The 57,073-nt window shown below is 40.4% G+C and carries 58 protein-coding genes and 1 pseudogene (1 of these 59 running past the window's edge); 22 read left to right on the forward strand and 37 right to left on the reverse strand.

Annotation, left to right across the window (positions count from 1 at the left end):
- On the reverse strand, nt 1–1,003 hold the 5' portion of the coding sequence (locus MSKOL_RS16780; protein WP_082091178.1) for a DUF1616 domain-containing protein. 533 nt of this gene lie to the left of the window's left edge; only the first 1,003 of its 1,536 coding nucleotides appear in the window; the start codon lies at nt 1,001–1,003; its stop codon lies beyond the left edge, outside the window.
- A gap of 120 nt (nt 1,004–1,123) precedes the next feature.
- On the opposite strand from MSKOL_RS16780, the gene MSKOL_RS16785 reads away from it, so the two are divergent.
- Nucleotides 1,124–1,912 (forward strand): S-adenosyl-l-methionine hydroxide adenosyltransferase family protein, encoded by a 789-nt coding sequence (locus MSKOL_RS16785; protein WP_048157828.1) that lies wholly within the window; start codon nt 1,124–1,126, stop codon nt 1,910–1,912.
- Here MSKOL_RS16785 and MSKOL_RS16790 read toward each other — a convergent pair.
- Together MSKOL_RS16790 and MSKOL_RS20810 are read right to left on the reverse strand one after the other, a co-directional pair.
- Nucleotides 1,888–2,070: a hypothetical protein gene (locus MSKOL_RS16790; protein WP_048122851.1), complete on the reverse strand. Its 183-nt coding sequence runs from the start codon at nt 2,068–2,070 to the stop codon at nt 1,888–1,890. The genes MSKOL_RS16785 and MSKOL_RS16790 overlap by 25 nt on opposite strands.
- Nucleotides 2,071–2,330: 260 nt before the next feature.
- Nucleotides 2,331–2,504, reverse strand: coding sequence for a hypothetical protein (locus tag MSKOL_RS20810; RefSeq protein WP_197078785.1), 174 nt, complete (start codon nt 2,502–2,504; stop codon nt 2,331–2,333).
- A 67-nt stretch (nt 2,505–2,571) separates the two neighbouring features.
- On the opposite strand from MSKOL_RS20810, the gene MSKOL_RS16795 reads away from it, so the two are divergent.
- Nucleotides 2,572–3,813 carry a HEAT repeat domain-containing protein gene (locus tag MSKOL_RS16795; RefSeq protein ID WP_197078786.1) on the forward strand — a complete coding sequence of 414 codons (1,242 nt, stop codon included), beginning with the start codon at nt 2,572–2,574 and terminating at the stop codon, nt 3,811–3,813.
- A gap of 26 nt (nt 3,814–3,839) precedes the next feature.
- On the opposite strand, the gene MSKOL_RS16800 is transcribed toward MSKOL_RS16795, so the two are convergent.
- The gene (locus MSKOL_RS16800) at nt 3,840–4,028 is read right to left on the reverse strand and encodes a YHS domain-containing protein (RefSeq protein ID WP_082091179.1); all 189 of its coding nucleotides are present in this window, start codon (nt 4,026–4,028) and stop codon (nt 3,840–3,842) included.
- A 393-nt stretch (nt 4,029–4,421) separates the two neighbouring features.
- On the opposite strand from MSKOL_RS16800, the gene MSKOL_RS16805 reads away from it, so the two are divergent.
- The 3 genes and pseudogenes from MSKOL_RS16805 to MSKOL_RS21700 all read left to right on the forward strand — a co-directional run bounded on the left by MSKOL_RS16805 (nt 4,422) and on the right by MSKOL_RS21700 (nt 6,570).
- Nucleotides 4,422–4,820 (forward strand): hypothetical protein, encoded by a 399-nt coding sequence (locus MSKOL_RS16805; protein WP_048157834.1) that lies wholly within the window; start codon nt 4,422–4,424, stop codon nt 4,818–4,820.
- 5 nt (nt 4,821–4,825) lie between these two features.
- Nucleotides 4,826–6,382: pseudogene (locus MSKOL_RS21695) on the forward strand (SUMF1/EgtB/PvdO family nonheme iron enzyme); the annotation flags it as partial.
- A gap of 68 nt (nt 6,383–6,450) precedes the next feature.
- Nucleotides 6,451–6,570 (forward strand): hypothetical protein, encoded by a 120-nt coding sequence (locus MSKOL_RS21700; RefSeq protein WP_369799528.1) that lies wholly within the window; start codon nt 6,451–6,453, stop codon nt 6,568–6,570.
- 143 nt (nt 6,571–6,713) lie between these two features.
- Here MSKOL_RS21700 and MSKOL_RS16815 read toward each other — a convergent pair whose 3' ends face one another.
- From MSKOL_RS16815 to MSKOL_RS16860, 10 genes are all read right to left on the reverse strand, one after another.
- The gene (locus MSKOL_RS16815; protein WP_369799529.1) at nt 6,714–7,715 is read right to left on the reverse strand and encodes a radical SAM/SPASM domain-containing protein; all 1,002 of its coding nucleotides are present in this window, start codon (nt 7,713–7,715) and stop codon (nt 6,714–6,716) included.
- A gap of 334 nt (nt 7,716–8,049) precedes the next feature.
- The gene (gene rpl12p / locus MSKOL_RS16820; RefSeq protein ID WP_048122860.1) at nt 8,050–8,370 is read right to left on the reverse strand and encodes a 50S ribosomal protein P1; all 321 of its coding nucleotides are present in this window, start codon (nt 8,368–8,370) and stop codon (nt 8,050–8,052) included.
- 36 nt (nt 8,371–8,406) lie between these two features.
- Nucleotides 8,407–9,447: a 50S ribosomal protein L10 gene (locus tag MSKOL_RS16825; RefSeq protein WP_048157838.1), complete on the reverse strand. Its 1,041-nt coding sequence runs from the start codon at nt 9,445–9,447 to the stop codon at nt 8,407–8,409.
- A complete protein-coding gene (locus MSKOL_RS16830; RefSeq protein WP_048122863.1) occupies nt 9,448–10,089 on the reverse strand; it encodes a 50S ribosomal protein L1 in 642 nt (213 codons plus the stop codon).
- Nucleotides 10,090–10,330: 241 nt separating this feature from the next.
- Nucleotides 10,331–10,816: a 50S ribosomal protein L11 gene (locus MSKOL_RS16835; protein ID WP_048122866.1), complete on the reverse strand. Its 486-nt coding sequence runs from the start codon at nt 10,814–10,816 to the stop codon at nt 10,331–10,333.
- 119 nt (nt 10,817–10,935) lie between these two features.
- On the reverse strand, nt 10,936–11,394 hold the full coding sequence (locus tag MSKOL_RS16840) for a transcription elongation factor Spt5 (protein WP_048122868.1): 459 nt from the start codon (nt 11,392–11,394) through the stop codon (nt 10,936–10,938).
- Nucleotides 11,391–11,606, reverse strand: coding sequence for a protein translocase SEC61 complex subunit gamma (locus MSKOL_RS16845; RefSeq protein ID WP_048122871.1), 216 nt, complete (start codon nt 11,604–11,606; stop codon nt 11,391–11,393). The genes MSKOL_RS16840 and MSKOL_RS16845 overlap by 4 nt, the downstream gene beginning before the upstream one ends.
- A 418-nt stretch (nt 11,607–12,024) precedes the next feature.
- Nucleotides 12,025–13,152: a cell division protein FtsZ gene (gene ftsZ / locus MSKOL_RS16850; RefSeq protein WP_048122873.1), complete on the reverse strand. Its 1,128-nt coding sequence runs from the start codon at nt 13,150–13,152 to the stop codon at nt 12,025–12,027.
- Between the two features lie 407 nt (nt 13,153–13,559).
- Nucleotides 13,560–14,144, reverse strand: coding sequence for a DUF99 family protein (locus MSKOL_RS16855; protein ID WP_048157840.1), 585 nt, complete (start codon nt 14,142–14,144; stop codon nt 13,560–13,562).
- A 188-nt stretch (nt 14,145–14,332) separates the two neighbouring features.
- Nucleotides 14,333–15,628, reverse strand: coding sequence for a proteasome-activating nucleotidase (locus MSKOL_RS16860; protein WP_048122878.1), 1,296 nt, complete (start codon nt 15,626–15,628; stop codon nt 14,333–14,335).
- A gap of 57 nt (nt 15,629–15,685) precedes the next feature.
- Between MSKOL_RS16860 and MSKOL_RS16865 the strand changes: the two genes are divergently transcribed.
- Complete coding sequence (locus tag MSKOL_RS16865; RefSeq protein ID WP_048157843.1) at nt 15,686–16,171, forward strand: multiprotein bridging factor aMBF1; 486 nt, start codon at nt 15,686–15,688, stop codon at nt 16,169–16,171.
- A 312-nt stretch (nt 16,172–16,483) separates the two neighbouring features.
- Here MSKOL_RS16865 and MSKOL_RS16870 read toward each other — a convergent pair whose 3' ends face one another.
- Nucleotides 16,484–17,326, reverse strand: coding sequence for a TatD family hydrolase (locus MSKOL_RS16870; protein ID WP_048122882.1), 843 nt, complete (start codon nt 17,324–17,326; stop codon nt 16,484–16,486).
- 304 nt (nt 17,327–17,630) lie between these two features.
- Here MSKOL_RS16870 and MSKOL_RS16875 point away from each other — a divergent pair, with 304 nt between their 5' ends.
- Nucleotides 17,631–18,659, forward strand: coding sequence for an isocitrate/isopropylmalate dehydrogenase family protein (locus tag MSKOL_RS16875; RefSeq protein ID WP_048122884.1), 1,029 nt, complete (start codon nt 17,631–17,633; stop codon nt 18,657–18,659).
- A gap of 32 nt (nt 18,660–18,691) precedes the next feature.
- On the opposite strand, the gene MSKOL_RS16880 is transcribed toward MSKOL_RS16875, so the two are convergent.
- Nucleotides 18,692–20,011, reverse strand: a complete 1,320-nt coding sequence (locus MSKOL_RS16880) for an isopropylmalate synthase (protein WP_048157845.1) — start codon at nt 20,009–20,011, stop codon at nt 18,692–18,694.
- A 795-nt stretch (nt 20,012–20,806) separates the two neighbouring features.
- Here MSKOL_RS16880 and cbiT point away from each other — a divergent pair.
- The 8 genes from cbiT to MSKOL_RS16920 all read left to right on the forward strand — a co-directional run bounded on the left by cbiT (nt 20,807) and on the right by MSKOL_RS16920 (nt 26,313).
- Nucleotides 20,807–21,361, forward strand: coding sequence for a precorrin-6Y C5,15-methyltransferase (decarboxylating) subunit CbiT (gene cbiT / locus MSKOL_RS16885; protein ID WP_048122886.1), 555 nt, complete (start codon nt 20,807–20,809; stop codon nt 21,359–21,361).
- 60 nt (nt 21,362–21,421) lie between these two features.
- Nucleotides 21,422–22,030, forward strand: a complete 609-nt coding sequence (locus MSKOL_RS16890; RefSeq protein ID WP_048122887.1) for a cobalt-factor II C(20)-methyltransferase — start codon at nt 21,422–21,424, stop codon at nt 22,028–22,030.
- 107 nt (nt 22,031–22,137) lie between these two features.
- Nucleotides 22,138–22,866 (forward strand): cobalt-precorrin-4/precorrin-4 C(11)-methyltransferase, encoded by a 729-nt coding sequence (locus MSKOL_RS16895; RefSeq protein WP_048157847.1) that lies wholly within the window; start codon nt 22,138–22,140, stop codon nt 22,864–22,866.
- An 80-nt stretch (nt 22,867–22,946) separates the two neighbouring features.
- Entirely contained in the window at nt 22,947–23,408 is a 462-nt protein-coding gene (locus MSKOL_RS16900; protein ID WP_082091180.1) for a cobalamin biosynthesis protein CbiG, read from the forward strand.
- 75 nt (nt 23,409–23,483) lie between these two features.
- Nucleotides 23,484–23,837: a cobalamin biosynthesis protein gene (locus MSKOL_RS16905; RefSeq protein WP_048157850.1), complete on the forward strand. Its 354-nt coding sequence runs from the start codon at nt 23,484–23,486 to the stop codon at nt 23,835–23,837.
- Nucleotides 23,806–24,606, forward strand: coding sequence for a precorrin-3B C(17)-methyltransferase (gene cobJ / locus MSKOL_RS16910; RefSeq protein ID WP_048122896.1), 801 nt, complete (start codon nt 23,806–23,808; stop codon nt 24,604–24,606). The genes MSKOL_RS16905 and cobJ overlap by 32 nt, the downstream gene beginning before the upstream one ends.
- Nucleotides 24,596–25,339 carry a precorrin-8X methylmutase gene (locus tag MSKOL_RS16915; protein ID WP_048157852.1) on the forward strand — a complete coding sequence of 248 codons (744 nt, stop codon included), beginning with the start codon at nt 24,596–24,598 and terminating at the stop codon, nt 25,337–25,339. Before cobJ ends, MSKOL_RS16915 begins: the two co-directional genes overlap by 11 nt.
- 401 nt (nt 25,340–25,740) lie before the next feature.
- Nucleotides 25,741–26,313 carry a hypothetical protein gene (locus MSKOL_RS16920; RefSeq protein WP_048157854.1) on the forward strand — a complete coding sequence of 191 codons (573 nt, stop codon included), beginning with the start codon at nt 25,741–25,743 and terminating at the stop codon, nt 26,311–26,313.
- A gap of 259 nt (nt 26,314–26,572) precedes the next feature.
- On the opposite strand, the gene MSKOL_RS16925 is transcribed toward MSKOL_RS16920, so the two are convergent.
- From MSKOL_RS16925 to MSKOL_RS16940, 4 genes are all read right to left on the reverse strand, one after another.
- On the reverse strand, nt 26,573–27,223 hold the full coding sequence (locus tag MSKOL_RS16925; RefSeq protein ID WP_048157856.1) for a cytochrome c biogenesis CcdA family protein: 651 nt from the start codon (nt 27,221–27,223) through the stop codon (nt 26,573–26,575).
- A gap of 128 nt (nt 27,224–27,351) precedes the next feature.
- Nucleotides 27,352–27,978: a thioredoxin family protein gene (locus MSKOL_RS16930; protein WP_052725585.1), complete on the reverse strand. Its 627-nt coding sequence runs from the start codon at nt 27,976–27,978 to the stop codon at nt 27,352–27,354.
- Between the two features lie 502 nt (nt 27,979–28,480).
- Complete coding sequence (locus MSKOL_RS16935; protein WP_048122915.1) at nt 28,481–29,323, reverse strand: Mrp/NBP35 family ATP-binding protein; 843 nt, start codon at nt 29,321–29,323, stop codon at nt 28,481–28,483.
- 40 nt (nt 29,324–29,363) lie between these two features.
- Entirely contained in the window at nt 29,364–29,714 is a 351-nt protein-coding gene (locus MSKOL_RS16940; RefSeq protein ID WP_048157857.1) for a DUF134 domain-containing protein, read from the reverse strand.
- 482 nt (nt 29,715–30,196) lie between these two features.
- On the opposite strand from MSKOL_RS16940, the gene MSKOL_RS16945 reads away from it, so the two are divergent.
- The gene (locus MSKOL_RS16945) at nt 30,197–30,730 is read left to right on the forward strand and encodes a DUF1847 domain-containing protein (protein ID WP_048157859.1); all 534 of its coding nucleotides are present in this window, start codon (nt 30,197–30,199) and stop codon (nt 30,728–30,730) included.
- 63 nt (nt 30,731–30,793) lie between these two features.
- Nucleotides 30,794–31,243, forward strand: a complete 450-nt coding sequence (locus tag MSKOL_RS16950; RefSeq protein ID WP_048157861.1) for a DUF1284 domain-containing protein — start codon at nt 30,794–30,796, stop codon at nt 31,241–31,243.
- 291 nt (nt 31,244–31,534) lie between these two features.
- Here MSKOL_RS16950 and hdrB read toward each other — a convergent pair whose 3' ends face one another.
- From hdrB to MSKOL_RS16970, 4 genes are all read right to left on the reverse strand, one after another.
- Nucleotides 31,535–32,437, reverse strand: coding sequence for a CoB--CoM heterodisulfide reductase subunit B (hdrB, locus tag MSKOL_RS16955; protein ID WP_048122924.1), 903 nt, complete (start codon nt 32,435–32,437; stop codon nt 31,535–31,537).
- An 11-nt stretch (nt 32,438–32,448) separates the two neighbouring features.
- Nucleotides 32,449–32,934: a CoB--CoM heterodisulfide reductase subunit C gene (gene hdrC / locus MSKOL_RS16960; protein WP_048157863.1), complete on the reverse strand. Its 486-nt coding sequence runs from the start codon at nt 32,932–32,934 to the stop codon at nt 32,449–32,451.
- 597 nt (nt 32,935–33,531) lie between these two features.
- Nucleotides 33,532–34,239 carry an NADPH-dependent F420 reductase gene (gene npdG, locus MSKOL_RS16965; RefSeq protein ID WP_048122928.1) on the reverse strand — a complete coding sequence of 236 codons (708 nt, stop codon included), beginning with the start codon at nt 34,237–34,239 and terminating at the stop codon, nt 33,532–33,534.
- 298 nt (nt 34,240–34,537) lie between these two features.
- Nucleotides 34,538–35,077 (reverse strand): DUF2284 domain-containing protein, encoded by a 540-nt coding sequence (locus MSKOL_RS16970; protein ID WP_048157865.1) that lies wholly within the window; start codon nt 35,075–35,077, stop codon nt 34,538–34,540.
- 443 nt (nt 35,078–35,520) lie between these two features.
- Here MSKOL_RS16970 and MSKOL_RS16975 point away from each other — a divergent pair, with 443 nt between their 5' ends.
- Entirely contained in the window at nt 35,521–36,714 is a 1,194-nt protein-coding gene (locus MSKOL_RS16975) for a Xaa-Pro peptidase family protein (protein ID WP_048157867.1), read from the forward strand.
- A 75-nt stretch (nt 36,715–36,789) separates the two neighbouring features.
- On the opposite strand, the gene MSKOL_RS16980 is transcribed toward MSKOL_RS16975, so the two are convergent.
- The 3 genes from MSKOL_RS16980 to MSKOL_RS16990 all read right to left on the reverse strand — a co-directional run bounded on the left by MSKOL_RS16980 (nt 36,790) and on the right by MSKOL_RS16990 (nt 40,518).
- The gene (locus MSKOL_RS16980; protein ID WP_048122932.1) at nt 36,790–37,530 is read right to left on the reverse strand and encodes a winged helix-turn-helix transcriptional regulator; all 741 of its coding nucleotides are present in this window, start codon (nt 37,528–37,530) and stop codon (nt 36,790–36,792) included.
- A 251-nt stretch (nt 37,531–37,781) separates the two neighbouring features.
- On the reverse strand, nt 37,782–38,243 hold the full coding sequence (locus MSKOL_RS21245; RefSeq protein WP_048122935.1) for a hypothetical protein: 462 nt from the start codon (nt 38,241–38,243) through the stop codon (nt 37,782–37,784).
- A gap of 508 nt (nt 38,244–38,751) precedes the next feature.
- Nucleotides 38,752–40,518 (reverse strand): M28 family metallopeptidase, encoded by a 1,767-nt coding sequence (locus MSKOL_RS16990; RefSeq protein ID WP_048157869.1) that lies wholly within the window; start codon nt 40,516–40,518, stop codon nt 38,752–38,754.
- A gap of 539 nt (nt 40,519–41,057) precedes the next feature.
- On the opposite strand from MSKOL_RS16990, the gene MSKOL_RS16995 reads away from it, so the two are divergent.
- Nucleotides 41,058–42,317 (forward strand): C39 family peptidase, encoded by a 1,260-nt coding sequence (locus MSKOL_RS16995; RefSeq protein WP_048157871.1) that lies wholly within the window; start codon nt 41,058–41,060, stop codon nt 42,315–42,317.
- Nucleotides 42,318–42,352: 35 nt separating this feature from the next.
- A complete protein-coding gene (locus MSKOL_RS17000; protein WP_048124284.1) occupies nt 42,353–43,030 on the forward strand; it encodes a hypothetical protein in 678 nt (225 codons plus the stop codon).
- A gap of 383 nt (nt 43,031–43,413) precedes the next feature.
- Here the strand turns inward: MSKOL_RS17000 and MSKOL_RS17005 are convergent, their stop codons facing one another.
- The 10 genes from MSKOL_RS17005 to MSKOL_RS21250 form a co-directional block, all read right to left on the reverse strand.
- Entirely contained in the window at nt 43,414–43,839 is a 426-nt protein-coding gene (locus MSKOL_RS17005; RefSeq protein ID WP_048122941.1) for a hypothetical protein, read from the reverse strand.
- 720 nt (nt 43,840–44,559) lie between these two features.
- The gene (locus MSKOL_RS17010; protein ID WP_048122944.1) at nt 44,560–45,594 is read right to left on the reverse strand and encodes a Coenzyme F420 hydrogenase/dehydrogenase, beta subunit C-terminal domain; all 1,035 of its coding nucleotides are present in this window, start codon (nt 45,592–45,594) and stop codon (nt 44,560–44,562) included.
- Between the two features lie 6 nt (nt 45,595–45,600).
- A complete protein-coding gene (locus tag MSKOL_RS17015) occupies nt 45,601–46,344 on the reverse strand; it encodes a hypothetical protein (protein WP_048122946.1) in 744 nt (247 codons plus the stop codon).
- 5 nt (nt 46,345–46,349) lie between these two features.
- Nucleotides 46,350–47,861 (reverse strand): glutamate synthase-related protein, encoded by a 1,512-nt coding sequence (locus MSKOL_RS17020; protein ID WP_048122948.1) that lies wholly within the window; start codon nt 47,859–47,861, stop codon nt 46,350–46,352.
- Nucleotides 47,858–48,910, reverse strand: coding sequence for a glutamine amidotransferase family protein (locus MSKOL_RS17025; protein WP_048122950.1), 1,053 nt, complete (start codon nt 48,908–48,910; stop codon nt 47,858–47,860). Before MSKOL_RS17025 ends, MSKOL_RS17020 begins: the two co-directional genes overlap by 4 nt.
- A gap of 875 nt (nt 48,911–49,785) precedes the next feature.
- Nucleotides 49,786–51,129, reverse strand: a complete 1,344-nt coding sequence (gene glnA / locus MSKOL_RS17030; protein WP_048157873.1) for a type I glutamate--ammonia ligase — start codon at nt 51,127–51,129, stop codon at nt 49,786–49,788.
- Between the two features lie 355 nt (nt 51,130–51,484).
- The gene (locus MSKOL_RS20545; protein WP_156151132.1) at nt 51,485–51,652 is read right to left on the reverse strand and encodes a hypothetical protein; all 168 of its coding nucleotides are present in this window, start codon (nt 51,650–51,652) and stop codon (nt 51,485–51,487) included.
- Between the two features lie 483 nt (nt 51,653–52,135).
- Nucleotides 52,136–52,345: a DUF1059 domain-containing protein gene (locus tag MSKOL_RS17040; RefSeq protein ID WP_048157876.1), complete on the reverse strand. Its 210-nt coding sequence runs from the start codon at nt 52,343–52,345 to the stop codon at nt 52,136–52,138.
- 132 nt (nt 52,346–52,477) lie between these two features.
- A complete protein-coding gene (locus MSKOL_RS17045; protein ID WP_048122956.1) occupies nt 52,478–52,786 on the reverse strand; it encodes an Hsp20/alpha crystallin family protein in 309 nt (102 codons plus the stop codon).
- Nucleotides 52,787–52,966: 180 nt separating this feature from the next.
- Nucleotides 52,967–53,128 (reverse strand): hypothetical protein, encoded by a 162-nt coding sequence (locus MSKOL_RS21250; RefSeq protein WP_231592304.1) that lies wholly within the window; start codon nt 53,126–53,128, stop codon nt 52,967–52,969.
- Between the two features lie 570 nt (nt 53,129–53,698).
- On the opposite strand from MSKOL_RS21250, the gene MSKOL_RS17055 reads away from it, so the two are divergent.
- Both MSKOL_RS17055 and MSKOL_RS17060 read left to right on the forward strand, forming a co-directional pair.
- Entirely contained in the window at nt 53,699–54,688 is a 990-nt protein-coding gene (locus MSKOL_RS17055; RefSeq protein WP_048122960.1) for an ATP-binding cassette domain-containing protein, read from the forward strand.
- Nucleotides 54,685–55,518, forward strand: a complete 834-nt coding sequence (locus MSKOL_RS17060; RefSeq protein WP_048122962.1) for an ABC transporter permease — start codon at nt 54,685–54,687, stop codon at nt 55,516–55,518. The genes MSKOL_RS17055 and MSKOL_RS17060 overlap by 4 nt, the downstream gene beginning before the upstream one ends.
- Nucleotides 55,519–57,073: the final 1,555 nt, after the last annotated feature.

Genomic DNA, 57,073 nt, shown 5'->3' on the forward strand with positions numbered 1-57,073 from the left:
GCAACATCTTCGTGTTTCCAAATTCATTGAGGTATTTTCCTTCCGTTCCATTGATGCTGATTTTTTCAGCGCCCTCCATGAAAGTGTTTTCTTCAGATTTATTTTCATAGACAGCTTCTATTACATTAAAATTTTCAGACCCTTTCTGGTAGCTAAGAATTACAGTTTCGGAACTTTGACCTTCAGCACCTGTTTCATCTTTCTCAGATATCATTGTCGAGTTAAGCATGTAGCCATCCGGGATATATTCCGGGACAAGAATCTTAAAGCTCGCCTGTTCTCTGGCTTCTTCAAGGCTCAGGTTGTCTGGGGTTTTGAGTTCTTCATCCAGATCCAGGGTTTCTACTTTTGCCCCTTCGGGAATCTCAAATTTGAATTTTGAATCCGGAATTCCGGTGTTTATTTTCAAGTCACGCATTTCCACTTCTATTATCAGGTTTCCTTCATTGTTGTAAATGCTGGACTTAAGTACCATCCATGTCTCTTTGTCAACCCAAATTTTCGTTCGAGAAATTAGTTCGGACTCGTTTTCTTCGGTTTTTGGCCTGGCTTCAAGGACATACGCACTTCTTCCGTCCACCGCTTCAACTCCAAGCATGGAAACCTCACTTTCGTTCACTAAATTACCTATGATATTGACAAAATCTTTTTCCGTTAAGAGAGGTTCTTCGGGCAATTTTATCTTCGTAACCGTATTTGTTTTGGCATCATAACTCCATGCGAACTCTCCATCCGAGACAGATTCGACTTCTTGTCCGTCCTCCACACCAAGCGTCTTCATCAGGTTAGGTTTCTTATATATTATCCGGGTTTCCTCTTCCAGATTTTTTTCCCCATTGAGGTATACTGTTGTGTGCATTGTGCCAGAGTAATCTTCAAGGTTTGCTTCTTTTTCTTGCACTTGTTCTACAATCTCTTCTGCACTCAGTTTGTCCTCGCACCCAGATACAAGAATAGCCAGGCTTATGAAAATTAGTATAAATTTTATTTTTATATGTTTCATTTTTCTCCCTACATTCCAAGTATTAAAAATAATTTTAATATTAGTCTTTACTTTCTCACACATTTATATATTTTATCAGACTTGCATATTATAAAATAGAAAAAAAGCCGAGTGATATTTATGCCTTTAATTTCCCTGACTACCGATTTCGGAGACCTCTATCCTGCAGCCATGAAAGCCGTGATTTTGAGAATAAACCCGGCAGTACAGATTATCGATATAACCCATTCCATACAGCAGGCTGGAATCCGGGAAGGAGCTTTTGCACTCTATTCCCTTGTTCGATATTTCCCGCATGGAACGGTACATATTGGTGTTGTCGATCCCGGAGTTGGGACTTCCCGCCGTGCACTTGCCATAAAAGCCGGTCCTGAAGGAGAAGAACAGTTTTTTGTCGGGCCTGACAACGGGCTACTGATCCCTGCAGCTCGCTGCCTTGGTGAAATTAAAGTATACGAGATCACAAATCCTGAAATTATGCTTAAATCAGGAATTTCTGCAACTTTCCACGGCAGGGATATTTTTGCGCCTGCAGGAGCCTACCTTTCAAAAGGCACACCTATTGAGACTGTCGGCCCTGAAATTTCGGATTTTGTCAGCCTTGATTTTGAAAATTTCGGAATTGACGGGTCCTTCCTTGTAGGCGAGGTTATTTTTGCAGACAACTTTGGAAATGTTATCACCAATATTCCTGAAGAAGTAGTTTTAAAATACTCTAACTTTGGCTCACAGATAGAAATAAACAGCAGAAAGGTCTCCTTTGTTCAGACCTATGGTTTTGTAGGGCCGAAAAAGCCCCTTGCCCTTATAGGCAGTCATGGATTCCTGGAAATTGCCGTAAACAAAGGAAATGCTGCGCTTCAGTTCGGACTTAAAAGTGGAGATCAAGTCGCAATAAAGATCGTATAAAGAGTGGCTACATAGAGAATGACTGTATAAAGAGTGGCTACATAGAGAATGACTGTATAAAGAGTGGCTACATAGAGAATGGTTGCATAGAGAACGACTGGATAAAGAGTAGCTGCATAAAGAATGGATGCATAAAGCAGGCTGTAGTTCCAGATCATTTTAGATAAAAGTTCATCCCAAAACCAATTTTATTCACATATCATTAAGAGTTTCAGAATTAGTTTTCAGGACCAGAAACTCTATTGATAATCCAGAATATGATATCCAGATAAGCAATTTTGAATTTTGGGGTCAGCTCTAATAAAGCTTAACTGCTTTTCTTTCTCAAAAGTCAACCAGACACTCGATTCAGCGGAATTTTTATATAACTATCCGGCACAGGCAGTCTGTTTAGAATGAAACTGACTACTTTGAAAACTTACAAGCTTGAAGTTTTCTTTTTATTTGCTCTGGTTATTTTGAGCTTTTTTACCCTCTCAGGAAATGGAAATGCGGATAATTCCGCGGCAAGCTCTGGGGGAACTTTCTGGCTCCCATCAACAGTAATGCAATCAGTAGCAGCATTGTATGCCGTGTTTATTGCTATTTTCATACTCTCCCTGCAAAGCAACCAAGATAGTACTAACTCGATTGCCAACCGGATAAAACCGCCTATGAAGATGGTATCCTATACGGCAGCAGGGACAATTTATTTTAACGGACTGATACTGATTGTTTTTAGCTTTGGCTCTTTTTCCGAAGCCAAAATGAAAGTTTTGTTGGTCTCCTCCCTTATTTCAATGGTTCTATCCCTTATAGCCGTCGTTTACACTTCCATAAACTTGCTAAGCAACGTTTCTGGCTTAAAAACCTCGTCTGAAAAACTAGCATATATCTCGGATCTTCTTAGAGGACAGGAAGGAAACCCCGTTAACCCACTAAAACAAAACGAAAAAGATACACAGTTCTGCATCAAAGCCCTGGACGACGAAAATCCGGAGGTCCGGGCAATCGCAGCCGAAGCCCTGGGACAGGCAAGAGGTCCTGAAGTAGAGAAGGCACTTCTTGAACTCCTTGAAGACAAGAATTCCCGAGTAAGAATAACTGCAGCCAGAAACCTCGGCAGGATAGGAACCGAAAATGCAGCAGAACCGCTAATTAAACGGCTGGCTGTAGACAAAGAACCTGTATTCCGAGTGTGTGCTATAGAATCCCTTGGAAATCTTAAAGACAAACGGGCAATTGAACCTTTAATTAAAAACCTGGACGACAAAGTTCCCGAAGTCAGGCTAGTTGCAGCCCGTTCCCTGGGGATTCTCGGTGGTGACAAGGCTGAAGAAGCCCTTATCGCAAAACTGAATAAGAGCTCTCCGGAATTACAGAAACAGATAATACTGTCTCTGGGAAACTCTGGCAGCAAAAAAACTGCGGGACTTGACAGTAAAAAAGCCGCAGGAGCTCTTATCCACAAACTAAGAGATAAGGACCCCGAACTTCGAAAGTATGCAGCCGAATCCCTTGGCAAACTGGAAGATCCAGAATCAGTAGACCCACTTCTCGAATGCCTTGGTGATACGAATCCTGAAGTAAGAAATACTGCTGCATATTCTCTGGGAACTCTCAGAGCTGAAAAAGCAACAGATACTCTTCTGGGAATGCTGACCGAAGAAGATTCCGAACTCCGAATCACTGCAGTCTATGCCCTTGGAAATATAGGCAGCCGAAGAGCAGTTGACGCACTTTTAAAAACTCTAGACGACAGCAACCCCTGGGTCAGGCGGTACGCCGCAGATGCCCTCGCAAAAATCGGAGATCAAAAAGCAACAACCCCTCTTGTCAAAAACTTAAACGACCCTGACCCTGAAGTAAGGTGGGCTACGGCTGAAGCTTTAAGGTTGCTGGATAAGCAGAACTCAAGGTAAAAAGAAAATCCATTAAAGAAAATCCATTATACCTTAGCTTCCCTGCCATGGATGCTGATGTACTTTTCCGGGTTATCCTGGAATCTCTTCATGCATTCAAACGAACAAAAATAATAAGTTCTTCCCTTGTAGTCACTTTTGTATGTAACATCCCTCTCCGTAACATTCATATCGCACACAGGATCAAACCGTGTTCCACTCCCTTTCATTTTCATAATTTTTCCTCCACTGGTCCGGTTATATCATTTTATTATTTCAAAGCCGAGTACCGGCAGCTTTTCATCTTTCCCCACTGCGTTTCACAAGCTGCTGAAAATAAATTCAAATAACTGATTATTACTATAATATTTAGCAATTTTTATATAATTATTTTTGTTAGCGTTTAATGTGGGTGATTATCGATTTTCAATAACAATTAAACAAATTAGTGGACTTAATCTCCAACTGTAGAATACAGAGCTATAGGAACAACAATATCAGGAATTGCCGATCAGCGAACCGCAAATCGCAGGTAGAACACTATAACTGGAAATTCAATCTCTTTTAAAGAGTAAATAATATATTGTATTACAATATTGTAATTCTTGATAATGTGGAGCTGTTAGCCGATGGAGAATACCTCTGAAAAAGTTGATTTTCAAATTGTCCTTGAATCTGAAGAAGTTGATAAATCTTCTATTTATTGGCAGGAACAGTGTCAGATGCTCTACGATACTATTCGAAAGAACCTTTCTGAAGGTTCAGTTTCCCCCTCAAGTCGTAAGGGCGGAGAGGGAGAAAAGGCTGGCATAATCATATCATTTGATGTTCTTACGCTCACAGGTATTACTTTAAACTCTTTTTATATTCTCATTAAATTGATTAATATATGGGAAAGAAATCGGAAAAGATCAAATTTAAAGTATAAATTCAGAAACGGTAGCGAGGCAATCTGCACCAATTTAGATGTAGATGACATCCCTGAAGTATACAGGCGCCTGAAGCAGGAAGATAATAAGCAAGAGTAAGTAATATGACCGAGAAAAAACTTGGGATTGTCATAGGCACAGATGAATATTATGATAGTAAAATTCCCAATTTACGTTTTGCAGAAAAAGATGCAAAAGAGATAAGAGACATTCTTCTGGACTCTGATATCTGTGGATTTAATGAAGTTATAGAGTGCATAAACAAAACTAGAACTCAGACGTTTTGTGAACTTGACCAGTTGCTTAAAAAAGCGGAAAGTGAAGACTCATTCCTTATTTACTTTTCAGGACATGGGGAACCTGACTCACAGCATGACCTGTGTTTATTATTTAATAACACGAGAATGGACTGTTTGCTTCCCACATCTTTAAACTACTCAATGATCAGGAAGTCTATAGATGCATCAAACTGTAAGAAAGTTGTTGTAATTCTCGATTGCTGTTATAGCGGGGCTGCAAGCATAAAAGGTAATAATCTCAAAGAAACCTTTGCCAAGGCTTCCGGCTCAGGTACAGTTTTACTATCCGCATCCAGTGAGTTTGATGTGGCCAAAGAGGATGAAAAACTGGAACATGGTGTTTTTACACATTATCTGATTGAAGGGTTAAGGAGTGGGTCAGTTGGAGGGGACAGGAACGGGGACATATCTCTTGTTGATTTGTACAATTATGCTCATGAAAAAACTACAGCTAGATATTCTCAAACTCCATATATAAAGGTGGACGGTGAAGGCAAGTTCATTATCGGGAAGAACCCCTTAAAGGTTAAAGAGAAGGAGTTCATTCGGAAGAAGAACAAATTGGTTAAAATCCGAAAAGAACTCCGTCCTATTGTTTATGATATCTCTATGATTGTTCTTGTTAATGCCTATGAAAAACCAGAAGAATTAACAGAAAATGACGAAGAAATAAGAAGCTCTCTGGAGGATCTTCTGGCCGGTAGAATGAGTGTTAAGACATATATTCATACTGTTCAATGCTACATAGAAAATGAAGATACTGAAAAATCGTATTTTCTGGAAAAATATCGGGAACAAGAAATCCCCAAAACCTTCATCAGCCCTTCTACAGAGATGGAATTCTTACTGATTTTAGCCGGAAGGTTTTCAATGGGCTCGCCTTCCAATGAAGAGGGCAGGTACGATAACGAGGGCCCCGTTCATAAAGTGACAATTAAAAATCCTTTTTACCTTGGAAAATATCCTGTTACTCAGAAACAGTGGAAAAAAATTATGGACAATAATCCTTCCAATTTCAAAGGTGATGACCTGCCTGTAGAATCAGTTTCATGGAATAAAGTTCAGGAGTTTATCAAAAGACTTAATCAAACAGAAGAAACTGACATGTACCGCCTGCCTTCCGAAGCTGAATGGGAGTATACGTGTCGTGCCGGGACAACAACAAGGTATTCCTTCGGGGACGATGAATCGGAACTCGACGATTATTGCTGGTATAGTAGTTATTCGACTTACGAAGAATTGGATAAGAATAGGGACAAAGTCTTAAAAGAAGGTAAAACTCATCCAGTTGGCCAGAAGAAATCCAATGCATGGAGCCTTTATGACATGCATGGAAATGTCTGGGAGTGGATTCAGGACAGGTGGCATGATAACTATGAAGGAGCTCCTTCTGATGGTAGTGCTTGGGAAGATGGAGATAAAACCCCCGCGTGTTACGGGGCGGCAGCTGGGACCTCTTTGCCAAGGTCTGCCGGTCGGCTATCCGCGCTGGGAACAAAGCCGACTTCCGCTACAACAATATTGGCTTCCGTCTTCTGAGGAAACTGTAATTACTTTCTACTTTACCACTTAAGTTACTAGCTGAAACACATTTGAATTTCATTGGGGAAATAAACTTACCCCCAAGTTCAGCCCTCTTGAGCGAACGAAGTGAGCGAAAAGGACGGCGGGCTCCCGAATCGCAATTCGGGGTTTACATCCACTCGTAATGCATCAGAACTTCAGGATTAAAACTCTGCATCAAACTGTTTTCCGTATATCCAAAAAAGAGGCAGCCACTGCAGTTTTCAACAATTTCCTTTCTGTGTTCTTCCGAGTTTTTCCAGACGCTCTCAAAGCCGTCCCATATCACATTTCCAAGAGGCTCGTTATGAACGCGGCAGGTTTCCAGAGTGCCGTCATGCGTCACATTTATAATAACCCCGCTGGCCCTGCATTTGTAGTCCATTTTTCCGTCCCTGACCATTTTAAGGTAGGTTTTGGAATTGATTATCGGGTAGCCCTGCTTCTTAAGCTCTATTATGTGGTCAACTGTACAGTGGAATTTTTCCTTATCGCGAATTCCGATATCGTTCCAGATTTCTTCACTGATTCCGGGAAACTCATGGACAGGCTCAAAGGAAACTTTCACTCCCAGCTTTTTTGCAAGCAAAATGAGAGTCTCGATATCATCCAGGTTTTTTCCTGTAAGCACGCAGTTCATCAGGATGGGATTCTTCTTTTTCTGAAGTTTTCTAACCTCAATAGCTTTTTTTAAGCCCTTCAGCAGAGTTTCGAAATCCATCCTGCGGATTTCTTTATAACTATCTACCCCATCCACTGAAACCGAAAGGAAGTCTACATCTACCAGCTCTTCCGCCCTTTCATAGAGCAATTTTCCATTTGTAACCGTGGAAGTGATCATCCCGATTTCTTTGGCGTATGCCATAATCTGAGGAAGATCTTTTCTGAGGAGAGGTTCTACGGTCCAGGCGTTGTAGACACCGATCCCGAATTCTTTAGCATCGTCCAACAATTTAAAAATCTCTTCTCTAGGCGGCTCTTCTCCGGTTTTCTTCCAGTACTCACAGAACTTGCAGCGCATATTGCAGCAGGCATTTACACCGTGGGAGAGGACAAAAGGACGTTTTTTTACTCGGATCTGCCAGAGCGCTCTCGAAACCAGAATAGGGTCAAATCGGGACATAGGTATCATTTGCCTAATAAAACAGAAGGGTCATTATCTGTATTAGTAAAGAACATTTGCAATATAAATAGATTTATCCGGCTGCCTGTTTTTTGTTTTTAATTACAATGTCCCTTTCCTTAAAAGTTGAACGATGTAATTTAATTTACTCTAAAGGTTTAGAAACTTACTCTAAAAAGGTTTAGAAACTAATTTTCTGAAAAGAATTTTAAAGGAGTATTTAAATAAGTCGTGCAGTAAAAACAAATGCACAATGTAACCGCTTTTAAACTAACAAGTAAACTAAAAGTAAAAAAAGTGCTCGCCGAAGGGCGAGCTGTAGGTATTGAAGTTTTAGTTGCGTTTATCCGAAGAGGGCACCGAGGCCGGCCATTCCGTCTTCTTCAGAGTGGTCTTCTTCCTCTTCTTCCTCTTCCTCAGCAGGAGCTGCTTCTGCGGCAGGGGCTGCTGCGCCTGCAGGGGCTGCTGCGCCAGCTGCTGGAGCTGCGAATGCTGCCTTTGCAATTGCTTCTTCGATGTCCACGCCTTCAAGGGCTGCGACAAGGGCCTTTACCCTGGATTCATTAACTTCGATACCTGCTGCCTGGAGAACGGCAGTGATTGCGTCTTCGGTAATTGCTTTACCAGCGTTGTGCAATAAGAGAGCTGCATATATATATTCCATCGTTAATCACCTAAGTTTTAATTATCGTAAATAAATTTATCCGAAAAGGGAACCGAGACCAGCCATTCCATCTTCTTCGGAGTGGTCTTCTTCTTCCTCTTCTTCCTCTTCTTCCTTTACTTCTTCGATCTTCTCGGGTTCCCTGACTGCTGCGGCTGCTGCGCTTGCGGCCGCTCCGAGAACTTCCCTCAGTTGGTCATCCACAGCATTTGCATCTTTGTCTGCGGCTTCAGATGCAACAGATGTCATCTGGACATGAGCTTTTGCCAGTAAGGCGTCCATGACTCCGGAATCAAACACGACAGCATTGACACCAAGGTTCTTTGACTCTGCAAAGGCTTTTGCCAGCAGGGTGCCGATTGTTGCGCTTGTCGGGTATGCAGTGTTGACAGCGAGGTTGAAAGCGCTCTGAGCTGCTCTGGTAATATCAGAGAAGTACTGGCTTTCATCAATTGCAAGGAGTTCCGGCTCGTAAATTGTCCCATCATCATAGGCGGCTCTTAAGTCCAGCCCTACAATGAGAGGGTATATCTCCAGCTTTGCAAGCATGGTTGCGAGCTTCTGTGGAACTGCCTCACCTGCTTTACAGACAACCTTAGTTTCCTTTACTGCAACTTTTCCTGCATCTATTGAAGCTGGAATTCCTGCACTCTGGAGTTCTCCCAGAATCGGGCCAGGTGGGAAACTGGTAGGCCCCTTCTGAACAATAATATCCGCAGGAGCTATTGCGCCTCCTTTAATCGGAGAAGGAGTTTTTGTCTGTTCTAGAACTTTGTAAAGCTTGAAGGGACTTTCGTTAGTAAATACCAGAGCAGTCTGCTTGTCAAGGTATTTATTCATCTCGGGAATGCTTTCCCCGAGCTGGTTTAAAGCCCGCTCAGTAAGGGTGTTCCTTGAGACCTTGAGCACTGCAACGTCTTTAAGGTCCCGGCGAATTTTCTGGATCTTGGTTGCAAGAATGCCTTCGATCCCAACCATCCCGAAGACCTTATGGGACTGAATGAGCTCTACTATATTCTCGATCTCATTCTTTTTCCACTCTGGGACGTGCTCCGTGTGATGCTTCTCCTCTGCCATTTACACCACCCTTTCGGATTTTCCCATAGTTGTCGTGACATAGACCGTTCTCAGGTTGTGCCTGCCTTTATCCAGGACACGCTCCAGCCTGGATACTATAGTCTCAATGTTTTCGGCAAGATCATCGGGACTCATGTTCCTTCGGCCGACAGGCACATGGAATGTGAGCTTGTCTTTTGACCTTAATCTGATTGCATTTTGCTTGCTCTGGATCAGTTCGCCTATATCTTTGTTAGGTAAAAGCGGAATAGGCATTTTCCCTCTGGGTCCAAGAACAATACCCAGGTTCTTACCAATTGTTGGCATAAACTGGGTTTCTGCGATAAAAAGGTCACATTCGTTCGCAAGAGTCCTGGCTTGGTTTTTATCAGCCGCCAGTTCATCGAGCTCAACATCAGAAATAACATACGCAGCACCGGCAGCCTTTGCTCTGAGGCCCACATCACCTTTTGCAAAAACGCCGATCTTCAGTTCTTTTCCGAGCCCGTGAGGAAGAATTACTTCTTCATCGACTCTGTTCTTCGGTTGGTTCATGTCAAGATTCTTTAAGTTAATCGCCAGGTCTACGCTTTCAGAGAAATTGCGTTTTGGCGATTCTTCAAGTACTTTCTTGACAGCTTCCAGTATATTTTTTTCTGCCATCTTGTTCCTCCCCGTAGTGTTTGAACTTACATGTCCAAGCAGCCTTTTCGGCTTACTACGGTTGGTCTTAGGGCTTTTCCATTAATCCGGATATTCGGTTATTCTTAACAATAAACCACTAATAACTATCTTTTTTATATATTGCAATGATATGCAGGATTCTTGAGCTATTAGTGCTATCCAATTTAAAACTATTGGTGATGACGAAATTCCGGATTAAATAAGAAGGAATAGGAAGGTTTTACCACTCTTCACCGGCAAGCAAATCATCGAACTTGCCCTGATCGAGTGCCTTCTGGCTGTCTTTAGCCTTAACTCCCTCTACATTCACGCCCATGGGGACACAGGTACCCATTACCTCTTTCATTGTTGACTTGAGATCATAGGAAAGTACGTCTTCCTTCTTCATCCGGGCAATCTTTGCAACCTGCGAAATGCTGATGTCTCCAACAACTTCGCTTCCTGCATTTCCTGACCCTTTTTGAATCCCTAACTCTTTCATAATCAGGGATGCAGTGGGTGGAGTGCCTACTTCGATCTCGACATTTTTCTTGTCGTCAACAATTACTTTTACAGGAACCTGCATACCATTGTAGTCCCTGGTTTTTTCGTTGATCTTTTCGACCACTTCTTTTATGTTGACCCCGAGCGGACCAAGCGCCGGACCTAAAGGTGGTCCAGGATTTGCTTTTCCTCCGGGGACAAGTGCTTCAACAATACTTGTCATCTGAGTCTCACCGGTTTTAATACGTATAATGTTTGTAGATCCATTTAGATCCACTTTGAGTACTGGTGATTTAAATTAATAAGCTGGAATTTTAGGTATTTTTCCATCTTGCTGTGACTTCACTCATTCTCTTTTTTAAGTATTCTTACAGTATCGCCACGAATAGTGATGGGAATCGGAACCACAGCATCAAACAGCTCCACAGTAATTTCCTCATGCCCTTCGTCAACTCTTTTAACCCGGGCTTTCTCGCCTTTAAAGGGTCCTGAAGTAACCTCAATTATAGCCCCTTCCTTGATCCCTATTATGGTTGGTTTGGGTTTAAGGAAATGCTCAATTTCAGCAATTGAAGAGCTCCCTTTCACAAGAGCCCTTGCATGGGGAATAGTCTGGATTGCCAGTTCTACAATTCCGGGTTTAGGAGCCTCGACCAGGACATATCCTTTTAGCTCATCAGGAGCCAGAATTGCCCTTATATCCAGCTTCTCCTTTTTCGAAATCCTGGCAAGGGCTGTTGCAACCGATCTTTCTTGGTTTGCCGTAGTTTTGATTACAAATATCTGGGACTCCTCACTCATTTGGCCACCCACTGGGGCAACATTGTCAACAGTACATATACTATAAATCCTATTGCTCCCACAGCCAGAATGCCAACACCTGCGACTTTGGCAATGGTCAAGAACTCTTCCCTGGACGGTTTTCTAGTAAGTTTCAGGACTCTCAGGTGTGCCCGGATTGCCTGACCAACGCTTTCTGCAGTTATCTTCGGTTCAAACGTGGATTCTACCATCAATTCACATCCAGGTTTTCTTTATTCTAGTTCTCTTTCTTTAATTTTTTGCCTAGAGTTCTTCCTATGGGTTTTCCATTCCCGAAATTCGCATTTCCTAGATCTGGAATTTCCGGATTTATATTAAGGAAGGAACGGGCGGTTTATATTATTAATTCCTATTATATGAAGATATCACTGGCACGACTTTTAAAACGTCAAAAGATTTCGATGCTGGATTTGTATTTATTTCAAAGTTTTAATCGCGTCAGTAGAAATATTTATTTTTTGATGCCGAATTGTATCGGCACCATACGGCATTTACCATAAAAATAGTTTTCGATTGGTTTTTATTCCTATTCCTTATTTATATTTTAAAGAGAGGAAAACAGTATTTTTCTCCAACCGAAGATTTTAATCCCTTTTATCTCTGATCTGATCACTCTACAAAATCAATTCCATATTTAAAGGTAATATCCTTGTCGTTTCCATGACCATAAATCTGGGCGGATGTTACTCCTGTAACAACGATCATGGTACGTACGGTTTGTTCGAGGTCAGGGTCAACCTGTGCACCCCAGATCAGGCGGGCGTTTGCGTCTATCCGGCTATAAACTTCCTGAACCACAGATTCAGCTTCTGAAATTGTCATGTCAGGACCTCCAACCACATTAACGAGAGCAGAGGTTGCACCTGAGATGTCCACGTCAAGAAGCGGACTCCGCAAAGCTTTCTGTACGGATTCGACAGCTTTGTTTTCTCCGTCGGACTCTCCAAGCCCTATCATTGCAACACCCCCGTTCTGCATAACAGTTCGGATATCTGCAAAATCGAGGTTTACAAGCCCGGGTTTTGTGATCAGTTCGGTGATACCCTTTACGGCTCTCATAAGAACTTCGTCTGATACTTTGAAGGCAGCCTGAAGCGGAAGCCTCGGAACTACTTCGATCAGCTTATCATTGGGAACCACTATTACCGTGTCTGCGACATCTCTAAGGCGTTCAAGACCGGCTTCAGCATTGGTCCTGCGGACATGACCTTCCACACTGAAGGGCAGGGTGACGACTGCGATCGTAAGGGCTCCTGCATCTCTGGCAGCCTCAGCTACTATAGGTGCTGACCCTGTACCGGTTCCTCCTCCAAGCCCTGCGGTAATAAAGACCATGTCAGATCCTTCGACAACGCTGTTGATTTCGTCGATACTTTCGATTGCAGCATCTTCTCCGATCTGGGGGAGGCTCCCAGCCCCAAGTCCACGGGTTTTCTTTTTCCCGATAAGAATCTTTTTGCCGGAGCGTATATGAAGAAGGTGCTGAGCATCGGTATTCAAGGCAACAAGGTCAGCTCCCTGTATTCCTTCGCCCATCATGCGCTGGATGCTGTTCGAGCCGCCGCCTCCGCATCCTACCACTTTGATAGTTGTTTTAAGGCTTCGAAGGATCTCTTCGAGTTCAGCATCAACATCTGAGTCTACTACGTTAGAGTAATCTAAATTTGAGTAATCTCTCTGCCCGGCACGTCCTTCCTGGGCAGATCGAGCAAGGGCTTCTTCCACAATGGATCTCATACTACTGTTTTCCTCCATCCTATGGGGTAGTTTTAATGAATGATGTTAAAGAATAAATGCATTTTTAGAGGGAACATGTGTATTTTAACCATCACATATACAGTTTCCAATTTAATAGTTTTCCTGTTCAAGTCTTTGAACTTATAATGTATTTGGTTAATTATTTAATTAAACTCTTCTACTCTCTTATTTAGCCTCAGGCTGTTCCCCACAGCTATTATGGTCCAGTTTTATTTGCTATAATTCTGAACCTTCTTTAATAATTCTGAACCTTCTTTGATAATTCTGAACTTTTTTTAATAATACTGAATCTTAGTTAATTTCTTTGACCAAAATGTTTATTTTTTATTATTTTATTTTTCTGCACACTTCCCTGTATTTTTACCTTTCTCTTTTATGAAAAATAATTACGCTTTTCCTCTGGATTCTCCCAGGATAATACCTGTCGCAATCAGGTGGGCAACCCTCAAAGGTTCAGGAATATTGCTTCTTATTGAGGTAAGCCGGATAATCTTTTTAACAGTCTCCATGCCTATGCCTGCCCTCTGAATATAAATAGAACTCTTTTCACCGGAAATTCTTTCTATTTTTCCCGCCCGCTTTATTATAGTCCACCGTTCCTCCCCATCCTGGAAGTATTTGAGAGCGGATTTTATTTTCTCGAAATCCGGATAGGACCGCATAACCACAACTACAGGAATTCCGGTTTCCCTGTAAAGCGTCTGTATATCGACAACATTAAAGCCTCCATAAGTGATTCCATCGAGAATAACCGTTCTTATCTGGCCGTAATGTTTACTCTTCTTTATCATATTACAGATAACTTCAGTAGCATCAAGCCCATCCTTTGTGATTTCGGAGCGAAGAACCCCGTCAATCCAATCCCCTCCTCGAAAAACAGCCCCGACTATCATCACTTTTTCAGTGAGGAGTGCAGAATCGTCTATACCTAAAATTCGAATTTCGGGCTTGATATGAAAATCTGAATTCACAGGTACTTCTTATGTATGGATTACAAAAATAGTTTGTCGGTTTTCCTTCAAGGTTTTCTAATCAAAGTCCTTTCCAGGAAAATTTTCAATTTTCCGGTAAAACCCCTATCTCTCAAGCTAAAGTAAAAATAGCCAGCCATAGAAATGAGCCCTTGGGGGGATTTCTATTCGGTTTACCGGAAACTTTTTTACACGAACATGGTTTCGGGGAGACTGGCAGGCATCATTTTCTGCGTATCTGCAGCCATAGAGACTTTATCCACAGCTTCGAGGAAATCTGCCATCTCAATCAGTTCTTTGTCTTTCCTGACCGCAAACATACCTGCTTCAGTGGCGATTGCCTTCAGATCCGCTCCACTCATTCCTTCGGTAGCTTTTGCAAGCCTCTTAAAGTCAATATCTCCTGCAAGAGTCATTTTCTCACAGTGGATTTCAAGAATCTTTCCTCTGGCCTCTACTCCGGGCATTGGGACATGGACAAGCCTGTCAAATCGACCTGGCCTGAGAATTGCCGGGTCAAGGACATCAGGACGGTTTGTTGCTGCAACAATCCTGATATTTTTTCTTTTGTCAAAGCCATCCATCTCTGCCAGCAGTTGCATAAGCGTCCTCTGAACCTCACGGTCTGCTCCCGTCGTTTCATTCAAACGCCTTGCAGCAATTGAGTCAAGCTCATCAATGAAAATAATACTTGGAGCCTTTTTCCGGGCCATTTCAAAGATTTCTCTTACGAGTTTGGAACCGTCCCCAATGTATTTTTGCACGAGTTCAGAGCCTACAACTCTGATAAAGGTTGCATTGGTTCTGTGAGCCACAGCTTTCGCAAGCAGGGTTTTGCCTGTTCCCGGAAGTCCATAAAGAAGAACTCCCTTAGGAGGATCGATACCTATCCGAGCAAAGCGTTCCGGCTCAATGAGAGGAAGTTCGACAGCTTCCTGAAGTTCCTGTATTTGCTCATCAAGACCGCCTATCTGGTCATAGTCCACTTCTACGCTTTCGAGGACTTCCATTGCAGCAACAAAAGGTTCTTCTGTAGATGGAATAACCTCGGCAATGGCAAGCGTATGCTGGTTCAGGGCAACCTTTGCCCCAGGCAGCAGTTTTTTCTCATCGATATACTGTGAGACATTAACCAGAAACTGAGGTCCGTTGCTGCTTCGGACAATTATCCTATCATTCTTAATTACATCAATGACCGTACCAATAATGAGCGGAGAGGTCTTCATCCGATCGAGTTCAGACTGCAGCTTTCGTATTTCTCGTTCGTATTTTATCTTTTGGTTTTCTAGATAACGTTTTTCAGATTCAATCTGGCTGCACTGCTCTTCTAGATAACTATTTCGGCTTTCAAGTTGCCTCATTCGGTCCTGGACGCTTTCAGTTACTTCCCCCAGCTCCCCAGGCTCGATTCCGTCATACACAGGTCCGGGCTTACCAAGGTGACTGCGCATGCTTTCATCCTTACTTTTAGTACTTTCCGTCATGGAGCTCCGAATAATATTTAAGTTCATACCGTATATAGCGTTTTCGAAGTGATCAATATGCAGTGCGAAATATGTGGTGCAGAGATCCGCGGAAAGCCTATATGCATTACAATTGATAACAGCGAGCTCCAGGTCTGCCAAAAATGTGCTCCTTACGGTAAACCCGTTGATAAGCGAACTCCCGTGTCAAGAAAAGTCTCTCCGGTGGTTCGAACAGTAACACGAACTGTAAATAGGCCAAAAAAGGATTTTTTCGATATCTTGAAAGACGAACTCCTGGACAACTATGATCAGATTATCCGGGACGCCAGAGAAGCAAAAGGCTGGTCACAGGAAGACCTGGCTGAAAATATCAAAGAAAAAGTATCTTTAATCAAAAAGATAGAACGCAGCGAAATAGTGCCAGAGGACTCCGTCCGGAAGAAACTCGAACACGCTCTTGACATCAAACTTACGGAACGTTTGGAAGAGTCAGGACAGGAAGTTTCTCACCTAAAGAAAGATATGACCCTCGGAGATATAGTGAAAATAAAAAGAAAGTAAATCTCAAAGCAGAGAAAAAGAAGTAAATCTCAAAGCAGAGTAAGATAAAGTATTTTAATTGCCGGTTCTATTCCGGCAACAACACCTGGTTTCTGGTAGTTTTCTCCTTCCGGGAACGACAGAGGGTTAAAGTTGAAGGCATTTTTTACTTTTCTTCCCTCTGTTTTTACGTGCTTTATTACGGTTTCAGGTCTTTTTTGTTTTAAGCTTATTCTTTACTTTAAATCTAGTTTTTTAGTTGTTATTCTCTGAACCCCATGCTTCTTTCTTTACCTGTCTCTTCTTATTTGATTTCTATTTTCCGAAAAACCTTTAAATCTCAATTTCGATCTCATATACCTTTTCAGGATTTTCTTTATGAATAACCCAGAAAGGTTCTTCCCCATACGTTTCCATCAGTTTAATGGTTCTTCTTGGAACTGTTTTCGGGCCTAGTACTGCGCCTGGTCTGTCAGGGTCGTCAATATAATCGGTTTCCATCATGAACCGTGTACCTTCTTCAATCGCGTGTTCGATTGCCCCTTTTACCGAAATCACTCCTGGAAAAAGCCCAAGTTCCTCACAGGTTTTTACCAGAGGTGGAGAATAGTGTTTGACAACTTTGTACATTTTAATTCCTGTTTTTCTCGCCCTCTCTGCTATATCCTGAAGTTCAGGTTCTCCCACGCTTTCGGTATGAAGCTGGACCGCACAATCCTGTTCTTTCCCCAGGGAAAAAGCATACTCCATAACCTCATTCGAAGCTGTCCATACTTCTGCAGGCACAGGGTAATGAGGGCGCCCTGACTTTATCCCTACGGCAAGCCCCTTTTCAACATATCCTGAGGCAAGTTCAAGTCCTTTCTTCATGATCTCTGTAGCTTCCTGCAGTTCCAGATACTCGGTAAGCCTTGAGATTTCTGCAGGATGGACACCCAGTACAGGAAAAACTCCAACTCCCAGCTCCCTGATTTTTGACGCTATTTTTATAGTTTCGTCAAAAACCTGAATGTAGTCTTCAGGTTTGTTGACTGTTATTCCAAGCGACCAGCTAGGTTTGGTGACCAGAATTATATGAGTTCCTCCAGAGTTCTTGAAATCCTTTACTGCTTCGAGCCCCCTGGATCTGAAGTCGATATGCATGTGATTATCGGTAATAGGTATTTTTGCAGACATTTTCATCCCTCAAAGGTATGAAGTTACGGATAAGTCCGGAATAGTATTTTCTGAAAATCTGGATTCGATTTTTAGAAATGTGCGCAAGTATCTATGTATAGTGTCCAACTTTGCGTTAGAGATTGCTCGACATGTTAGAGATTGCTCAGCATACTATTAATTACCCAAAACTTGAAATATATAGCCTTACGTTGAGTACGCTGAAAGATTCAATTATTCTTACCGAACTTTGAAAAGTTCCCCTTTTTTAGCTTTTCAGTCGCTACGGTTCTTTAAATACGAACCCTAAGATCTGGTGATAATTATGAGTAAAACCGCAGCAGTAATCAAAGGTGACGGGGTAGGCCCCGAGCTTGTAGATGCAATGCTTAAAGTAACAGAAGCCGCTGGCACAGACGTTGAATTTGTTATGTGCGAAGCAGGAGCCGGCTGGTGGGAAAAGCATGGAGGAAACTCCCTTATTCCGGATGAGACATGGGACATCCTTGACAGTTCAGATGCCTGTTTTAAAGGGCCGACAACCACACCCGGAGGGATAGGCTCTCCAAGAAGTGTGGCTGTATCTATAAGGAGTAAGTATAATCTATATGCAAATGTCAGACCAATAAAGACTTTCCCCAATTCAAGTGCTCCTCTTGGAGATGTGGAAATGATTTGTGTGCGCGAGGGCACAGAAGGCCTTTATATAGGAGAGGAAATCCAGCTTACAGATGATGTTGCAATTGCAATCCGTAAAATCACACGCACAGCATCCAACAAGATTGCCAGCTATGCTTTCGAGGAAGCAAAGAGAAGAGGCTATGACGCTGTTGTGCCCATCCATAAGAGCAATATTCTGAAACTGACATGCGGCTCTTTCTTAGAAGAGGTAGAAAAAGTTGGGCAGAATTATCCAGGTATCGAGATCTGGCCTTATCACATAGACAACATTGCCCAGCAACTGATAAAGAACCCGCAGATATTCAATAAAAAGGTTCTTCTTTCTACAAACCTCTTTATGGACGTAATAAGTGAGGAATGCTCAGCCCTGGTAGGCAGTATTGGGCTGATCTACTCTGCCAATATCGGAGACTCTTTCGCAATGTTTGAACCTGCTCACGGGTCAGCTCCAAAGTATGCAGGCCAGGACAAGGTTAATCCTGTCGCAACCGTACTTGCAGGCGCATGGATGCTTGATTACCTTGGCGAAAAGGAAAAATCCGAAGCGATATTTACAGCTACAAAACGCGTAATTTCCGAAGGTAAGTATGTAACTTACGATCTCGGAGGCAATGCAAAACTCAGTCAGATGGCTAATGAGATTGCAAAGTATACGGCAGAAATTCTCAAATAAGAAAATAATGAAGGAAATACCTTTTCATTCCTTCACTTTTTTTTATCAGAATCGGTTATCTTTGCTTTATTTTTCAATTTTCCTCGACCTGTGCGTCCCGGATTGCAGATGGGCTGGTAAAGAAAATATTTTTCGACATAACCCAGAAGCTCTTCATCTGATATGCAGGAAACCCTCTCTTCATTATCATAGAGATTCTGGATTTCGTTCTGGATATTCAGAAGTCTGGGGTCGTCTTTTTCCACAATGGTTTCAATATCAAGAAGATCATTTAAGGTCTCCTGAATTTTATAACGGATAACTTCCAGACCCGAAGAGTCCCCTATAAGCAGGAGCCGCTTTCCTCCTACCAGTTCTGGAGGGTAGGGTTCATAGTTAAAGGGATTTTTAAGGACGCCTGCAGCATGTATTCCGGATTCGTGAGCGAAAATATTATTTCCGACCACGGCTTTGTTCCTGGGAACCCGCAGTCCCAATTCTTTTTCCATGAATCTTGCAAAGCGTGTAACTGGTTCAAGGTTATATTTTTCAAAACCTTCTACCCTATCTCTCAGGAAAAGCAGGATTTTTTCCATCTCGCTATTTCCTGCACGTTCTCCTATACCCAGGAAAGTTACGCTTGTCCAGTTAGCTCCGTGCCAGTAACCTGCAATGGAACTTGCTGACCCGAACCCGTAATCGTCATGAATATGGGTTTCTATATTTTTTACCCCGATTTCTTCTTTGAGGTGCTGCACAATTTTCGGGATTCCATAAGGCTCATCGACACTAACGAAGGGCATCCCGTATCCGACAGTATCACAGACCCGGATAATACAGTCAGGGTCGATTTCGATAATTTTTTCAACTAGCGGGAAAACAAAGCCATAATTGTCTGCTCTTGTCATATCTTCGAGGTGAGCCCGTGTACGAAGTCCGTGGTCGACTGCATACTGAAGGGCATCCAGATATTTTTCTTCGGCTTCTTCCCTGCCTGAGAGTTTCATCTTGGAAAAAATATGCGTATCCGATACAGACATAAGGATTCCTGTTTCTTTTAGCCCATCAACTTCGAGAATTTTGTCTATATCGGCTCTTGAAGCTCTTGCCCAGCCTGTGATTTCGGGAAACTCATACCCTATATCAAGCATTAGATCTACAGCATCTCTATCCCTCTTATTGAATACGAAGGCCTCAAGTTTTTCGATTCCTATCTCGTGCAGATACTCATAGATTTGGAGCTTGTGTTCTCTGCTAAGGACGATTCCCGGCATCTGGGAACCATCACGGATAGTGCTGTCACTTATGTACACGTCATTTCCATAGGGCAGCTTTAGTTTGGGCAGATCTTCATATGATTCGTAAACTTTCATCACTTTTCCTCCTTTATTTCAGGTGGCAGGGCCCTGTATCGATAGAGCGGGATTTCACTGCAAAGATCTTCCTGTGAAAAAGATATATTTCAGGTATACAGGTCAGAAAATAAGTTGCATTTAACCTAAGAACCCTAATTCTTGTTTAAAAAACACTCTTTTGGGGGAGCACTTACTACTGTTCTTCAAAACAGCATCTTACATTCTATGTCAAGATTTATATTATGCCGAGTTTAGATTATGTGAGATTCAATACTTAAGTATATGTCGTTATAATTAAAATTTTTTTCTTTTAAAATATTCAATATGTTTTCATATTCATGTATTTATTTAATCTATAGTGCCTATACTATTTTAACTTACCAGGGGTGATAGGAGACACTGCTTCTTATTCCTTTTGAAAAATTCCCGGAGATTTCCCGAAAAAAAAGCTGATTAGCATTGATGTATAAGGTTCGTCTAAAGCTTTTCTTGCAGAAGTTTTATCTGTTTTTTTAGAGCCTCATGAAAGTTTACTTTCCTATCCTGCCCTTCTTACCGGTAATAAGGTATATCTACAACAAGTTATATTTATATTCGAGCTGATCTGAAAAATCTGACTTAATTATAAATCTGATTTAGCTATAAACTTGATTTAATTATGTTTGTGTATATATGTAATTGGCTTTGAACAATGCATATTTTCCAGTTTTCCAGCTCTGATTAATAAGTCGGTTAGTAAATAAAATTAAGAATTATATAAGTATATATTTAATTACGTTTTGTATATTTGCTTTACTTTATCCCGAGGTAAACATGTCCGAAATAATAAGCGTTAGCGGCGGTCCGACAAAACCTGAAATCATTGCTGTGTCCCTTTCCAAACTCGGGCTGCGGGACGGAGATCGGTTTGCAGATGTAGGCTGCGGTACGGGATCGATATCGATTGAAGCCACAAAACTTGCCCGGAACCTCACTATCTATGCGATAGATGCCCGAAAAGAGGCTCTGAGAGCCACTGAAATGAATTTCAAAAATTTCAATATAAAAAATGCCCGGATTTTAGCTGGCGAGGCCTCGGATCTACTGAGTTCGGAAAGTTTTACTGATACTATTGACTGTGCTTTTGTCGGCGGGACAAAAAATATTGGTTCTGTGCTTGAGACCCTTGTTAAGAAAAAAGCTAGAAGTATTGTGGTAAACGCAGTCCGAATAGAAACAGTTGTCAGGACAATTGAGGCAATGAAAAAACTTGGAATTTTTGATGAAGTAGTCCATATTTCGGTTTCGAGAAGTGCACCAATTGCCGGCGAAACAATGTTTAAACCTGAAAACCCGGTATACATCATTGTTGGAAAAAAGCAAAACTGAAAATTGTCTTATAATTTAAGTCTTCTTTACATTTATTTTTATAATTTATGGAGCGAGAGCATGTTAATCGGAGTAGGACTTGGTCCCGGAGACCCTGAACTTTTAACCCTCAAAGCAGTGAATGTTTTGAAAAACAGCGATAAGGTATATGTGCCAGGCCGCCTGGCAAAAGATCTTGTGGCTCCTTACGCAGATGCCGAAATCCTTGAGTTTCCCATGATAAGGGATATTGAGGTCCTTAATTCTCTCTGGAAAGAAAATGCTGACAGGATAGCAGAAGAGGCAAGAGAAGGCAATGTAGCTTTCGGGCTTATAGGCGACCCAAACTTTTTCTCTACGTTTTCCCATCTCAAAAAAGTAATGCGCAAGCACTATCCAGATGTAGAACTTGCAACCATACCTGGCATAAGTTCGATCACGTCCTTTGCCGCCAGGACCGATGTTGCGGTTGAGAGCTCTTTTGAGGTCAGCGACGGTTCTGAAATAGGATATATGATTCACCTGAAGGCTACGAAACCGAAATCCATAGTTAAACAGCTTGAAACTGAAGGATATACGGAGTTTATCTTTGCAGAAAAACTCTTTTCGGACAACGAGCTCATAATCCGGAAGAAAGAAGAAATTCCGGAGAAGGGGAACTACTTCAGCATCATTTACGGAAAGAAATGAAAGTGAATGACGTAATATTCAAACTTACATGAATTCGTGCAACTTACATAAATTCGCGTAACTTACATAATTTTGAAATGAAACACGAAAGCAAAGGGAATGGTCAGATGGAAAGGAAAGTATATTTTGTGGGAGCAGGCCCGGGAAACCCGAAACTCATTACCGTACTTGGGCGTGAAATGCTTGAAAAAGCCGACCTTGTGATGTATGCTGGCTCTCTGGTAAACCCTGAGGTTCTTAATTACACGCAGGGAGAAACAGTGGATAGTTATGGATTAACCCTCGAAGAAACCACTAAAATAATTGCGGACGCTGTAGATGCAGGGAAATTCGTTGTTCGCCTTCACAGCGGAGATCCATCTCTTTATGGTTCTGTCATAGAGCAGATGGAAGAGCTCAGGAAACACGATATAGAAGTCGAAAGAGTTGCAGGGGTTTCCTCGATTTTTGCAAGCGCTGCCGCCCTCGGCACACAGTTGACTCTTAACGGCGTTTCAGATACTCTAATTATTACCCGTCCTGCCGGAAAAACCCTGGAAAAAGACCTTATCCCCGAGCTTTCTGCCTACAATACTACTATGGCAATTTTCCTTGGCACGCAAAAAATAAGGGAAATTATGGAAAAAGTCCGCTGTCCGAAGGATACGCCTGTTGCAGTAGTGTTTCACGCGTCCTGGGAGGACGAAGAAATCATCACCGGAACTGTGGAAGATATCGCAGACAAGGTGAAGGATGCAGGGATTAAACGTTCAGCAATGATAATTATCGGTGGGGTTGTTGACCCTAAAAATTACAGGAGGTCCTACCTATACGGAGTAGCCCAGGAACCGTTGTAATCACTTTTGAACGAAATAGAGAGATTGCAGCAAGGATAGCAGAACACCTGAACGCAGACCTGATTCTTTACGAGAAGGGAATATTCGAAAAGGCTTTTAAAAGCTATGGGGCAATAATTGCGGTTTTTGCCACAGGCATTGTGGTAAGAGACATTGCACCACTTCTCGATAATAAATGGTATGATCCTGCAGTGGTCGTAGTTGATTCAAACCTGAATTTCGCAATCCCACTGCTGGGGGGGCACCATGGCGCAAATGAAATTGCCCGCAAGATTTCTGAACTTGGAGCAGTTCCTGTGCTTACAACAGCGACCGAGGTTCACGGCAAACCTTCAGTAGAGGGTATTGCTGATAGGTTAGGCTGTGAAATCTTCAACAAAGAATCTACTGTAGCTGTAAACTGTGCCCTCCTTGATCAGGAAATAGAGGTTCTTGAGGTTAAGGGGCCCAGAATTGTTGTTGTAGATGAAGATGTATCCGTACTGATAAGAAAACAACATAAGAATGTAGAAATCAAAGACAACAATAAAAGTAAACAGTAATTGAGCTGTAAATTAATCTGCACTTAAGTAAATTAACCTGCCCAGGAACTCTTTAAGAATCAGAGACGATAATAAATGATTGTAGGAATAGGAACTCGTAGGGGCATTACGAAAGAAGAGGTCATTGAAGCCGTAAAACAGGCTCTCGATGAGTGCGGTCTGAGCCTGGGAGAAATTACATCTTTTGCTTCTGCGAAACTTAAGGAAAACGAACAAGGGCTTCTGGAAGCGGGAGAGACACTCGGCATTCCGGTGAACTTTTTGCCGGATGAAGTGCTGAACAGCTATAGTCCTCCTTCAGCTTCCCAGGCGTCCCGATTTGGATTAAAAGGAGTTGCAGAACCTGCAGCTCTGGCACTTTCTGAAGAAAAACAATTGATTTGCAGGAAGAAAATCTATGGCAGAGTCACAATCGCAATCGCAAGATAAGGCAACGAAAGGAAAACTTTACATCGTAGGGATCGGCCCAGGATCTGTAGAACAGATGACGATCAGAGCCAGAGATGTAATCCTTAATGCCGATTATGTACTCGGAAACGGTACTTACCTGGATCAGATAGCAAGCCTCCTCGGAACCCAGGAAGTAATCCGCAGCTATATGGGTAAAGAGGTGGACAGGGCAAGAAAAGCGGTGGAGCTTGCAAAAGTTGCAACTGTTGCCATGATCAGCGGCGGCGATACCAACGTATACGGTATGGCAGGCATTGTGCTTGAAGTTGCTGAACATCAAGGGCTTGAAGTTGATATAGAGATTCTTCCTGGAGTCACGGCAATTTTAGCTGGGGCAAGTATGCTAGGCGCACCTGTTGTGACAGACTTTGCAGTAATCAGCCTCAGTGACCTTCTGACTCCATGGGATGTGATTGAAAAACGACTTAATCTTGCTGCAGAAGCTGATTTTGTAATGGCTCTCTACAACCCGAAAAGCCGTAAGAGACAATCTAACTTTTCAAGAGCTATAGAAATTATCCGCCAGTACAAGGCAGATTCCGTGCCTGTGGGACTTGTGAAAAACGCTCTGAGGGGAGATGGTGAAGACAGGATAGTAACCACTCTTGGAAAAGTTATGGAATACGAAGATTGGGTAGATATGAGCACCACGATCCTTATTGGAAACGGAGATTCCAGAATCTGGAATTCTCAAAAGAAAGATTTCATAATTACTCCCAGGGGGTATCAGAAAAAGTATGACTACTAAAGAGAATGCTAATGAAAAGGTTGGGAAACTCGACAATCTTGAAGAACTTACCGAGCTTACGGTTGATGTGAATCCCGAACTTGTAAGCATTTGTAAGGACTCAGGGGCAAGAACCGAAGAAGCAAAAGCCATCTATATGAAAAGCCGGACAATGATCCAGGAACTCATCGGCAACAAAACTCCTGAAGACCGCTTCCGCCAGCGCTGCGTTATTGCTACCGGAGACCTTTCTGTAGCAGATATCATGCGTTTCATGCATGACCCCATACCTGCAGGAGTAGAAGCTATTAAAAAGGGTGCCCCGATTTTCGTGGATATCAATATGGTAAAAGCCGGAATTACAAAGACAGGACACAAATCTGAAATTATTTGCGTGCTTGATGAAGACCCTAATGCTGAAATTGCTAAAAGGTACGGAATTACGCGCACATCAGCCGGCTTCCTTGCTGCCAGGGAGCGGCTAGATGGGAGTATTATTGCAATCGGAAATGCACCTTCTGCCCTTATTATGGTCTGCAAACTTATCGAAAAGGGTGTGAGACCAGCCCTTATTATCGGGCTTCCGGTAGGTTTTGTAAATGCAGCTGAATCTAAGGAAATAGTCAGAAACCTGAAAGTTCCTGTACCCTCTATTAGTTGTGTCGGGACAAGAGGCGGAACCCCAATGGCAGTTGCATGCGTAAATGAGCTTGTTGCAATCGCAAGAGAAAGTGAAGACGCGAGAGAAAGTTAAAAACAACACTTTCTTTAGTTTTTTAATTTGTAATCCAATTTTTTGTTTTCAGTGTTTTTTCAGTTAATCGCCTGCTTTCCAATACCTTTTTTATATAAGTTAGGAATTACGCACTTGAAGCACAAAACAATAACATTAAACGCGTAACTTTCTAAAAGAGCGATTTTAACTATTTGGCCTACTATGCTTGATTTTGCAGCATACGTGCGTAATTCTTATAAGGTTCTCATTTTACCAATTCATATTTCAAATTCTAAAAATAATTTCTTATGTGTTTATGAACTTTTGCATTATTTTTATTATGACTGTGAAAAGTCAAGTTTTATGTTATATAAACTGGTATGAAATTTAAATTGGATTTATGTGTAAATTAAAACAAATAAACACATGGTCGGATAAAAATGAGGAAATTATGCACAGCATTACTTACTCTTGTAGTATTGATCTCAACGACTACGAGTGTAGAAGCTCTGGAATCTAAGACGATAGAAAGGCATAATGGCGCATCTGCATACGCAGAATGGTATGAGATAAACAACAATGCAACTACCTATACGTACTTATCTGTAACTGAAACCAATGATGGTACTGATATCTATGTATCAACCTATAAATATGGGCCAGATTATTGGTTCGAAAAGTCGGGATACATGTTTACAGAGGATGATGTTTTTAGCATAGATAAAAAACTCAACTCTGCAAGCCTGTCTGAGATTAATATTGATGTCAATAACTGGTATACGGGTGAAACAGATACTGTAACCATCGGAGCTGACTGGACTGGTACAGGAGAAATTTCAACCGGGACCTCGACCTCAAAATCAACAACTGGCGACTACGTGTGGAGAAGCAGCGAAAATTCAAAATACAGGGGAGCTTCGGCCACAGGCAGTATAAACGGCCTGGATCTTGGGATAAGTACTGACGCAAGTATGTCTAACTTCAAGTCTGCCTATATGAGTATGGAGAAATAAGCGTATTATAACAATTTTTGAAGGATTTCAAAAGCCCCAGAGGTAAAGAAGTAGCCTGCTGCACAGGTATTTCGATTCAATAGATTAAAACTCAGGGCCTGACAAATCCTTCATATTTCCCCTTTTCAGGAAATAGTAATTTGGCTTATTAATTTAAGTTAAGTTTACTACTCTCCTAATCCAGTTTAAATTCTGCGTCTTCAGGACATATGCCAGCATATTCTTGCGCCTATGACCTAATTCTCCGAATCTGGATTTTTCAAACAAACCATTGAAAATGGTTCTGATAGATCATATAAAGCCCGAAGAGTACCAGTACTGTTCCAGCTCCCTTTTTGAAGACCGCATCCCACTTAGAAATAAGCCGGATTTTTGAAGAGGAAAAGTGGGCTGAGTACGCGAGCAAGAGCATTGGTATAGCAAATCCAAGAGAATAAACTGAAAGGGTAAGGGCTCCTGTAATAGTATTTCCGTTTAAAGCTACCATGGTCAGGATCGAGCCTAGAATTGGTCCGACGCAAGGGATCCAGAGAACACCGAGGGAAAGGCCAAGCAAGAAGCCAGAAACAGGTCCTTCATCACCCATTTTCCCCAGAAGGGGAAACTTTGAAAATGCATTGAATAGGCTTATGTCAAAGAGTAGTGCAAAGCCCAATAAGAGAATAAGGACCTCTGCGAGAATTTTCAGTTGATCGGTATACTCGCTGAATACTGCCCCAAAGGCAGATGTTGCCACTCCCATTATGGTGAAGGATATTGAGACTCCAAGCACTATTGCAAGAGGCCTAAATTTGTTTTTTCCTGCGGATGTTGCCAGGACAGCAGGCAGAAGGGGAAGGATGCAAGGGGACAGGACACTGATAATTCCTGCTCCAAATGCAGCCACAGGGGAAATAACTTCATAATACATGGTTACAATTTCTTTTTTTAGTTTATTTACGATAGTGTTTATCCGGAACTATGGATTTTACCATAAGTTTGAACTTATAACTTAATGAGTTTAGAAATTAGTTCTATATATTAAGTTTATTTTTATTATTATTTGCTTTTCCCCTCTTTGAGAAGAGCAAGGTTTATACGATTCTCATACACCTCTTTTTCCATTTGCCCTTGAATTCTAGCCTGGAATCTATCCTTAGTGACTGTCCCATTCTCTTGCATATAAACATAGTCCCCGTCTTCAATACCCACGACCAAAGATGTGTCAGGGACGTATCCGATTTCAAAATAAGAGTCAAGATCAGGGCTCTCGGTTATATCTATAGATGCAATAGTGGCTTTCCCACTGTATTCTGTTGCCAGTTCCTTCAGCATGGGTTTCATGGCCTGGCATGGCCCGCAGTGTTTAGATCCTATTTTTACAAGAACAGGCCCCTGCTCAAGGGATGCATTTATCTGTTCAAGGGAGGTCACTTCAAGAACACTAGTTCCTTCCTGGGCTTCCTGAGAAGTTGTGTTCTGTCCAGACTCGTTTGTTTTGACAACGCCATTTTCTCCCTGGATTTCCTGAGAAGTTGCATTCTGTTCAGATTCGTTTGCTCCGACAATGCTATTATTCTCCTCAATTGCCTGGGTATCTGTGGAATTTTCCTTGCTGTCATCAGTACAACCCGCAGTAAAGATTACAGCTGCAAGCATGATCAATAAGACAAATAATTTCTTCATGTTCTCAACGTTAATTTTTTATTTTATATTATTTTACATATTATTTAGCAATTATGTTGTATGGTAATAATTTCCTCTTTTCAAAAATAACCTTCATTTTAATATAGCCTACATTTTCTACTGGTTGTGAAATTAGAATTATGAAGTAGAATTATCAATAAACCTCAAATAATTAACTCTAAGGGAAGAAGATATATACCTAGTTTAAGAGACTTTTGGTCTGTTGAAAATATATAAACCCCCTTATGATATGACTTTAAAAATAAATATGGTTAGTGATATATAAAGTACAGGAAAAAGAAGAGATCTTAAAAAACTAATTAGAATTGCCGGGCCAGCCGATTGAAGAAAAGTTAGCCGATTGAAAAGAAGAGGTGTCCTCAAAAGAACGCCAGGTTGCTGTTTAGCTTATTAAAGAGAGGTTAGCCGATTGAGAAGCTAACCAATCGAGAAAAGTTGTATAATCACGTAAACGTGTTAACCTTTCCTCTTTTATTTCGCTTTACTCCTCTCCCAGAGTTTTTTCTACTGCGGTTATAACAGCCTCGAAGTTCTTCTGCCATTCCGTACTGTGGTCAAGCAGGCCCTGGATAACAGTGCCTTTATCTTCCATTTCTGCGACCTTTGGCTCAATAGGGAGTCTGGCAAGAATCGGAATATTGAAGTCTTTTGAGGCTTTTTCCACACCACCAGTTCCGAATACTTCTATTGGCTTGCCGCAGTGGGGGCAAATAAGCCCATGCATATTGTCAACAAGCCCTATGATAGGCACGTCAAGTTTTTCAGAGAATTTTATTGACTTTCGAACGCTGATAAGGGCTACATCCTGGGGAGTTGTAACAAGCACCGAGCCGTCGCAATTGGGAATGAGCTGAGCCACACTCAGGGGTTCGTCTCCTGTGCCGGGTGGCAAGTCTATAATCAGGAAATCGAGTATTCCCCAGCTAACGTCTTCCAGAAACTGTTTGATTGCCCCCATTTTGGCAGGCCCTCTCCAGATTACAGGAGAATCTTTGTCTCCGAGCAGAAAACCGACAGACATCATAGAAAGATTTGGAAGTACCGAGACTGGAAGAATGCCTTCTTCATTAACCTCGAGCCTTTGAGACTCTAACCCGAAAATAGTAGGAATGGTCGGTCCGTGAATATCGCAGTCCAGAAGCCCAACTTTATATCCTCGCAGGGCCAGCCCAGCGGCCAGATTTGCTGCAACTGTACTTTTCCCTACTCCTCCTTTTCCGCTCATTACCATGATCTTGCGTTTGATACGCCTGAGATTGACTACTATTTTTGGCTCTTCTGGCTTTTTCGATAAGCTCTCAAGTGGTTGAACCTTATCTGTCATTTTTATCGCCTGTGTAAAATTTCCGTATTTTTCCCGGTTTTCAGATTTCTCTTTTACGAGTTAGCATCTTCCTAATGTCAGCGTTCTCAGCGCTGATATAGTTACCGCCCTTTATCTCTATTGCTTTTCCTGTGCTAAGGGCGAGAGCGATTTTCATTCTAGCAGCTTTTAGATCTTCCCAGAAAGCTCTCCTTGAGATTCCTACTCTGATAGCCGCATCTTCCTGCTTCAGACCTTCGACGTCTACAAGTCTCAATGCCTCAAGCTCTTCTACTGTGATGGATACAACCTCAAGATCCGCAAGCGGGACTCCTCTAGGCTTGAAATATGTGATGTCGGGCGTTTGCTCAACACGCCTCGGACACTTTGGTCTTCCTCTGCATTTTTTCATAGGTTACTTATGCACATTGCGGAATAAATATATAATAATTTCTCTTGCCTAACAGAAAGATATATATATTTATGAACAAATGAGTGAAAGTGAGGTTGCCTGCCACAAAGTTAGAGGAAGTTTTTATAAAAGTATGAGTACCTGAAAAGGAAACGGTAAAGCGCTTCACGCATTTAAGTCCTGGGGAGTCAGGGTTTTGTAGACGCAAAGGCACAGTAAGGTAAACTTATCGCCCTTTGGCGATGACTTCCTCAAAGAGGCAACAACAGAAAATGTCTGTGAAGATTAAATGAGAGTCAGAACTTCATCATTAAACAGAGTGTCTTATTTTATAATTTTACTATAATTTTTCCTTAATTTCCTCTTTTCACCTGGAACTCTATCTTGTATTTCGATATCCCTCGTAGAAATATTTATACCTTCACAGCTTATCTGTGACTATAATTCCCTATCCATGTTAAAAATTCCCGGGAGAAAAAAATGTGCAGTGCGCGTTATGCCGGATTAAGGAATGCGTAAAAGGCAAAAATTGTTCAGTCATTAAATCTGGGCTTGAGTACACAGGCAACGATCTTAAAGCAATTCAGATTTCTGCCTGGCTTGAATCCGATGGCATGAAAAGGACAAAACTTGAAGAGATCGCTATTTATGCAAAAAGTCTTGGGTACACAAAAATAGGAATTGCTTTCTGTGTTGAATATGAGCGAGAAGCCAGACTGGTTTATGACATTCTTTCAAGATATTTTGAAGTGTTTTCAGTTTGCTGTAAAGTATGTAGCTTCGAAAAAGCCAGCCTGGAAATTAAAAAATTCAAGGATCTGGAGCATGAAGCAGTCTGTAATCCTATAGGTCAGGCAATGCTCCTGAACGATGACCTTACGAATCTCAATATCATGCTGGGGCTTAAAACAGGCTATGATATTCTCTTTGCAAAATACTCTGAGGCTCCTGCGATAACGCTTCCTGTTGAGGAATTACCTCAATTAGCTGATTCAGAAATTGATATTATAGAATGAGATTTCAAAGTTAATTTTTAGAAGTAGTTCTTGGTTTTGTGAGTTAATGCCCTGGAGAAAAATATGCTCAAAAAATCGAAAACATCTGGACAGGGTTTTAAAACCGGGTCTAAATGCCTGAAGATCAGAGCTCATCACCTTTGCTGCATCCAGGGTTTTCAGGGCTATGGGTACAGCCCAATTTTTGTGGCAAATTTAAAGGCCGTAATTTCAGATATTAAGGCTTTTCCTTCAAGACCTCTGGAACTGGTATCTGAATGTGATGTAATCTGTGAGTCCTGTCCAGGCAAAAAGGAATGCACTGCGCAAGAATCAACTATCTCTGGCAGGATAAAGAGTATGGATTTTGCTGTTATGGAGAAATTAAAGATAAAAGAAGGAACAATTATGGAGGCAGATAAAGCCTTCAGTTTAATCAATTCACAGTTGACTAATGCATCCGAAATTAATGAAGTCTGTGGCCCCTGCAAATGGAGACAGAAATGTCTCTGGTACATGCAGGAAAAAAGGTGAACTGCCACCAGGCTAAAGACTTAGCGGCTTCCTTAATTCATGGATGATCACCGGCATCTCCAAAGGCTTTAATTCCGGCTGGCCCGCCCGTACTGAGTCTTACTCTTTCGCTCGTTTCAGCTTTACGTAGTTACAAGCTAGAATCGAAGGTTTTTTTATGAATCACGGACTAAAAAATGAAAATGTTCTGTTTTATAATTATATTTTATATTTCTGTTTTATATTCTTATTTTATATTTTATTCTTTTAATGTTTAATTGAAACTTGTTTCTTGAATATTTTTCCGGACTGTTATTTTAAACCTGCACTGATCTCATAGATTTTTGCAAGAAACTCGACATTCTGAACCGCATTCTGTTCTATTCCCAAATCAGATGGAGAAAAACCAAGAGCAATGCCCAGTAGCTGAGAATAGTGAAGGACAGGGATCGAGTAATCCGTTCCGAATTTTTCATTGACTGCGAGCTGTCCCCTATCAAATTGCAGGTGGCAAAAAGGACATGCATTAACAATACAGTCAACTCCTGCTTGCCGAATACAGGCGAGCTTGTGCTCAAGCATCTCAAGGGATTCGGTATTATGCCCTGAGCGGACTCCCCCTCCGGCTCCACAGCACATCATCTTGTCGGTATAGTCTACACTTTTTGCACCCGTGGCTTCAACGAGTTCGTCAAAGAAAACCGGAGCCTCCGTTTCTCCGAGATTTCTGTCCCTTGAAGGCTTGATAAGGTGGCATCCGTAGTGTAGTGCCACTTTAATGTCAAGCTGGGTTGTGACATACTCCTTGAGTTTCTCAGGCCCAAATTCTTTATATAGATATTCGATTATATGCCTGACCTCGGCAGTACCTCTGAATTCCATGCCGATTTCTTTAAGGCAATTATTCGTGCACGCCTTTAATTCAGGATCTTTTTTCAGTTCCAGATTAGCATCTGCCAGGGAGCCGTAGCAACCATTGCAGACCGTAAGTACATCTCGACCCATCTTTTCAGAAAGAACTATATTCCGGCTGGCAAGGGCAAGCCAGGTTGCTTTATCAAAGGACTTGAAGACTCCTGGAGCAGGACAGCAGGAGGCTCCTGGCAGATCGGATACGTCTATATCAAGCTTTTGCAGGCAGAGCTTAGTTGCTTTTTCAATCCCGGGGTAACGGTTGGGTACGATGCATCCAAGAAATAGCGATAGTTTTTCCATATTCTGCCTCCTTATTTTTCAGCCGTTAGCTCGTCAAATTTACACGCTTTGAGAAGATTCCTTACCTCTTGAAGGGCTTCAGGATACTTCTGGACAGTCTCAGGTATTGGATCAAGACCCAGTTCTTCCCTCTTTTGCTTTGTTTCTTCATCCAGAGGGACTGAATGCCCAAATTCCATGACCATTTCCGAGACCTTCCTGTGCTCTGGAAGCATGAAACCTTCCTTTACTGCAAGTCTCCGGAGCTCAAGGAGAGCATCAGTAATTGGTATCTCGCGCGGGCAGCGCTCCTGGCAGGTATAACAGGTAGTACAGAGCCAGAGGGCGTCATCGGAGAGGACTGATACTCTATTCTTGCGTGCGTCCCGAAGAATTCTTCGTGTATTAAGCCCGGTATGCCGTCCAGAAGGACAACTCCCTGTGCATATGCCACACTGCATGCAGGAAAGTAAGTCAAGACCTGCATCCTTTAACACTTTTGGCAATTCTTCACTCATACAGGTTCACTGTCTGATTTAGTCGGTTCGTCTTTTTAAGAAAAGAAAAGTAAGCAAAATAATTAGATAAAGAGAAAATTCCGCAACTGAAATTGAGTTATAGAGCTTTACGATAAACAGGTTTTTCCTGACAAGCTCTTTGTAATAAGTCCTTTTCCAGATTTTTCACTGATAAGTCCTTTTCCAGATTCTTCACTGATAAGTCCATTTCTTACAGATTTTTCTCATGTTAATTATTAATCTCATAATATTTAACATAAACTAAATTTGTTCGGGTTCAATAACAGGAGTGAAGAATTTGGCTCAAGGCTGACAATTACGAATTTTCGAATCTCTTTTTATTGATTATCCATTAATGAGTTAGTTTTTGCTGACCATTCATTAATGAGTTTTTTACCAATTGTCTGTTACTGATCTTGTTTTAATACCTTCAGGCAGAGGTTCTTGTTTTAGATATTCCTTAAAACCTGTGCCTTTAGATATATTATATTTAGTATTATATAAAAATAAGTTTCCGAAAAAATATTCGTTTTTCCAGACTCAAAATATCTCCGTTTCCAGTCTTTTCCTGCAGATCTTTAGTGCTTTTAGGTTTCATCATGAAAAGTTTATCCCAAGATCTCTAAGTCCGTTGAGTTTTGCAAGATTGATCAGTAGTGGTGTAAGCGATTCCATGATACTTGCCTGTTTGAGAGGGCCTCCATCCAGGGGTTTCATGCATCCCATATGCTCTGTAAGATTAATGACCATCTTCTTTGCTTCGACATCATCACTACACACCAGTGCATGGTGTACAGCTTTGCACTTAACAATATCTCTCAATTTTCCTGCAGGAATGTTGTGGAAAGCTGCAACAACTTTTGTAGAAGCCGGGACATTTTTCTGAATCGCAAGAGCGGCTGAACCTTCCTCTGGAGGCTTATACACAAAAAGGTCTCCTTCCTTTACCATCGGGACTACAGGAGTAATAAGAATCTTGTCTTCAAGCGCCTCACGAATCTCATGCAGCAAAGGCAAAACGTGGCCAAACCGAATAGTAAGAATTATTACTTCGGCTGCCTGCGCAGCTTCATGGTTACTGTTTCCTGTAATAGTTATCTTAGATGTATCAAACCCGCAGTTTTCAAGTTCGGAAATGGCTTCTTTTGCGGCTTCATTGGCAGTTTCCTTGGATCTGGACCCGATAATTACTTCATTCTTTACGCCTTCAGCCATAAGGTTTTGAAGGGCCAGTCTGAGCACCATACCTTCTCCTATATTGCCAGTTCCTCCTAAGACAGCTATTTTTAACTTTTCAGAACTCAATTTGAAAAAACCTCCAGTTTGCTATATTTTCCATAAAATATATCGGAAAGTAATGTACCTTTTGTCTTTGTTTATGAAATTAAGATCGCTAATTAAATATATTATGGATAGCGACTCCAAATTTCTAGAATTACTTTCATTAATCTGAATATTTATCTAAGACTATAAAACTAAACTCTTTTATTAATTTCGCTTTTCTCATTTAGTATTTCTTTTAATTATTCAACACTCTAAACACACTCTGAACAGACATTGCAAAGATTTAGGGATATACATCGCTTATATTTTGCTTGAATTTTTATTCAAGCAGTAAAACTCCAACACATATAGTTTTCTCAGGTTTGCAGAACTCAAGTACAAGTCCTGCTTTTTCCATTGCCTTCTGGAGGTTTATTCCTACAGCTTCAGGTGCAAACCGCCTCAACTCTGGCTTTATACATTCCTTAAGATTACAGATATCACATTCGTTGCAGGAACCGGGCCTCAGAAGATGCGCAAAAGTAAAGCCTTCCCTGAAAGCTTCATGTTCAAGTTTTAACATTTTATGGAAGGAGTCCTTACGAATTTCTCCCCAGGCCTCAAGGATATCCGACACCTGTGAAGTATCGCGTTCATCGATAAGTAGAAGCGCACTATTGTATTCTCCTATGATTTTTCTAAACTCTTCAACCGATATAACATTAGGTGGACAGCTCAGTCTCTTTCCATAACCTCTGCAACCGTAAGCGCATTTTAGAGCAATCCTGTTTTCAACCGGAATGTCTTCTGCATCCACAAGGTAAGCCTTGAGCCCCAACCCTGAAGCCTTTTCAACAAGATCGTCGAATTTTCCTAACATGACAACCTCCTTTCAAAAAAACCCTATTGTTTTTAATTCTTGTTTCTTCTTAATTTGCATTCTTTCCAATTATTTTTTTATTTTGGGAAAAACGAATTAAGCTCTTACTAGCCCTAAACTAGCCCTAAACTAGCCCTAAACTAGCTCTAAAGTTAACTAGCTCTAAACTAACCCTAAAATAACTCTAAACTAGCTCTAAAGTTAACTAACCCTAAAGTTAACTAGCTCTGAAGTTAACTAGCCCTAAAGTTACTTTTTATCTTTAAAGAAATCACTGCAAGAGAGATATTATTTAAAAAACTACTGAGAGAAATATAGTTTTGTTATGAAAAACAAAAATTATTACATATATTTACTATCTATATCTGCTCATAAATTCTTACTATATTCACTACTAAGTGACATCTCTTAATTGATAACAGATAATTAGTAAAGGAATCTACATGATTAAAAAAGTACCTTTAACCGAATTGAAAAACCGGATGAGAAATTTTAGAAAACGGATGGATATCTCAAATCCTCAATGGGAGATAGCTGTTATCTTCAGCAAGATAAATCTATATTATTTTACAGGTACGATGCAAGATGGAATGCTGATTATCCCTAAGCACGGAGAAGCAACTTTCTGGGTACGCCGCAGCTACGAAAGAGCCCTGGATGAATCTTTATTTCCAGATATAGAACCTATGAACAGTTTTCGTGATGCTACAAAAAGTGTAAGTGGGCTTCCGAACACAGTATACCTTGAAACCGAAGTTGTTCCTCTGGCTTTGTACCAGAGATTTCAAAAATACTTCCCTTTTAAGAATGTCAAATCTGCTGACTCTCAAATTTGCGCTGTTAGAGCAGTAAAAAGCGAATATGAACTCTCGCTAACAAGAGAAGCTGGCAGGATTCATCAACATGCGCTGGAAGATCTTGTGCCCGAAATGCTGCATGACGGAATGAGTGAAGTAGACCTATCAACTGAACTATTTTCAGTTATGGTCGAAGAAGGCCATCATGGATTATGCCGCTTTGGGATGTTTGATACCGAGATGTTCCTGGGAAATGTGTGTTTTGGTGAGAGCTCGATTTATCCTTCTTACTTTAACGGGCCTGGCGGAAATTACGGGATGAGCCCTGCGGTTCCCCTGATAGGAAGCCGTGATAGAAAGCTGAAAAAAGGAGATCTGGTATTCATTGATATCGGATGTGGAATTGAAGGTTATAACACGGATAAAACAACAACATACATGTTTGGTTCTTCGCTTCCACAATATGCAATCGATGCCCATAATAAATGCGTGGCAATACAGAACGAGGCTGCTTCAATGTTAAAACCAGGAGCCATACCTTCAGAAATATACAATACCATAATGAGCAATCTAGATTCGGAATTTCTACAGAATTTTATGGGCTTTGGTAACCGTAAAGTAAGATTTCTCGGGCACGGCGTCGGACTGCTAATCGATGAACTGCCTGTAATTGCAGAAGGCTTTGACGAGCCCCTTCAGGAAGGAATGGTATTTGCCCTCGAACCTAAAAAAGGAATAGAAAACATTGGAATGGTCGGAATTGAAAACACCTTTATAGTGACTGCTAAAGGTGGAGAATGCATTACCGGTGACAACCCGGGATTGATTCCTGTATATTGATCACTAAAATACTGTATAAACTCAAAGTCTAATCGATTCATAGAAAACTGACATTAAGATGAAGCTGTTCGAAGATTATATTTTGAGCCATTTCAACAACTCCGACTCCACATCCGGGTTTACAATATATTTTGTAAACTTGCCTTCTACTTCGGAGGAAATGATCTCATCTTCCCTTAATTTTTTTATATGCCAGTGAGTAGTGCTTTTGTCTAAATTCAGCTTTTCTGAAATTTCCTGATTTGTAATCTCAGGATTTTCCAGAATATTAAGGAGTATTTGTTTTCTTGTACTGCCTTTAAGATGTGAGATTATTGTTTTATCGTTGCTTGTGAAAACATTGGAATTTTGAAAGACTCTTGTGAACTTTCCTTCCTTCTTAAAAGTCAGCTCCTCTTCGGATTTGAGTGTTCTGATCTGATACCTTATAGATCCCAGACTAATTTTCAGGTTTCTTGAAATTTCAGACGGCGTACACCCTGGCTTCATCAGCACATAATTAATAATTCTCTTTTGAATAACATTTTTACTCAGGCTCCTTACCTGACCAATAATTATGGGAACCAGTTTAAAAAGAGAAACAAAAGCAGCCAAATATCCGATTATGTAAGCGATTTTGAATGACAAAGGAAATTCCCAGAATGAGTACGTCACATCAGCACCGCTCATATCAACAGCAGTACCCAATTTGTCGAGCTCTTCTTCGGGTGGGCAGGGACCAACTGTATATCCTCCGGTATCTGCACTGGTTATACCCAGGATACTCAGGAAAAAGATACTCAGGAAAAGAATAAAAAATAAGCTCTTCTTCCACATAATTGGTCCATAATTTGATTAATTTGTTTGTAATCCATTGGTCATCGGTTAAGGAATTTTCTTGCCAAAAAGCTATCGATTTTGCACTAAATGGCTTTAAATTTTGGCCTGTTTACATGAAATCGACACCCTGTTCCATCTCATAAGTTATTAAAATATTTGAGAAATGTTGAAGACATTGGCGCAATTTGTTACGATTCATCACCTAACCGAAGACGCATGGTTTGTAATCAAATTGTGTAAGTTTGTAATCAGATTGTGTAACCTTCTGTTCCGGTTACCCTGTATCCATATACTTCATACTTCCAGGTCCCTGATTCAATTCCGTTTGAGTTTTGAATATTCAGGCGAATTCTCCCGTTAACTGCGCCATCAGCGCTGTCATAGTAGGGACCTAGCACTGAGCCGCTAGGAGTGTATATCTTAAGCCGAAGAGAATCCGTCGAATCGCCCCAATTAAGATCAACAACAAGAAGGGTAAGACCAGTACCTACATATTTCCCATGTAGATTTGTCTCTCCCTGGCGGATGGTATCATAAACTGTCAAAATACCTGCATCTGTGTCAATGAGTCCAACTTCAGTATTACTTGAAGGTACTACGATATAGCTGCTTGAAGTTTCCGCGTTTTCCACATTTTCAGATGCCGTCGCTGTAGTAACAGATAAAAAAAGTAGGGTTATCAATGTAATAAATAATATCTTTCTTGACATGTTCAACCTCCTGATAACACGTATCAAAAGAGTTTACTTAAATTTTATGGATAGATAATCCAACGATCTAGCCAATAACTTTATAAATCTATAAAAAAACTTAAATTTAGATATGAATATTCGTTCAGTTGGATGATTTGGTCACAAATTAGTTATAAAAGTAAGTTTCTAGAAAAGAATGAACATTAAAAAGATGTTTAGTAGAGTTCAAATTCTCTCTGGAAAGTCTATTTGAACCCCACCTTTGCCCGGAGGCAAGGATAGGATAGTTTTACGAATATTTAAGGCTTTTTTGATCCTGCCTCCTGGAAAATGAACAGGAGTGAAATAAATGATGAGCCTATCCCAAAACCTACTTAATTCTAAATAACCATGAGTTTTCAGGATCATTTTAGTGATTAGGTCTTCAACTGACTGTACCAGATACGAAATTCAAAAATCAAAAATTCAAAAATCAAATTTTGAATTTCAGGATAGGCTCCGTTTTAACCTGATCTCGCCTTTATTTTTATTCATCTTTAGAATCTTTTAGATTCAATAATTTTCTTTTTATCCGCTTCCCATAAAACGCAATAACAGTCAAACTTACAAATATACCTGAGATGAAGATAAGAGGATTTTTACGATCAGCAACCGAGTTCTCTATGTCAATGTTTTCTATAGAATACTTGGTAAATTCAAAGGTTTCATTCTTCATATCTAGGACTTTACTTTCATTTTCTGACCATATTTTTAGGTTATGACTTCCTGGAGTAAGAATCAAAAGATTCCCTGGATACAGAGGCCCAAAATCATCCAGATAAAAATAAAGAGTCCTGTTTGAGTCCACAAAATTTTTTGGGTACCCAATTATATAATTACCACAGTATTTTTCTTCCTGACCTGGAGTCTCAAAACTTCTGTTTTGCTTTTCCTCATTTACAGTGTTTATGCTATCAGAGCCTCTGTTTCCATAAAAGTCGGTTGCAAGAACTTTGATAGTATGTTTTCCTTCAGGAAGTGAAAAATTCCTGCCTGATTGGAGATTTCCCATGCTCTGGTTGTCAAAGAATATGTCAATAGTAGCCTCTGGGTCAGATACATTATAGAAGAGTTCAAATGAGGCTCCAGAGGCCTCAGAATTGGAAATATTAACAAATGGAGCCTGATTCTCGTCAGGACTAGCCAGATAGATGAGACTTTTGGCAATCAGAACACTTGCATTCCTGACAACCGAAAAATCGATATTGTCAACTGTATCACTTAACTTGTGGAAGTTTCGGTCGTTGTGATGGCAAATGGCTACTGCAGGGATATCGCTTTCCCAGAAGATTTCATGATCTCCTCCGATTAAAGGATGAATAAAGTTTGAATAATCCGGAACTAAGGACTGAATTCTGATTCCTGATTTTTTTGCTTCGTTTTCAAAAATAGTTTTAAGCCAGGTATGCTGGGGAAGGTAGTCTACGTAGAGAGGCTCATTTCCTATAGAATCCACATTAATAACTGCAACGATATCATTTTTCAACTCAGGATGGGCTTCAACCCATGCCTGGCTGCCAAGAAGATTGTATTCTTCCCCGGAAAAGGCAATGAAATATATTGTTCTGTCAAATGACTCATTCTGTAAGACCCTTGCAAGTTCAAGCATGCAGGCCACCCCTCCTGCATTATCATCCGCTCCGGTTCCGTTGGCCGATTCACAAACATAGGTGTCGGACCAGACTGGCCAGAGATAGGGCTTTCTTATCTCAGAATAAAAAATATCCTTCAAACCTGATTCTGGAGGTACAATTATTCTTGAATCATAATGCGCGGTTATGAGAATAATCTCGTCTTTAAGAGCTTTTCCCTCTTTAATCCCCACTACGTTTGTGCCGCTTACATTCCAGTAATTAAAGTCCCGTGTACGTACTCTCGCGGAAAAATTGTTCAGAGAAACCTGCAGGCCTGCTTTTTCCATTTCATCTTTTATAAATAGGGAAGCTTCAGCAGCGTTTTTACTTCCAATTTTTCGTTCCCCAAAAGAAGATATAATTCGAGTTGAGTTTTCAAGTCTGGTTTGAGAAACATCAAAAGGTATAGATGTGTTGTTATGTTGTATGTTGGAATCAAAACTGTAGGCTGTCAGGGCGTCTACATTCTTTTTAGATAGTCCACTTTCAATATCAAATGACGGTGTTACGGTATAGTTGCTTGATGCTTGTCTTTTACCTATATTTTCAACTGTTGCTGTTGTAAAGGAAGATAGAAAAAGTAAAGTTGCCAATAGAATGAAAAGTATCCTGCTTGACATTTCAACTCTCCTGTTAACACGTATCAAAAGAGTTTACTTAAATATTATGGCTAAACCGTCCAAATATCGAATTAATAGCTTTGTAAATCTTAAAACAATCTAAGTTTAGATTTAATTACATTTTCAATTGGATGATTTGGTCATAAATTAATTATAAAAGTAAATTCCTAACGACTCAGTACCAAAATCCAGTGATAAACGTGAAATTGAAAATCACTAGATTTTATAATTGGTTATAATCCATTAAATACGTCCTCTCGATGGAAGTCTTTCGATATCAAATATTGAGTTTGATTGAAGAACGAATTCTTCCTGCAAGTTCATGATTTCAATCGAAAAATACAAAAATCACTAGATTTTGGACCAGAGTCTTCCTAACAAAATATGAACATTAAAATTAATGTTTGGTGGAGCTCAAATTCTCTCTGGAAGGTTTATTCGAACTCCACATTGCCCGGAGGCAGGAATAATATTAGTTTTAAGGGTATTTAATACTTGTTTGATTCTGCCTTCTAGGAAAACAACTAGAGGTTAGACAAATGATTATGAAAAAAATTTTAGTAGGTGTAATATTTTTAGCAACGTTGATCGCTGGTTTAGCTTTTTTGCCTGCTGTGAATGCACAGGAAGAATCATCAAATGGAACTGACACATCAAATGTAGTCAGTGCGGAACAAGCTGAGAAAGTTGCGTCTTATTCTATAAAAGAGATTTCCGAATCTATCGTAAATTTCTCGGAATGGAAAAATGCAACTGTGAAACTATCCACGGTTTATTACGATCTTGAGGGCAAAAAGTCTGCTTATTCGTTTAACGTCATCGAAAATGAGAAACAAATAGGATCTATTTTCATTTCAGCGACGAAAGATAACTGTCCAGTTCTGGAATTTTCAAAAGGCAAGATCCCTAATGAAATACCAGAATTTACAACTCGCTCAAAACTACTGGTAGAAGAACGTGCTAACAAGATAAAGTCAGAAAGTAATAATAAAGAAGAATTGACTATTGGAAAAATGAAACCTCTTTATTTAGGCCCAACATTTTACTACGCTGAGTATACCTTAACCGATAAAAAAGGTAAAGCCAAAGAAAAAGTAATAGTGGACTTGCCATTTTCAACTATAGTAGACTTTAATGAGTCAAATGTAAATGTTCCAGATGAGAAAAAACACTATTTTAACAGTACATATTTACAACATCAACATGAAATAAGAAAGCAAGACGCAAACACACAATGGATTACCCTCGAAAAAGAAATGATTGATTCCTCAAGTTATTCTACGTCTTCCAGTTCAAAATCGATCAGAGGTGTGCCTAAGTATAAGTGGTACTACGGTTGTTCTCCAACTGCGTCTGGGATGGTATTAGGGTATTGGGTCAGCCATGGATATTCTTACTTGGTAACGGGATATGACCTAGTAAGGGAATTAGCATCTGCGATGGGTACAGATTGGCCAGGAAGTGGAGCAACTTGGCCGTATAAAATTGATGACGGCATAGAGAAGGTTTGCAATAACCATGGATATAATAACTTTGATGCGTCCAATGATATCTATGTTTCATGGAATGAGGTAAAAGCCGAAGTAAATGCGAATAAACCTTTCGTGCTCAGCATGCTAAATGGTGGGACAGGTAATGGTTACACTCAGCCATATGGCGAGCATAGTGTAACCTGCATAGGATATTATGATGGAAATCAAGATTACGTATACTTACATGATACATGGGATACAAGTAATGTACACTACTTAGCGTTTGGGAGCTGGACAGGAGCTATGGCAACATGGGTGAGACCTTAATCACCCATTATATTTTCTTTAATTGGGGCAGGCGAATGTTTTACAAGAAACTGAATATAAAGATAGCCCTTTTAGTGTTTTTGATAATTGCTCTCCTTGGAGTATGGCTTATTTTCGACGTTATTCCAATTGGCCCAGGACTGCCTCCCTCAGAGGGTATGCCAGGATGGTATATTCCAGGAGCCTGGCAAGGGAATGAACAGGGCTGCACATCACTTTTTCCAAAGATTTCCCCTTACTGTAATGCAGGAAACTACTCTCAAGAAGAATTAATAAATGTTTGGTACTTTAACGATGAATCTGAATTCTTAAAAGGAGAAGATACACTTTATCGTTATCTGGAAGAAAACGGTAATGTGTTCTATCAGGAACTGAATGTTAGTGAAGAACTTCAAGAAGTAATTGAAAGGCGTGAAACTGAAAACGTCTGGGGCCCCATTTATAGTCCTCACTCTTTTAATGCAACAGGGTATAAGAGTCCAGAAACTTCAGGATACTTTCTAGTGTACGAGAAACCTTTCCTTAAAGGGAGAGATGATTATTTCATAGTTTATTATGGAGTCAGGAACACAACGAATCTAACTAAAGAAGCACCAAAACTAAAGAAATTAATTGCTGAGTCTTATTATATGGCTAATGGAGAAGGGAAAGTTGATAGCTTAAAGCCAGGGAATAAAAAAGAAAAGGACAATATTTTATTTTCATGGTTTTAACAAAGGATGAATTTCTAAAAATAGACTCGATGAACCGTTGCCTTATGGTGACGCTAGCGGTATATTCTTGGAATGTGATATCGTGAAGACCGGAAATTAATAGATTAATTGCCAAAAGTGGAGGCCAGGGTTTTAAACTTATAAAAATTTTCTTTTATTAAAAGACGCATTTTTTAATTATTGGAATAAGCTTTTAACTTTTGGGCAGGAAGTCCTCATTTTTAATCTCCAAAGGAATTTAGGTTCCAACCTGGGTTCTAGTTCATGGATATGATTAAAAGACATGACCGTAAAAGTTAGATAAATAAAGTTTTTGTTTTTTAAACGATATACAGACCTCATTTTTCTCGGATTTAAAGCCCTTCGAATTTAGAGACCTCTTTTTATCCTCTTTCCACAAAATGCAAAAAAACCAAACTTACAAATACACCTGAGATGAAGATAAGAGAATTTTTATGATCAGCAATCGGGTTATCTACCTGAATTTGTTCCATGGAATATTTTATAAAATCAGAAATTTCATTCTCCATAAACACAGTTCCGTTTTCATTTTCTGACCATATTTTTAGGTTATGACTTCCTGGAGTAAGAATCAAAAGATTCCCTGGATACAGAGGCCCAAAATTATCCAGATAAAAATAAAGAGTTCTATTTGAGTCCACAAAATTTTTTGGGTACCCAATTATATAATTACCGCAGTATTTTTCTTCCTGACTTGGAGGCTCAAAACTTCTATTTTGATTTTTCTCATTTACAATATTTATACTATCAGAGTCTCTGTTTCCATTATTGTTCGGTTGAGTTTTCAAGCCTGGTTTGAGAAACATCAAAAGGTATAGATGTGTTGTTATGTTGTATGTTGGAATCAAAACTGTAGGCCGTCAGGGTGTCTACATTTTTTTAGCTAGTTCAATTTCAGTATCAAATGACGGTGTTATGGTATAGTTGCTTGATGCTTGTCTTTTACTTATATTTTTAACTGTTGCTGTTGTAAAGGAAGATAGAAAAAGTAAAGTTGCCAATAGAATGAAAAGTATCCTACTTGACATTTCAACTCTCCTGTTAACACGTATCAAAAGAGTTTACTTAAATATTATGGCTAAACCGTCTAACTATCGAATTAATAGCTTTATAAATATCCAAAGGCTCAAATTTAGATTTTGGTATGCTTTCAGTTGTGCGAATTAGTCATAAACTAGTTATAAGAGTAGATTTATGAAAAAGTGAACATTAAAAATAGTATTTGGTGAAGCTCAATTTTTCTCTAACTCCACATTGCCCGGAGGCAGAAAACTTTGTTTTAGTATGCTTAAAACGTTCTTGGTTCTGCCTTTGGAAAAATAGAAAGTACTCACCGCGAAATAACCTAAGCCAATTTTTACACTGTACTTTTCCATTTTCATAAGCAGTACCATCGGTTTTGCTTCCAAGTAATAATGTGTTACTTAGGTTAATTCGTAACGAGTCCAAAGAGAAAAGAGATGGAGTCAAACTCCATCCAAATCTGTTTTGAAGTAATTATTTCGATTTTATTCCGGTTTTCTTGCAAGCTTCTTCTTTGCAAGCTTTTCAATGATCCCTAAGTTTACTTCCCCGCCAACACTCAATTTCTTGTTAGCAACTGCGCTTTCAAGAATGTGCTGTCCTACAAGAGTACGGACAATAAGAGTGGTGTAGCCGTCAGGGCTTCCAACTGAGCCGGCTGAAATATCAGCCTTGAGAGCAGTAAAGTCCGTACAGATACTGCAGCCTGGGCGAGTAGTATCCTCAAGTTCGGTAAGTGGGATTACATACTGTGTACCGTCATCGAGAGTGATTTCGAGCTTGCCCTTAACATCAATGCGGCAAACCTTCATGGGTTCGAGGGCGTACTCGCTTTTCAGCTTGCCTGCAATAAGTTTTTCGTAGTCAAAACTTTCCGTGCAGAAAAGGCCTAATACGAAACGAATGGACTTTTTGTATGGGCCCACAAGCTGGTGGTCGGTTTCAAGCATTTTACGAACTGCTTGAACTACGCAGGGAACTCCGACGACTGCAATGTTCCTGTACTTCCTGTTTACAACCGCTTCCTTAAGGGAATAAACAAGAGGAACCCACCAGTTGTAACGGCTTCCTGCCTGACCGACAAGAGCTTCACTCTTAGTTATTACCATTGAGTGAGGCTTGAGGGTCCAGGGATCTTCCGTAACCGTAACTACAGCATCTACAAGGCCTGTATCCAGGGCATTTGCAAGAATTGCTGTTACTGCTCCTCCACTCTGCTTTTTTGGAACATCAAACTCGGCTTTTCCAGCAGTAATTTCAAGATAGTCTCCGAGCAGGCTTGAGGGCTGTTCTTCGAGTCTTGGACAAACCTCGTAACAGGCTCCGCAGGGAACATCGTCAACAGCAGCTTTACAGTAGTTATTGCTCTTCGGATGTGTGGAATCCCCACCTATTTCGAAGTATAGAGCATCAGCAGGGCAGACTGCAATGCAGGCCCCGCAGCCTGAGCAAAGGCCTTCGTCCCAGACTTTTGACTTGAGGTCAAGGTAACTTTTGCTGATTGGTTTCTGTTCTGCCATTTCTGATCACTCCCATACATATTTGCTTGCGAAAGGACGGCTGCTTACAGGTCCGATCTTTGTGTAGTTGGTGTCCAGGAACTCTGCGGCGTCATACCCAAACTGCTCGCAGAAGCTCTTTATAATTGGGGTAATGCGTTCAAGATCACTTTCGGTAAACTTGAATTTCTTGGCTCCTGTTCCAAGAAGGTAATCATCTACGTCCCCACGGATAATAATTTCTCCACCGTGGATTCCGCTTCCAATACCCCTATCTGTCATGGCTTTATCCTTGCCAATACCAAGCACGAGTACCATTCCACCTGCCATATATTCACCGAGGAAGGAATGGGCTGTGCCGCCTACAACAAGTATAGGTCTGGCGTCCACTTCATATTGTTTCATGTGGATGCCGCCCCTATAACCAATATTATTCTTTATGAAGACTTTTCCTCCCCGCATACTGTGGGCAACCGCATCTCCTGCACTTCCGTGAATCACAAGCATTCCTTTATCCATTGTGTTTCCAGGAGCATGTTCGGCATTTCCATGTACAATACAGGTCGGCCCGCTCATGAATATCCCCAGATCTCCTCCGGGAACTCCATTGACTATGATGCGGACATTGCCTCTAAGCCCGTCACCTATAAAGCGCTGCCCGAGCACGTTGTCGAGTATGATTTCCTCTGCTCCATCAGCAATCGCAGCCCTGATTTTCTGGTTTAAGGGGGTGTAATGCATACCTTTGGCATCAATTTTTACCGTCTTCATTTCAATCAGGCCCCCGCTGGCAGTACATCAAGGATTTCAAGCATTTTTTCGTCCAGCATATACCCACGCAGGCGGTCTCTATTGCCACGCAAGCTTTCTATACTGTTGATTCCCGCCGCACCCATAAGTTCACTGAGTTCGTCAGTCCAACCCTTAATAAGATTTGATACCTGAACTGCTCCGACCTCAGGATCAAGCCTGCTCACAAGATCTGGACGCTGGGTAGCAATACCCCAGGGGCAAAGGTTTCTATAACAATTGCCGCAGACCCTACAGCCCAGAGCAACAAGAGCAGCAGTCCCGATATTAACAGCATCTGCTCCGAGAGCAATTGATTTGGCAAGGTCTGCACTGGTCCTTATCCCACCACTTGCAATAATTGAGATCTCGTTTCTGACGCCCTGTTCTCTGAGTTTCTGATCAACGCTTGCAATTGCAACTTCAATCGGAATCCCCACATTGTCCCTGAAGACCTTGGGAGCTGCACCAGTCCCACCACGGAATCCGTCAATCACTACCGCATCTGCAGAAGAGCGAGCAATACCAGCAGCAATTGGAGCCACGTTATGCACAGCTGCAATCTTAACGAAGACAGGTTTCTTCCATTCAGTCGCTTCTTTCAGACTTCTAATGAGCTGAACAAGGTCTTCAATACTGTAAATATCATGGTGAGGTGCTGGACTAATCGCATCACTACCCACAGGGATCATGCGAGCCTTTGAGACTTCTTCGCTTACTTTCTCTCCAGGCAGATGTCCACCTATACCCGGTTTTGCTCCCTGACCGATCTTGATCTCAATGGCAGCGCCTCTTTCAAGGTAATCAATATTTACACCAAAACGGCCTGATGCAACCTGGACAACCATGTGGTCCTGGTAAGGATATAGAGCTTCATGGAGTCCACCCTCTCCTGTTCCCATATAAGTTCCAAGTTCTGTCACTGCCTTTGCCATACTAAGTTGAGAGTTGAGACTGATAGCTCCGAAACTCATGTGGCCGATCATAATAGGGGTGTTGAGCTTAAGATTTGGAGCAAGCTTTGTTTCGAGCTCTACGTCACCACTTTCAGTCTTTCTAAACTTGAGTTTGGATGGTTTCTTTCCAATGTAAGTCCTGAGTTCCATTGGTTCTCTCAAGGGGTCAATGCTCGGGTTTGTAACCTGGCAGGCATCAAGGAGAAGACGGTCATAGACAACTGGCAAATCCCTGGCGTTTCCCATTCCTGAAAGGATAATCTTTCCACTGCGAGCCTGCTTAATAATATCCTCTCTGACCTCTCTGGTCCAGAGGGGATGGCTGCGGTAATCGATAGGTTTCTCTGTGAGCGTGATTGCATCCCTTGGGCACATGGCAACACAGCGAAGGCAGCCTGTACATTTCCTGGATTCTATCAGGATTTTGTCGCCTTCTCTCCTGTACACGCCATAGGAACAGTTTTCGATACAGCGCCCACAGTCCATGCATTGGTCACGGTCAATACTGACCTTGAATTTTGGGGGCACACTTCCGAGAGTCATTCAATAAACCTCCCTATTATTGGTTCTCCTGCCCTGGGGGTGTATACATTTTTAACTTCGGGGTCAAGTGCTCTTATTGCTGATTCTTCGCTGGAGATGTAAAGCCGGTTTCCATTCTCACCAACTACGAGAGGTCGCAGTTTAATCCTGTCAGTAAACCCAACAATACCATTCTCTGTTCCAACTACAATTGCAAAGGGTCCATTCATGAGGGCAGACCCGTATGTAAGGCGAACTGCTTTGTTCAACTCTGCTTCTTTCTCAGGCATCCGGTCAATATCGTCCCAGAAAGGAGGGGCAAGAGCCTTGACAACCATCTCATACGACAGCCCATGCTGCCTTCCAAGCAGGTCAAACAGATAGGCTACAACCTCGGTATCAGTAAATAGGGAACACTTGTATCCGTATCCTTCAACATAGCGCTGGTTTGTGCCATATGAAGTAATTTCTCCATTATGTACTACTGACCAGTTAAGCAGGTTGAAAGGATGAGCGCCTCCCCACCAGCCTGGAGAGTTTGTGGGATAACGGTTGTGGCCAAGCCAAATATATCCCTTGTAATCTTCAATTCTGTAAAAGTTTGCCACATCTTCGGGCCAGCCGGAAGCTTTGAAGACTCCCATATTTTTCCCGGAGGAAAATATTGTAGCTCCTTTTACATTGGCATTTACTTCCATGACTATGTAAGTGACAACATCATTTTCAGAAGCCATTTTCCCTGCCATTAAGTCTTCTGAGGGCTTAAAGAAATATCTCCATGGGGTGTGTACTTTCTTTATGCCCGGCTGCGGGGTGGTAGGGATTTCTTCCTGGTGAACAATTATTCCCCATTGTTCGAGGAGCTCATCTACCTTCTTTTTTGATTCACCTAGATTGTCAAAGAAAACATGAAGAGCATAGTAGTCTGCATACTCCGGATAAATTCCATATGCAGCATAGCCTGCCCCATCTCCACTACCTCTTTCGTTCATGAGGCTGAGGGCGACTTTTATGCTCGACCCGTCCATTCTGGACTTTGTTCGGTCTATAAAGCCTATTATTCCACACATTTTGATCACTCTAAAAATGGATAGGAATGAATGTAATGCATATACGTTAATAATTTTCTGGATTATTTCCGTGGCTCATTTTTGAGAATTAGTTCAAAAAACTTGCCAGCTGAAAAACTGGATTTTTAGGGTAACTTTTATCAATTTATATAATTTATGGATCTTTAACTAAGTCGAGTCAATCATCAAGGATTCAGTGATTCCAAATAATTGCAATCGATTTTATACGACATTTTGAGGTTGATTCGACACTAAGTTTGTTTCATATAAATTATTTAATTAATGTGAGTATATAGCAACGCTTCCACATATGGTTCTACTTCTTTTCATACATCGAGAGGGTCACCACTAAGGGAAGTAAGTAATTTAGTACCTATTTGACAATATATATATGTTTCTTTTTTCCAATTAAAAGTTCTTGAGGTAATGCTGCAAAGCACAACGGTATAACCTTTTATTTATTTTGTTTGCACTTTTATTTTAGAAACTTCTGCATTTTAGCATAGAATATCCCTTTTTAATAGCCTCCACACTGTCGTCTTTAGGAGCTTCTATGACGTTTGCTTGTAGTGCATACTTGAATTAATTTTTTTAAAAAGTACTACTTTTGAATATTAGGGTTTTTCAGAAGGGAAGCATTTTTATATCAATATTTATTATAGGCATTAGTTTTAAAAAATATTAAAAAACTTATTATCCCCTGACCAGAAAATTCAAGAAAAAAATATTATATTAGTTTGGGGGAGTTGTATTGTAAAATAGGAACACACTTTCAGGAAGAAGTGTGTCTTTTCAAACAAACATTTAATTCTGCCACTATTTTTTCACAGTAAATTTTTTCGGTATCCACATGGGTTTTAGGATTTTTGATATGCTTACAGCATATGTAAATATTTATCAAGTTCCCAGGGGTGAACAATTGCTTTGTATTCATCCCATTCCATCTCTTTAGCACAGAGATAGTGACTGAAAACGTGTTCTCCCAGTACATCTTTTACGAATTTGCTGCCTTTCATTTCATCAATTGCACCTTTAAGGTCTGCAGGTAGGGAGCGAATACCCTTTTCCTTCCGTTCTTTTTCAGTAAGGTGGAAAATGTTCGCGTTAGTCGGCTCTCCGGGATCGATCTTGTTCTTTATACCGTCAAGCCCAGCTCTGAGCATCAGTGCAAAGGCAAGATAAGGATTACACGCTGGATCTGGGCATCTTAGTTCAACTCTAGTCCCATTGCCACGGGTTGCAGGAATGCGGATAAGGGAACTTCTGTTCTTTGCAGACCAGGTGAGGTAAACCGGCGCCTCATATCCGGGTACAATTCTCTTATAGGAGTTAACAACCGGATTTGTAACGGCTGCAAATTCCGTAATATATTTCAACAGGCCACCAATATAGTACATTGCTTCTTGAGAAAGCTGGTCTGCACTCTCTGGATCATAGAATGCATTCTTGTCTCCCTTGAAAAGAGACTGATTGGTATGCATACCTGAGCCATTTACTCCAAAGAGAGGTTTCGGCATAAAGGTAGCGTAATATCCTTTGTGATATGCAATTGATTTTACCACATATTTGAAAGTTATAACATTGTCTGCGGTACTCAGCACGTCACCGAACCTAAAGTCAATCTCATGCTGAGAAGGTGCGACTTCGTGATGAGAAGCTTCAATCTGGAAGCCCATACGTTCAAGAGTATAATCAATATCTCTACGTACATCCTGTGCACGGTCAAGGGGAGAGAAATCGAAGTATCCTCCATGATCCGTAAGTTCTGTGGTCGGATTTCCGTTTGCGTCAAGTTTGAAGAGGAAGAATTCCATTTCAGGACCGACATTCATTGAGTACCCCATTTTCTTGGCTTCTTCAATTGCGCTCTTAAGAACATATCTGGGGTCTCCCTCAAACGGTTGACCATTAGGAAGATACACGTCTCCAAGGATCCTGGCTACTGCGCCAGTCGTAGGTCTCCAGGGAAGAATCCTGAAAGTAGACGGGTCGAGCACAAGTTTCATGTCAGATTCTTCAATCTTTGTAAAACCCTGGATCGAAGACCCGTCAAACATTACCCCGCTTTCGAAGGCTTCTTCTAACTGTTCAACAGGGATTGCCCAGCTTTTGATGATGCCAAGTGTATCCGTAAACTGGGTACGGATAAACTTTACGTCTCTTTCTTTTACAGCCTCTAATACATCTTCTTTGGTCATACACTTCTTTATCTGCACCATTTTGATTTCCCATCCTAACTAGGCATTAGGTATCCTTTTACCTAGATGATATTATATATATGTTTCCCAATCTTATAAAAAACATGAAACTGTTTAGATACATAGTAAATTGAATTATTTTTGGAAATATTTGTGTGTTCATCCCCAGTTCGTTGAATATATTTCTAATCTCATGTATATAAAGCTCATTAAAGCTAATTATAAAAGGAGTGAATTTCTTAGTGCGATTTGAGCTTTCTTCCGACGGCATGTGTTTGCAAAAATGCTGTAAAAAGCAGCAACAAAAACTTAAAGCTTTTTTAATCCTGAATTGATAACACTTGAGGTATAGAACAATTTTCGGGATTGGGATCGTTCAAAAAGTTAATCTATTCAAGCCTCTTGTCTCTGTATTTCTCTGCCAGTTTGCAGGGGCAATAGGTTCGAGATTTACAGCATCGCCTCTTGAAAGGTGGTATCTTTTGCTGGAAAAGCCAGCTTTTACCCCTTCTTTCCAGGTATTTTTCCGGCCTGGGTCATACATTATACACTTATGGGAATCTCATTTTATGCACTGATGGGAATCTCATTTTATCTTGTATGGGAATCTCATTTTATCTTGTATGGGAATCTCATTTTATGCATGATGGGAATCTCATTTTATCTTGTATGGGAAAAAGGATTGCAAGAACAGAAAGTTAAAAAAGGATGCTTATTTTCGGAGTTCTGTTAGGCCTTAATGTCCTCTGGTCTTTTTTATATTTTTAAAAAAATATTAGTTAAAACTGATTTATTTACAACTATTTATTAAAAATTGGTTATTTAAAACTAACCTATTCAAAAAGGGTTGTTTAAATTAGCCTATTCAAAAATGTTTTTTTGTCAAGGTCGATTTTATTCTCCCTGAACCCACGATTTTATAGTGGAGTCCTTGAATAAAATCCTTAATCACCAAAAAAAGCTGTAAAGAAAGTATACCTAGAAATCCAGAGTAAACTTTCATTTTTCAAATATTATTAATATAGTATTACAGAGCTCCACAGCCACAGCTTCTTCCCAAAAGGGTCGATATTCGGTGCTTCAAATGATGAATATCGTCTTCGGACATATTCTGAAGCTCTTTTTTATGCTCTTTTTCTATATGATCAAGTATAGCGTTTTCAACTTCTTCCAGTTCGTTGCCGGCAGCCATAAAGTTACATTTGAACCCCAGATCGCCGCATTTTATTATTTTCATAAAATCTCCTCTACGCAAACAAATCTTAATAGAAACGGTCTTTGTTAATTTAAATAAAAATATAATAAAGATTAATAGGATATAAAATTAAGTTTTTTAGAATTATTTACAATAATCTATTATTTCATTGCCTTACTCAATCGGAACATACCTTGCACACGTAAAACCCTCTTTGTAAGGAACTGTGATAGTAAGCATTCCTTTATCGTTGACTGCAATTGCTTTTTCGGGATCTACGGGCCCATCCAGAAAAAAAGACCCCAAATACTCTACGGTTTTACTGAACGCTTTTATGTAAAAACTGTTTTCATGCATTAAAATTGTGATATCCTCACTTTCTACATCGGGAAGTTCAACTTCCAAAACAAGATTTTGACGTTTATCATCGTGATACATTGCTAGTATTGGAGTTTTCAATATTCTGGGTATTACACCTTCCATAGTATTCTCTCCCCCTGAAGAAGTTCCCCCTCAAATCTCTTCCTTTACTCGATTTTAACGTCCACTGCTTTCTCAAAAGGCTGCTGATAAGGTATCTTTACTTTAAGTACACCGTTTGAATAATTAGCGACCGCTTTTTCCGGTATTTCAGGACAGCAGACTGCGTAACTGTCTGCATATTCAACTCCTTCTTTGGTAGCTTTTACATAAAAACCGCCTGGTGATTTTAAAAGTAATATTTTTCTTTTCTACTCCGGGAAGGATTACTTCTATTTCCAGGTTTTCAGATTCATCATCAGGATATGCGCTGATAACCGGGGATAGTCGCAAAATATCTACCATTATTACCCCCAAAATAATATCGTCGATTAACATATTTATATGTATCATCCCCCATAAATCTAAAAATATGTAAGCTAGAACCATAATTGTTCAGTATTACTGAACATAGATCTATTGTTATTTTAAAATAGAAGTCTAACTGTTAGCTTAATTAACTCTTGTTTCAAAGCAGATTCCATAATATAAAGATATCTTTTTTTAAAGTACTTTTATTATTTACATATAATGTGATAAAGAAAGAATTTTTTAGTAGAAAACAAAAACGGGAAATTATAAGGGTCACACTTCAATAAATAAGATTTAACCGGGTAATTTATCAGACATCTTAGAAACTTCTAGACAAAAAACAAGCAGCGTTTCAGAGATTAGTTTAGAAACTCTATTTCCTATTTATATAAACCATCTGAAACATAACTACTTGTGTAAAACTATTAAGATATTTATTCAAACTCAATAGTTTCAGGAAACTACTTACTAAATTTATACCCATTTAATAGGGGTCTTACATTGGGATCTAATATAAATGACAAGAGTGATCCAATACGGTAGAGGGAAGGGGTTGATTCACGTATGGACGATAATGTCATAGAAGTAAATAATCTTGAGCATTCATACGGTTCTGTAAAAGCTGTTAACAATATCAGTTTTACTGTAAAACAGGGGGAGATTTTCTCATTCCTTGGTCCAAATGGAGCAGGCAAAAGTACCGTGATTAATATTCTTACGACACTCAGGAAACTCCAGAAAGGCGAAGCCAGAGTCAACGGATATGATGTCGCAAAGGAACCAAACTCTGTAAGAAGGTCAATAGGAATTGTTTTTCAGATGCTTTGCCTCGATCATGAAATGACAGTGTCCGAGAATCTGGAATATCATGGTAGAATCTATTCGATGAAAAAAAAAGAAAGAAATAAACGAATCGAAGAACTTTTAAAGCTGACAGATCTAGAAAGTAAAAAGGACACTCTGGGGAAAGATTTGAGCGGTGGAATGAAGCGAAGGCTTGAGCTTGCAAGAGGTTTGATGACAAAACCTGCGGTCCTTTTCCTTGATGAGCCGACGATAGGTTTCGATATCCAGACGAGGATGAGAATGTGGGAATACCTTAGAGAGATTAAGAGAGAGGGCACTACTATATTCCTGACAACACACTATATGGAAGAAGCCGATCAGTTAAGCGACAGGATAAGCATAATTGACCATGGGGAAATAATCGTAACCGGAACCTCTGATGAGTTAAAGAATAAACTTGGTAAAGACCTTATTTACCTGGAAACAAGTGATAATAAGGCTGCTGCAGAGGTCTTAAAGTCGCTCGAGTCCGTTAAAAGTATAACAGAAGATACAAAATCCCTGAGAATTATGATAAAGGAGGATGTTACTCATGTGCTTCCTCAAATTATGGATGAAATTCGGAGAGAGGGGATAGACATTATAATCGTAAATATTAAAAAACCGTCAATGGATGATGTTTTTGTTCATTACACCGGACACGGGTTAAGAGAAGGCGACGAAGACGAAAAACAGCAAGGAATAGAAATGGTGGGGATTTCTAAATGAGCTTCGAATTTCGTGCTATATACTGGAGAGAGATGCTGAAATACTTTAGATATAAATCAGTACTCGTCACTTCAATGATCCAGCCTGTGATGTGGCTGGCATTTTTTGGGCTTGCCATGTCAGATAGTTTTGACAAACTAACTTCACTTGTTCCAAATGAACCCGGTGTTCCCGTAGTCAAATATATTACCTACATGGGTGCAGGAATAATTGCAATGGATGTGCTGTTCAGCAGTTTGTTTGGAGGCACTACTCTTATGTTTGACAAAAAATTTAGCCTTTTGAGGGAAACTCTTGCAAGTCCAGTTCCCAGGTCTCATATTATTCTCGGTGTTGGCCTTTCCGGTGTGACTAAAGCCCTCTTTCAAACTTTTATAATAATAGGGTTCGGAAAACTTGTAGGAATGGAGTTCTTTAAGGGATATACACTTATTGAAACTTTTATCGCAATAGTAGGTATTATGCTACTGGTAGCGATTTTTACTCTTGGCTTCCTTTTCCTATCAGGTTCAATTGCAATTACCGTTGAAAATCCGGAGGGAATGCAGTCTATTCTCACCCTGGTTAGTATGCCCATTTTCTTCGTCAGTAACGCCCTTTATCCTATTGACGGCTTTCCTACTATCCTCAAGGTTCTATCAATGTTTAACCCGCTGACCCTTCTAGCAGGCGGAATTCGTTATTTTGCTTTGGGGACCAATTTCTCTGTGATGGGAAATCACTATATATATACACCAGTTGATATAGTCGTGTCTTTCCTGGGCCTCATTTTCTTTGCCCTTATAATGTTATCTGCTGCTATGTGGAGGTTTAATAAAGTAGATATATAATATTCCCAGTTTGCTTATTTTATTTTTTTAGATTTTCCAGAGAGTTAGTAAAAAGAGCTAGTAAGATTTTTTTAACAGGCAAGTTTTATACTTATTCAAAGTGGACGATCCCTTCTAAACTCTTCTCAAAGCTCAGAGTTTTAAGATGGGGGCTTCCTTGGTTCATTCTCCGGCATACCGACAAGTCACACAAGTCCTTCCCCGCGGTTCGCAGGTGACATGTGATAAACATGACATACTTAAGTTATTGATGTCGGTTTCCACCTTTTTTGTGGTTCTACCTCTGATCACTTCATCTACATTGGTATCGTTCAAGCTGCAAAGTCGATTTCCACCTTTTTCGTAGCTCTACCTCTGACCAGCTCTACCTCTGACCAGCTCTACCTCTGACCAGCTCTACCTCTGACCAGCTCTACCTCTGACCCTAAGAGTGGTGTGTATCCTGTATGCTCACCACCTAGCTTGGTTCTCGCATCAGCTTTGGGTGATAATACAACAATATATAATAGTGTTCAAAAGATGAATAATATTACAGAGTCAACAATGAGAGATGGTTGGGAAGCTGATGGCTTTCATCTTCCACCTGTCATTTCCTGACGACAGTCAGAAAGTATCGAGGAAGGGGACTTCACGCCTTATTATTAAAATGGGATTCCTAATCCGAGTTCCGTAATGACCACCGGTATCTCCAAAGGCTTTAATTCCGGCTAAACTGTCGTACTGAGTCTTGATATTTCACTCGTTTCGGCTTTACGTAGTTACAAAACAAGATCTGCAAGAAGAACTTTTACCGGAGTAATCTTGCCAAAAATAGTAAAGTCCGATTTTTAATAAAAAGCTCAAAATCTTTTTAATTATAACCTTAACTCTGCATCGCGTAGGGAATAAACCTATTCAAGTATTGTGTCGTTTGATGTTGTTTTTTAAAGGGTTTTTACATTTTTCCTTTCTCTATTGCTTTTAATTTTACCAGAAATTTTTTAGGTATTTAATGTCTATTAATTCTTTAGATATCGAAAATTTTGTCTGAAATAAACTGAAAAATATGGAGAAAATTTATTCCCTATAGGATATAAGTATGAGTAATTTTTGCATTTTTGCTTATTTTTAAATTCGAGATCTATAGGCTTAAACATCAATTTGTTATCTTTCTCTCCGCAAGGAATAACTGAAAAATCCTAGACTGTGTTTTAATGATTCAGAGTGGAACATGCTCAAGAGCACTGTTATTGAAAAAGTTATTCCCTATTTGTGGCAGAGTTAAGGTTATAAATATTTAAACCTCTTTCATATTAAAAAACTAAAAGAAATTCTTTTTAAAAATTTTAATTTTTTGCTTTTTTGTTCTATATACTCCAAAATTACCTCCTTATCGGGTTCTCAAGTACAAGAATAGAGCTGAGATGTAAAGATTTATTCGGCTGAACTCTTATGGCTGTTTGATCAACCATTGGGTAGTTTCTCTATAAAAAACCTGAACCCAGTCACTTTTGCTAAGAAAAAAATGATACAGGTAACAAGCATGCATGAGCACGTAGTCTAAACCTGTATTGAG

This window comes from Methanosarcina sp. Kolksee (assembly GCF_000969945.1).
Taxonomy (GTDB): Archaea; Halobacteriota; Methanosarcinia; order Methanosarcinales; family Methanosarcinaceae; genus Methanosarcina; species Methanosarcina vacuolata.

Bases quoted from the DNA above. Each gene is read 5' to 3' on its own strand.
- MSKOL_RS16995 (WP_048157871.1), top strand. From the start codon at position 41,058: ATGATTATGAAAAAAATTTTAGTAGGTGTAATATTTTTAGCAACGTTG.
- MSKOL_RS16800 (WP_082091179.1), bottom strand. From the start codon at position 4,028: ATGAAAATGAAAGGGAGTGGAACACGGTTTGATCCTGTGTGCGATATG.
- cbiT (WP_048122886.1), top strand. From the start codon at position 20,807: ATGTCCGAAATAATAAGCGTTAGCGGCGGTCCGACAAAACCTGAAATC.
- MSKOL_RS16950 (WP_048157861.1), top strand. From the start codon at position 30,794: ATGCTCAAAAAATCGAAAACATCTGGACAGGGTTTTAAAACCGGGTCT.
- rpl12p (WP_048122860.1), bottom strand. From the start codon at position 8,370: ATGGAATATATATATGCAGCTCTCTTATTGCACAACGCTGGTAAAGCA.
- MSKOL_RS16890 (WP_048122887.1), top strand. From the start codon at position 21,422: ATGTTAATCGGAGTAGGACTTGGTCCCGGAGACCCTGAACTTTTAACC.
- glnA (WP_048157873.1), bottom strand. From the start codon at position 51,129: ATGGTGCAGATAAAGAAGTGTATGACCAAAGAAGATGTATTAGAGGCT.
- MSKOL_RS17045 (WP_048122956.1), bottom strand. From the start codon at position 52,786: ATGGAAGGTGTAATACCCAGAATATTGAAAACTCCAATACTAGCAATG.
- hdrB (WP_048122924.1), bottom strand. From the start codon at position 32,437: ATGGAAAAACTATCGCTATTTCTTGGATGCATCGTACCCAACCGTTAC.
- MSKOL_RS16920 (WP_048157854.1), top strand. From the start codon at position 25,741: ATGAGGAAATTATGCACAGCATTACTTACTCTTGTAGTATTGATCTCA.
- MSKOL_RS20545 (WP_156151132.1), bottom strand. From the start codon at position 51,652: ATGTATGACCCAGGCCGGAAAAATACCTGGAAAGAAGGGGTAAAAGCT.
- MSKOL_RS16990 (WP_048157869.1), bottom strand. From the start codon at position 40,518: ATGTCAAGCAGGATACTTTTCATTCTATTGGCAACTTTACTTTTTCTA.
- MSKOL_RS16805 (WP_048157834.1), top strand. From the start codon at position 4,422: ATGGAGAATACCTCTGAAAAAGTTGATTTTCAAATTGTCCTTGAATCT.
- MSKOL_RS16845 (WP_048122871.1), bottom strand. From the start codon at position 11,606: ATGGTAGAATCCACGTTTGAACCGAAGATAACTGCAGAAAGCGTTGGT.
- MSKOL_RS17020 (WP_048122948.1), bottom strand. From the start codon at position 47,861: ATGACTCTCGGAAGTGTGCCCCCAAAATTCAAGGTCAGTATTGACCGT.
- MSKOL_RS17040 (WP_048157876.1), bottom strand. From the start codon at position 52,345: ATGAAAATAATAAAATGCGGCGATCTGGGGTTCAAATGTAACTTTATG.
- MSKOL_RS16970 (WP_048157865.1), bottom strand. From the start codon at position 35,077: ATGTTAGGAAAATTCGACGATCTTGTTGAAAAGGCTTCAGGGTTGGGG.
- MSKOL_RS16795 (WP_197078786.1), top strand. From the start codon at position 2,572: ATGGTATCCTATACGGCAGCAGGGACAATTTATTTTAACGGACTGATA.
- MSKOL_RS17000 (WP_048124284.1), top strand. From the start codon at position 42,353: ATGTTTTACAAGAAACTGAATATAAAGATAGCCCTTTTAGTGTTTTTG.
- MSKOL_RS16895 (WP_048157847.1), top strand. From the start codon at position 22,138: ATGGAAAGGAAAGTATATTTTGTGGGAGCAGGCCCGGGAAACCCGAAA.
- hdrC (WP_048157863.1), bottom strand. From the start codon at position 32,934: ATGAGTGAAGAATTGCCAAAAGTGTTAAAGGATGCAGGTCTTGACTTA.
- MSKOL_RS17010 (WP_048122944.1), bottom strand. From the start codon at position 45,594: ATGGCAGAACAGAAACCAATCAGCAAAAGTTACCTTGACCTCAAGTCA.
- MSKOL_RS16915 (WP_048157852.1), top strand. From the start codon at position 24,596: ATGACTACTAAAGAGAATGCTAATGAAAAGGTTGGGAAACTCGACAAT.
- MSKOL_RS21245 (WP_048122935.1), bottom strand. From the start codon at position 38,243: ATGTCAAGAAAGATATTATTTATTACATTGATAACCCTACTTTTTTTA.
- MSKOL_RS16880 (WP_048157845.1), bottom strand. From the start codon at position 20,011: ATGAAAGTTTACGAATCATATGAAGATCTGCCCAAACTAAAGCTGCCC.
- MSKOL_RS16835 (WP_048122866.1), bottom strand. From the start codon at position 10,816: ATGACAAGTATTGTTGAAGCACTTGTCCCCGGAGGAAAAGCAAATCCT.
- MSKOL_RS16870 (WP_048122882.1), bottom strand. From the start codon at position 17,326: ATGTCTGCAAAAATACCTATTACCGATAATCACATGCATATCGACTTC.
- MSKOL_RS16930 (WP_052725585.1), bottom strand. From the start codon at position 27,978: ATGAAGAAATTATTTGTCTTATTGATCATGCTTGCAGCTGTAATCTTT.
- MSKOL_RS17055 (WP_048122960.1), top strand. From the start codon at position 53,699: ATGGACGATAATGTCATAGAAGTAAATAATCTTGAGCATTCATACGGT.
- MSKOL_RS16975 (WP_048157867.1), top strand. From the start codon at position 35,521: ATGATTAAAAAAGTACCTTTAACCGAATTGAAAAACCGGATGAGAAAT.
- MSKOL_RS16935 (WP_048122915.1), bottom strand. From the start codon at position 29,323: ATGACAGATAAGGTTCAACCACTTGAGAGCTTATCGAAAAAGCCAGAA.
- ftsZ (WP_048122873.1), bottom strand. From the start codon at position 13,152: ATGAGATCCATTGTGGAAGAAGCCCTTGCTCGATCTGCCCAGGAAGGA.
- MSKOL_RS20810 (WP_197078785.1), bottom strand. From the start codon at position 2,504: ATGAAAATAGCAATAAACACGGCATACAATGCTGCTACTGATTGCATT.
- MSKOL_RS16815 (WP_369799529.1), bottom strand. From the start codon at position 7,715: ATGATACCTATGTCCCGATTTGACCCTATTCTGGTTTCGAGAGCGCTC.
- MSKOL_RS16825 (WP_048157838.1), bottom strand. From the start codon at position 9,447: ATGGCAGAGGAGAAGCATCACACGGAGCACGTCCCAGAGTGGAAAAAG.
- MSKOL_RS16790 (WP_048122851.1), bottom strand. From the start codon at position 2,070: ATGATCTGGAACTACAGCCTGCTTTATGCATCCATTCTTTATGCAGCT.
- MSKOL_RS21250 (WP_231592304.1), bottom strand. From the start codon at position 53,128: ATGGTAGATATTTTGCGACTATCCCCGGTTATCAGCGCATATCCTGAT.
- MSKOL_RS16830 (WP_048122863.1), bottom strand. From the start codon at position 10,089: ATGGCAGAAAAAAATATACTGGAAGCTGTCAAGAAAGTACTTGAAGAA.
- MSKOL_RS16785 (WP_048157828.1), top strand. From the start codon at position 1,124: ATGCCTTTAATTTCCCTGACTACCGATTTCGGAGACCTCTATCCTGCA.
- MSKOL_RS16940 (WP_048157857.1), bottom strand. From the start codon at position 29,714: ATGAAAAAATGCAGAGGAAGACCAAAGTGTCCGAGGCGTGTTGAGCAA.
- MSKOL_RS16925 (WP_048157856.1), bottom strand. From the start codon at position 27,223: ATGTATTATGAAGTTATTTCCCCTGTGGCTGCATTTGGAGCAGGAATT.
- MSKOL_RS16875 (WP_048122884.1), top strand. From the start codon at position 17,631: ATGAGTAAAACCGCAGCAGTAATCAAAGGTGACGGGGTAGGCCCCGAG.
- MSKOL_RS16905 (WP_048157850.1), top strand. From the start codon at position 23,484: ATGATTGTAGGAATAGGAACTCGTAGGGGCATTACGAAAGAAGAGGTC.
- MSKOL_RS17015 (WP_048122946.1), bottom strand. From the start codon at position 46,344: ATGAAGACGGTAAAAATTGATGCCAAAGGTATGCATTACACCCCCTTA.
- MSKOL_RS16980 (WP_048122932.1), bottom strand. From the start codon at position 37,530: ATGTGGAAGAAGAGCTTATTTTTTATTCTTTTCCTGAGTATCTTTTTC.
- MSKOL_RS17025 (WP_048122950.1), bottom strand. From the start codon at position 48,910: ATGTGTGGAATAATAGGCTTTATAGACCGAACAAAGTCCAGAATGGAC.
- MSKOL_RS17060 (WP_048122962.1), top strand. From the start codon at position 54,685: ATGAGCTTCGAATTTCGTGCTATATACTGGAGAGAGATGCTGAAATAC.
- MSKOL_RS16865 (WP_048157843.1), top strand. From the start codon at position 15,686: ATGCAGTGCGAAATATGTGGTGCAGAGATCCGCGGAAAGCCTATATGC.
- cobJ (WP_048122896.1), top strand. From the start codon at position 23,806: ATGGCAGAGTCACAATCGCAATCGCAAGATAAGGCAACGAAAGGAAAA.
- MSKOL_RS16840 (WP_048122868.1), bottom strand. From the start codon at position 11,394: ATGAGTGAGGAGTCCCAGATATTTGTAATCAAAACTACGGCAAACCAA.
- MSKOL_RS16860 (WP_048122878.1), bottom strand. From the start codon at position 15,628: ATGACGGAAAGTACTAAAAGTAAGGATGAAAGCATGCGCAGTCACCTT.